At 38.6% G+C, this 57,051-nt stretch carries 43 protein-coding genes and 1 pseudogene; 22 read left to right on the top strand and 22 right to left on the bottom strand.

Features of this window, described 5'->3' with window-relative positions; genetic code table 11:
• Positions 1-92: 92 nt before the first annotated feature.
• The 4 genes from fusA to AVJ19_RS11580 all read right to left on the bottom strand — a co-directional run bounded on the left by fusA (position 93) and on the right by AVJ19_RS11580 (position 5,069).
• Entirely contained in the window at positions 93-2,228 is a 2,136-nt protein-coding gene (gene fusA, locus AVJ19_RS11595) for an elongation factor G (protein ID WP_068974881.1), read from the bottom strand.
• Positions 2,229-2,418: 190 nt separating this feature from the next.
• Positions 2,419-2,889, bottom strand: a complete 471-nt coding sequence (gene rpsG, locus AVJ19_RS11590; protein WP_004655203.1) for a 30S ribosomal protein S7 — start codon at positions 2,887-2,889, stop codon at positions 2,419-2,421.
• Positions 2,890-3,067: 178 nt separating this feature from the next.
• On the bottom strand, positions 3,068-3,442 hold the full coding sequence (gene rpsL / locus AVJ19_RS11585; protein WP_002050319.1) for a 30S ribosomal protein S12: 375 nt from the start codon (positions 3,440-3,442) through the stop codon (positions 3,068-3,070).
• A gap of 187 nt (positions 3,443-3,629) precedes the next feature.
• Positions 3,630-5,069 carry an EcsC family protein gene (locus AVJ19_RS11580; RefSeq protein WP_111859855.1) on the bottom strand — a complete coding sequence of 480 codons (1,440 nt, stop codon included), beginning with the start codon at positions 5,067-5,069 and terminating at the stop codon, positions 3,630-3,632.
• A 248-nt stretch (positions 5,070-5,317) separates the two neighbouring features.
• Between AVJ19_RS11580 and AVJ19_RS11575 the strand changes: the two genes are divergently transcribed.
• The 7 genes from AVJ19_RS11575 (at position 5,318) to AVJ19_RS11545 (ending at position 18,686) form a co-directional block, all read left to right on the top strand.
• Positions 5,318-6,430, top strand: a complete 1,113-nt coding sequence (locus tag AVJ19_RS11575; protein WP_111859854.1) for an ATP-binding protein — start codon at positions 5,318-5,320, stop codon at positions 6,428-6,430.
• Positions 6,431-6,432: 2 nt separating this feature from the next.
• Complete coding sequence (locus AVJ19_RS11570; protein ID WP_111859853.1) at positions 6,433-9,006, top strand: DUF5682 family protein; 2,574 nt, start codon at positions 6,433-6,435, stop codon at positions 9,004-9,006.
• Positions 9,003-10,181, top strand: coding sequence for a VWA domain-containing protein (locus AVJ19_RS11565; protein ID WP_111859852.1), 1,179 nt, complete (start codon positions 9,003-9,005; stop codon positions 10,179-10,181). Before AVJ19_RS11570 ends, AVJ19_RS11565 begins: the two co-directional genes overlap by 4 nt.
• A complete protein-coding gene (locus AVJ19_RS11560) occupies positions 10,178-12,346 on the top strand; it encodes an SWIM zinc finger family protein (protein WP_111859851.1) in 2,169 nt (722 codons plus the stop codon). Before AVJ19_RS11565 ends, AVJ19_RS11560 begins: the two co-directional genes overlap by 4 nt.
• 485 nt (positions 12,347-12,831) lie before the next feature.
• Positions 12,832-16,668 (top strand): DUF4132 domain-containing protein, encoded by a 3,837-nt coding sequence (locus AVJ19_RS11555; RefSeq protein ID WP_111859850.1) that lies wholly within the window; start codon positions 12,832-12,834, stop codon positions 16,666-16,668.
• Between the two features lie 260 nt (positions 16,669-16,928).
• Positions 16,929-18,161, top strand: coding sequence for a beta-ketoacyl synthase N-terminal-like domain-containing protein (locus AVJ19_RS11550; RefSeq protein WP_111859849.1), 1,233 nt, complete (start codon positions 16,929-16,931; stop codon positions 18,159-18,161).
• A gap of 72 nt (positions 18,162-18,233) precedes the next feature.
• Complete coding sequence (locus tag AVJ19_RS11545) at positions 18,234-18,686, top strand: CopD family protein (protein ID WP_111859848.1); 453 nt, start codon at positions 18,234-18,236, stop codon at positions 18,684-18,686.
• 262 nt (positions 18,687-18,948) lie between these two features.
• On the opposite strand, the gene AVJ19_RS11540 is transcribed toward AVJ19_RS11545, so the two are convergent.
• The 4 genes from AVJ19_RS11540 to AVJ19_RS11525 all read right to left on the bottom strand — a co-directional run bounded on the left by AVJ19_RS11540 (position 18,949) and on the right by AVJ19_RS11525 (position 24,564).
• Positions 18,949-19,875, bottom strand: a complete 927-nt coding sequence (locus AVJ19_RS11540) for an AEC family transporter (RefSeq protein ID WP_111859847.1) — start codon at positions 19,873-19,875, stop codon at positions 18,949-18,951.
• A gap of 88 nt (positions 19,876-19,963) precedes the next feature.
• Entirely contained in the window at positions 19,964-21,082 is a 1,119-nt protein-coding gene (locus AVJ19_RS11535; protein ID WP_111859846.1) for an NADH:flavin oxidoreductase/NADH oxidase, read from the bottom strand.
• Between the two features lie 11 nt (positions 21,083-21,093).
• Positions 21,094-23,250 (bottom strand): TonB-dependent receptor, encoded by a 2,157-nt coding sequence (locus AVJ19_RS11530; RefSeq protein ID WP_111859845.1) that lies wholly within the window; start codon positions 23,248-23,250, stop codon positions 21,094-21,096.
• A gap of 39 nt (positions 23,251-23,289) precedes the next feature.
• Complete coding sequence (locus AVJ19_RS11525) at positions 23,290-24,564, bottom strand: carbohydrate porin (RefSeq protein WP_111859844.1); 1,275 nt, start codon at positions 24,562-24,564, stop codon at positions 23,290-23,292.
• Positions 24,565-24,955: 391 nt separating this feature from the next.
• Here AVJ19_RS11525 and mutM point away from each other — a divergent pair, with 391 nt between their 5' ends.
• Positions 24,956-25,804: a bifunctional DNA-formamidopyrimidine glycosylase/DNA-(apurinic or apyrimidinic site) lyase gene (gene mutM / locus AVJ19_RS11520; protein ID WP_111859843.1), complete on the top strand. Its 849-nt coding sequence runs from the start codon at positions 24,956-24,958 to the stop codon at positions 25,802-25,804.
• Positions 25,804-26,088, top strand: a complete 285-nt coding sequence (locus tag AVJ19_RS11515; RefSeq protein WP_111859842.1) for a peptidylprolyl isomerase — start codon at positions 25,804-25,806, stop codon at positions 26,086-26,088. Before mutM ends, AVJ19_RS11515 begins: the two co-directional genes overlap by 1 nt.
• Positions 26,089-26,116: 28 nt before the next feature.
• Here AVJ19_RS11515 and AVJ19_RS11510 read toward each other — a convergent pair whose 3' ends face one another.
• The 3 genes from AVJ19_RS11510 to typA form a co-directional block, all read right to left on the bottom strand.
• On the bottom strand, positions 26,117-26,758 hold the full coding sequence (locus AVJ19_RS11510; RefSeq protein WP_111859841.1) for a hypothetical protein: 642 nt from the start codon (positions 26,756-26,758) through the stop codon (positions 26,117-26,119).
• Between the two features lie 98 nt (positions 26,759-26,856).
• Complete coding sequence (gene mscL / locus AVJ19_RS11505; RefSeq protein WP_111859840.1) at positions 26,857-27,282, bottom strand: large conductance mechanosensitive channel protein MscL; 426 nt, start codon at positions 27,280-27,282, stop codon at positions 26,857-26,859.
• Positions 27,283-27,476: 194 nt separating this feature from the next.
• Positions 27,477-29,312 (bottom strand): translational GTPase TypA, encoded by a 1,836-nt coding sequence (gene typA / locus AVJ19_RS11500; RefSeq protein ID WP_111859839.1) that lies wholly within the window; start codon positions 29,310-29,312, stop codon positions 27,477-27,479.
• 174 nt (positions 29,313-29,486) lie between these two features.
• Between typA and AVJ19_RS11495 the strand changes: the two genes are divergently transcribed.
• The 8 genes and pseudogenes from AVJ19_RS11495 to AVJ19_RS22220 all read left to right on the top strand — a co-directional run bounded on the left by AVJ19_RS11495 (position 29,487) and on the right by AVJ19_RS22220 (position 38,849).
• The gene (locus AVJ19_RS11495) at positions 29,487-30,860 is read left to right on the top strand and encodes a uracil-xanthine permease family protein (RefSeq protein ID WP_111859838.1); all 1,374 of its coding nucleotides are present in this window, start codon (positions 29,487-29,489) and stop codon (positions 30,858-30,860) included.
• Positions 30,861-31,126: 266 nt separating this feature from the next.
• On the top strand, positions 31,127-32,161 hold the full coding sequence (locus AVJ19_RS11490) for a class I SAM-dependent methyltransferase (RefSeq protein WP_111859837.1): 1,035 nt from the start codon (positions 31,127-31,129) through the stop codon (positions 32,159-32,161).
• The gene (locus tag AVJ19_RS11485) at positions 32,161-33,624 is read left to right on the top strand and encodes an amino acid permease (RefSeq protein ID WP_111859836.1); all 1,464 of its coding nucleotides are present in this window, start codon (positions 32,161-32,163) and stop codon (positions 33,622-33,624) included. The genes AVJ19_RS11490 and AVJ19_RS11485 overlap by 1 nt, the downstream gene beginning before the upstream one ends.
• A gap of 239 nt (positions 33,625-33,863) precedes the next feature.
• Positions 33,864-34,817 carry a hypothetical protein gene (locus AVJ19_RS11480; protein ID WP_111859835.1) on the top strand — a complete coding sequence of 318 codons (954 nt, stop codon included), beginning with the start codon at positions 33,864-33,866 and terminating at the stop codon, positions 34,815-34,817.
• A gap of 133 nt (positions 34,818-34,950) precedes the next feature.
• Positions 34,951-35,874, top strand: coding sequence for a hypothetical protein (locus tag AVJ19_RS11475; protein ID WP_111859834.1), 924 nt, complete (start codon positions 34,951-34,953; stop codon positions 35,872-35,874).
• A 24-nt stretch (positions 35,875-35,898) separates the two neighbouring features.
• Positions 35,899-37,110, top strand: coding sequence for an adenylosuccinate synthetase (locus AVJ19_RS11470; RefSeq protein WP_111859833.1), 1,212 nt, complete (start codon positions 35,899-35,901; stop codon positions 37,108-37,110).
• A 354-nt stretch (positions 37,111-37,464) separates the two neighbouring features.
• Positions 37,465-38,669, top strand: a pseudogene (locus tag AVJ19_RS11465) (RtcB family protein).
• Between the two features lie 12 nt (positions 38,670-38,681).
• Positions 38,682-38,849 carry a hypothetical protein gene (locus AVJ19_RS22220; RefSeq protein ID WP_171334199.1) on the top strand — a complete coding sequence of 56 codons (168 nt, stop codon included), beginning with the start codon at positions 38,682-38,684 and terminating at the stop codon, positions 38,847-38,849.
• A gap of 115 nt (positions 38,850-38,964) precedes the next feature.
• Here the strand turns inward: AVJ19_RS22220 and AVJ19_RS11460 are convergent, their stop codons facing one another.
• Together AVJ19_RS11460 and omp38 are read right to left on the bottom strand one after the other, a co-directional pair.
• Positions 38,965-39,498 (bottom strand): peptidase C39, encoded by a 534-nt coding sequence (locus tag AVJ19_RS11460; protein WP_111859832.1) that lies wholly within the window; start codon positions 39,496-39,498, stop codon positions 38,965-38,967.
• A gap of 108 nt (positions 39,499-39,606) precedes the next feature.
• A complete protein-coding gene (omp38, locus tag AVJ19_RS11455) occupies positions 39,607-40,635 on the bottom strand; it encodes an outer membrane protein Omp38 (RefSeq protein ID WP_111859831.1) in 1,029 nt (342 codons plus the stop codon).
• Between the two features lie 377 nt (positions 40,636-41,012).
• Between omp38 and AVJ19_RS11450 the strand changes: the two genes are divergently transcribed.
• Together AVJ19_RS11450 and AVJ19_RS11445 are read left to right on the top strand one after the other, a co-directional pair.
• On the top strand, positions 41,013-41,543 hold the full coding sequence (locus AVJ19_RS11450; protein WP_111859830.1) for a GspH/FimT family pseudopilin: 531 nt from the start codon (positions 41,013-41,015) through the stop codon (positions 41,541-41,543).
• Positions 41,544-41,674: 131 nt separating this feature from the next.
• Positions 41,675-42,850 (top strand): thiolase family protein, encoded by a 1,176-nt coding sequence (locus AVJ19_RS11445; protein WP_111859829.1) that lies wholly within the window; start codon positions 41,675-41,677, stop codon positions 42,848-42,850.
• Positions 42,851-43,138: 288 nt separating this feature from the next.
• Here the strand turns inward: AVJ19_RS11445 and AVJ19_RS11440 are convergent, their stop codons facing one another.
• From AVJ19_RS11440 to AVJ19_RS11415, 6 genes are all read right to left on the bottom strand, one after another.
• The gene (locus tag AVJ19_RS11440; RefSeq protein ID WP_111859828.1) at positions 43,139-44,641 is read right to left on the bottom strand and encodes a hypothetical protein; all 1,503 of its coding nucleotides are present in this window, start codon (positions 44,639-44,641) and stop codon (positions 43,139-43,141) included.
• Positions 44,642-44,712: 71 nt separating this feature from the next.
• Positions 44,713-45,066, bottom strand: coding sequence for a DMT family transporter (locus AVJ19_RS11435; RefSeq protein WP_111859827.1), 354 nt, complete (start codon positions 45,064-45,066; stop codon positions 44,713-44,715).
• A 151-nt stretch (positions 45,067-45,217) separates the two neighbouring features.
• The gene (locus AVJ19_RS11430) at positions 45,218-46,204 is read right to left on the bottom strand and encodes a diaminopimelate dehydrogenase (RefSeq protein WP_111859826.1); all 987 of its coding nucleotides are present in this window, start codon (positions 46,202-46,204) and stop codon (positions 45,218-45,220) included.
• Positions 46,205-46,676: 472 nt separating this feature from the next.
• Positions 46,677-47,162, bottom strand: a complete 486-nt coding sequence (locus AVJ19_RS11425; protein ID WP_111859825.1) for a DUF934 domain-containing protein — start codon at positions 47,160-47,162, stop codon at positions 46,677-46,679.
• Complete coding sequence (locus AVJ19_RS11420; protein ID WP_111859824.1) at positions 47,155-48,798, bottom strand: nitrite/sulfite reductase; 1,644 nt, start codon at positions 48,796-48,798, stop codon at positions 47,155-47,157. Before AVJ19_RS11420 ends, AVJ19_RS11425 begins: the two co-directional genes overlap by 8 nt.
• A 233-nt stretch (positions 48,799-49,031) precedes the next feature.
• On the bottom strand, positions 49,032-49,541 hold the full coding sequence (locus tag AVJ19_RS11415) for a DUF1543 domain-containing protein (protein WP_111859823.1): 510 nt from the start codon (positions 49,539-49,541) through the stop codon (positions 49,032-49,034).
• A 271-nt stretch (positions 49,542-49,812) separates the two neighbouring features.
• Here AVJ19_RS11415 and AVJ19_RS11405 point away from each other — a divergent pair, with 271 nt between their 5' ends.
• Both AVJ19_RS11405 and AVJ19_RS11400 read left to right on the top strand, forming a co-directional pair.
• Positions 49,813-50,430: a DUF6915 family protein gene (locus AVJ19_RS11405; protein WP_111859822.1), complete on the top strand. Its 618-nt coding sequence runs from the start codon at positions 49,813-49,815 to the stop codon at positions 50,428-50,430.
• 28 nt (positions 50,431-50,458) lie between these two features.
• Positions 50,459-51,208 carry a hypothetical protein gene (locus AVJ19_RS11400; protein ID WP_111859821.1) on the top strand — a complete coding sequence of 250 codons (750 nt, stop codon included), beginning with the start codon at positions 50,459-50,461 and terminating at the stop codon, positions 51,206-51,208.
• A gap of 221 nt (positions 51,209-51,429) precedes the next feature.
• Here AVJ19_RS11400 and AVJ19_RS11395 read toward each other — a convergent pair whose 3' ends face one another.
• Positions 51,430-52,593 carry an acyl-CoA dehydrogenase family protein gene (locus AVJ19_RS11395; RefSeq protein ID WP_111859820.1) on the bottom strand — a complete coding sequence of 388 codons (1,164 nt, stop codon included), beginning with the start codon at positions 52,591-52,593 and terminating at the stop codon, positions 51,430-51,432.
• A gap of 202 nt (positions 52,594-52,795) precedes the next feature.
• Here AVJ19_RS11395 and AVJ19_RS11390 point away from each other — a divergent pair, with 202 nt between their 5' ends.
• Complete coding sequence (locus AVJ19_RS11390) at positions 52,796-56,176, top strand: DEAD/DEAH box helicase (RefSeq protein ID WP_111859819.1); 3,381 nt, start codon at positions 52,796-52,798, stop codon at positions 56,174-56,176.
• A 93-nt stretch (positions 56,177-56,269) separates the two neighbouring features.
• Here AVJ19_RS11390 and AVJ19_RS22675 read toward each other — a convergent pair whose 3' ends face one another.
• Positions 56,270-56,515 carry a Wadjet anti-phage system protein JetD domain-containing protein gene (locus AVJ19_RS22675; RefSeq protein ID WP_265736086.1) on the bottom strand — a complete coding sequence of 82 codons (246 nt, stop codon included), beginning with the start codon at positions 56,513-56,515 and terminating at the stop codon, positions 56,270-56,272.
• Positions 56,448-57,051, bottom strand: a 604-nt coding sequence (locus AVJ19_RS11380; RefSeq protein WP_265736085.1) for a DUF3322 domain-containing protein, incomplete at its 5' end; no start/stop codon positions are given. The genes AVJ19_RS11380 and AVJ19_RS22675, both read right to left, overlap by 68 nt.

Below are 57,051 nucleotides of genomic sequence, written 5' to 3'. Positions count from 1 at the left end.
AGTTCTTCCTTTTTAAGCTACTCATACAGGGTCACTGTATGAGCAATTGGTTTTTAACTATGTATTAGTTTGGGCTTATAGTAATCGAAAGATTACTCGTCGTCACCTTTTTTACCGCCATTTTGGAATTTAGAAATGATGCCTTCAGCCACGTTACGTGGAGTTTCAGCATATTTAGCAAATTCCATAGAGTATGTCGCACGACCTTGAGACATAGAACGCATTTGAGTCGCGTAACCAAACATCTCAGCAAGTGGAACTTCAGCACGAATTGCTTTAGTACCGCCAGGTAAATCGTCCATACCTTGAACCATACCACGACGACGGTTTAAGTCACCCATGATATCACCCATGTAGTCTTCAGGAGTTTCTACTTCAACTTTCATGATAGGTTCAAGAAGGATAGGATCTGCTTTCATGAAACCATCACGGAAGGCATAAGAACCTGCCATTTTGAACGATAATTCGTCAGAGTCGACATCATGGTAAGAACCATCAAATAATGTCGCTTTGATACCCACAACAGGGTAACCAGCCAAGACACCATTCTTCATACGTTCTTGAATACCTTTGTCAACCGCACCAAAGAATTCTTTAGGTACTACACCACCAACAACTTCTTCAGCGAACTCGTAATCTTTACCAGCATCTTCAGCAAGTGGTTCAAGACGTACGTATACGTGACCAAACTTACCTTTACCACCAGTTTGACGAACGAATTTACCTTCTTGTTCAACCGATTTTTTGATCGTTTCACGGTAAGAAACCATTGGTTTACCAATGTTCGCTTCTACACCGAATTCACGCTTCATACGGTCAACAATGATGTCAAGGTGAAGCTCACCCATACCCGCAATAATCGTTTGACCAGATTCTTCATCTGTACGAACGCGGAATGATGGATCTTCTTTTGCCAAACGACCTAAAGCAACTGACATTTTTTCTTGGTCAGCTTTAGTTTTAGGTTCAACTGCAAGTGCAATTACTGGCTCTGGGAATTCCATACGCTCTAGTGTAATTACGTGGTTTTCATCACATAATGTATCACCAGTCGTTGTATCTTTAAGACCTACACACGCTGCGATATCACCTGCACGAATTTCTTCGATGTCGTGACGATCGTTAGCATGCATCTGTACGATACGACCAATACGCTCACGTTTCATTTTTACTGGGTTGTAAACAGGGCTACCTGCTTGAAGAACACCAGAGTAAACACGTACGAACGTTAAGTTACCTACGAATTTGTCGTTCATGATTTTGAACGCTAACGCAGAGAACGGTGCTTCATCAGACGCTTCACGAGAACCTTCAGTTTCGTCTTTGTCGTCAAGAATACCTTTGATCGCTTCAACGTCAGTTGGTGCAGGTAAGAATTCAATTACAGCATCCAACATACGTTGAACACCTTTGTTTTTGAATGCAGAACCACACATCATTGGCTGAATTTCATTCGCCAAAGTACGTGTACGTAGACCGCCAACAATCTCTTCTTTAGTTAGTTCGCCTTCTTCTAGGTATTTATCCATGAGTTCTTCTGATGCTTCAGCAGCAGCTTCAACCATGTTAGTACGCCATTCTTGCGCTAATTCAACCAATTCAGCTGGGATCTCACCGTATTCAAACTTCATACCTTGAGATTCTTCATCCCAGATAATCGCTTTCATTTCGATAAGGTCAACAACACCTTGGAAGTTTTCTTCTGCACCAATTGGAACAACGATAGGCACTGGATTTGCACCTAAACGAGTTTTCATTTGCTCAACAGCACGGAAGAAGTTCGCACCAGTACGGTCCATTTTGTTAACGAACGCAATACGTGGCACTTTATATTTGTTTGCTTGACGCCATACTGTTTCAGACTGAGGTTGTACACCACCTACAGCACAGTAAACCATGCACGCACCGTCAAGAACACGCATAGAACGTTCTACTTCGATTGTGAAGTCAACGTGTCCCGGTGTGTCAATAACGTTAATACGGTGTTGGTCGAACTGGTTGCCCATACCTGACCAGAAGCATGTTACTGCTGCTGAAGTAATGGTAATACCACGTTCTTGTTCTTGTTCCATCCAGTCAGTAGTCGCAGAACCTTCGTGAGTTTCACCAAGTTTGTGGCTTTGACCTGTATAGAACAAAATACGTTCTGAAGTCGTTGTTTTACCAGCATCAATGTGTGCAGAGATACCAATGTTACGATAACGAGAAATTGGGGTTTGACGAGCCATGATTTCTTGCATTCCTAAATTTTTATTTGTTTAAAACAGGACGCACCAATGAAACATTGATGCGTACGGATACTCAGTACGAATGTGGGCGACTTAAATACCCGCAAATCCCCCACTTGGGTAAAGTGCGATATTGAAGCGTGCTGCTGTACGCATGAGTATTCTCCTGATAAGGGACTGTTTTAGCCGCTTAGAAGCGGTAGTGAGAGAAGGCTTTGTTAGCTTCAGCCATACGGTGCACATCTTCACGTTTTTTGATCGCTGCGCCTTTGCCTTCAGCTGCATCAAGCAACTCACCAGCAAGACGTAACGCCATAGTTTTTTCAGAACGCTTAGCAGCAGCATCTACTAACCAACGCATAGCCAAGGCAGTACGACGGGATGGGCGTACTTCCATAGGTACTTGGTATGTAGCACCACCAACACGGCGTGCTTTTACTTCGACCATAGGACGAACTTTTTCAAGAGTAGTCTCGAAAAATTCAACTGGGTCTACTTTGTTTTTTTCTTGAACGCGATCTAAAGCACCGTAAACGATACTTTCAGCAATAGATTTTTTACCATCTTGCATTACGTGGTTCATGAATTTAGCGATTGTTTGGCTACTGAACTTAGGATCCGGAAGGATTTCACGAGCAGCGACTACGCGACGTCTTGGCATTTTAAACTACCTATAAATATGACACTTCAGGTTTATCCAGCATGAGTACAAAGTGTCATGTACTATTCGCTGGCCTTACTACACGTCGCTTGAATTTCACAAAATAAATGCAGAAATCAGACAAGCGAGACGATAAAGGATTGCGGTTCTATAATCTTAAGCTTTAATTCTTAACGAATTATTTCTTAGGACGTTTAGTACCGTATTTTGAACGAGACTGGTTACGATCTTTAACACCAGCACAGTCCAAAGAACCACGAACGGTATGGTAACGTACACCTGGTAAGTCTTTAACACGACCACCACGGATAAGAACAACACTGTGCTCTTGTAGGTTATGACCTTCACCACCGATGTAGCTAGAAACTTCGAAACCTGAAGTTAAACGCACACGGCAAACTTTACGCATTGCTGAGTTAGGTTTTTTAGGTGTAGTTGTATAAACACGTGTACAAACACCACGACGTTGTGGACAAGCCTTCAACGCAGGAACTTTAGATTTTTCAACTAAAGTTGTGCGACCCTTACGGATCAACTGATTTGTTGTTGCCATATGGCAATTCTCCCGTTAATAAAAAGCCTCAAAAAAATACCACTTTTTGAGGGCATGCAATTGTAAGTCAAGATGCAAAAATGGTCAACATTCGACACTTATCAAATATTGACCATCTCTGTATTTTTTCAATCTTTTTCAGGTGTTTTTTTCACCACACATCAAATTAACCTCAGATGTTTTACTCTTAATTTTTCTGACTACGTTTAGATTTTGTTGTGGCTTCAATATTTTGCGTCACAGCTTCATTGTCATTGTTCTGCTCAACTCTCGTTTCTACATCAATATTTTCTTGTTTAGCTTGTGCATCTTTTGTTGCATTTTTTTCATCTGCTTGCGTATTTTCAGTCAATTTCTCTGAGTTTTCAGTCTCACTTAAAGCAGATTCATCTGTAGAAGCCGTATTTTCTACTGCAACATGCGCTTTGGCTAAATCAGCAATACTGGTTTCTTCTGTATTTTTAAGTACCTGTGCTTCATCTTTTGTGAGCACTTGTACATCTTGAATAATATCATTTTCTATCACATCTTCGACGACAGGCGCTGCATCTTCTTGGTCAGGTGATTGTAATAATAAACTGGCTTGTGAAAGTAAAATTTCTGACTTTTCAAAAGCTGCTAATGCACTGATATTTTCATCAGGATGTTGAATCAAGTATTGCTGCGCACCTTTAAATACAACCTGTGCTTTGTCAGTGGCATCATCAACCAACTTCCAACTATAAGTCGCACTAATCCCAATACATGCCAATGGTGCTAATTTAGAAATAATATTCAGTTGTGGCAAGTTATCTAACCAAGCCCATTTCAATGTGCCATCTTCATTACTCAACCAATTTTTCAAAACATCTGATGAATTACTCGACCCGACCAATTGCTGAAACTGACTGACATCATGACTTTGTAAAGTCGTTGCAAAAGTCCTTACAGCAATTAATAAAGCTTGTTTTTCTGCCACAGAGCCAATGTCAATTTTCTTAAAAATAAATTCTACAACATCCTGATCTTCAGGCTTTAACTCAAAGCCATGCGCACGTCCTGTTTGATAAATACTACGCAGCGCCAAAGCAATCGATGTTGGTACATCAATGGCTGAACCTATCACCCCTGTCGCCCCTGTTAATGCACCTTGAATCGCAGCAAGGACCTTATTTTGATTGGCTAAAGCTTGACTAATACGCTGTGAACGTGCTGAATCTTGACTGAGTTCTTTTAAATCTCTCACGCCCACTTCTTTAAGTAATTTATCAACCGAACTACCTTCTGAAACAAAATCATTCAACTTATCAAAAAAATAATCTGACATTTTGTCATTCAGTTGTGGTGAGATAAATGAAGCAACATTATTGATTTTTTTATAATGCCGACCGAGTAACTGACTAGATACTTTGGGCAAATGTTCACGCATCATTTGCTGTGGATTATCATATTGTTTTTTTTCAAACATGCTTTGGCTACGAGCTTTTCCTTCCACGATAGAATTTTTTTCAGGACTTTGACTTAACTTAGTCACAGAATTTGGTGCAACGTGGTTTAAGAGACTTAAACCTGTTGTCCCGATTTTTTTAGCGAGACCAAATGTATTGGATAACATGCTACCTGATTGTTTATTATTAGAATCTGCCATTTGCACTCCACTCCATTCATTTTTATCGGCTTAGCTAAATACTAAGGATAGTCAAACATTATCTCAACTCTATTTATACATGTTTGTGCAAAAATACAAAAACATGACAATTTATTGACGCTAAACATCATTAAGATCACTAAAGTCATAATTTGTCGTATTGATGCTAACAACGCTAGCGCTCTATGTCATGCCTCGCTATGATGATTTTAAGTTTTAAAAAGATATTTAGATAAATGGATCGCAAGATGAATAACAATCAACAATTGTCTACACCACAAACACAAGATAAATTAAAACTCAGCGCTGAACAAAAATATGCCGAAGAACTACAGCGTTTACAAGAACATGATCAAAAGCGTAAACCACAAGGATGGCAACTGTCTGCCTATGCAGTACGGGATTTTATTTTAGGTAATCCTCAGCTCGATATTCAAAAGAAATTTTATGGTGATGATGCCTTGGTCGATCGTGCCTTAGTCACTTTAATGGGCAACCAAGGCTTGATGCTTGTCGGTCAACCCGGTACTGCAAAATCCATGTTATCTGAACTGTTTAGTGCAGCAATCAGTGGCAACTCGCAACTCACGGTGCAAGGGACAGCAGGGACAACCGAAGATCACATTAAATATTCATGGAATTATGCGCTGCTTTTATCAGAAGGTCCTACGGATAAATCCTTGATTCCCTCCCCGATTTATTTTGCGATGCAACAAGGTAAATTGGCACGCTTTGAGGAAATTACCCGTTGTCCGCCTGAGATTCAGGATGTATTAGTGTCGTTATTGTCCGAAAAACAAATGATGATTCCTGAAATGGGACAAGATTTTAGTGTCTCAGCGCAGCATGGTTTTAACTTGATTACCACAGCCAACTTGCGTGATCGTGGTGTACATGAAATGTCTGCGGCATTGAAACGTCGCTTTAATTTTGAAACTGTAAAACCAATTCAAAACCGTGACTTTGAAGTGGAATTGGTACAGTTACAACTGAAACAGCAAGTCGGTGATTTATTTTCAGAACTGACTGTGCCACCGCAAGTGATTGAATTGCTTGTCACCATTTTCAATGAATTGCGTACAGGTCAAAGTCTACAAGGTGCAAATTTAAAAACCCCTGATGCGGTCATGTCGACTGCGGAAGCGGTGAATATCGCCCATGCTGCAAGTTTACAAGCGATTTATTTGGGCAATGGTGTATTGCAAGCTGAACATATCGCACAACAATTGATCGGTGTGGTGTTTAAAGACAACCCTGAAGATGCCAAACGTCTGCGTTATTATTTGGATAGTGTGGTCAAAGAACGTGCCCGCCAAGACAAAGATTGGAAAGCCTTTTTTGATGCAAGCCGTGAGTTTTAATCATGGCAGAATTTCACGCAGCAGCACTGCCTGAACGACTGCAACAGGCATTTCAAGCCAAGCAAAGCCTTGCCGCACAACAGGTTTATTTTGCGCCTGTGCGTCATCATAGTCCTGCCTGCGCCTATGCTTTGCAACAGTATATTCAGGCTCTCCAACCCACACATATTTTGATCGAAGCACCACATAGTTTTCAGTTTTTACTTGAAGCCTTGTTGGATGCGGATACGCAGCCACCGATTGCGATTTTTGCACAGGCACAGCGACACAAAGCAGCTCAAGCATCTTCGCAGAGCAAAAAATCAGATGAGGATGAAGATCCGCAAGATGATCAAACGCCTGCGCTCTTTTCGGCTTATTATCCTTTCTGTGAATATTCACCTGAATGGGTGGCACTGAAACAAGGTACAGCACAACATGCCAAGGTCGAATTTATTGATCTGTCTTGGCAAGAACAAAGTGCGTTTAAATTGGAAAATGCACCCTTAGATTGGTCACAAAAAAATCTGATTTCTGAGCGTTATTTAGCGCACAGCCAATATATTCAAAATCTTGCGCAGCAGTTGCATTGTCGTAATCATGATGAGCTTTGGGATCATTTATTTGAATTACAAAGCATTTCCAAGCTTAAAGAGGCTGAAAATTTTTTCGACGATGTCTTTACATGGTGCTCTTTGGCACGTTTAGACTATGAGCAGAATGTGCTGTTACAGGAAGCCTCCTTGCATCGTGAAGACTGCATGTGGCAAAAAATTCAAGCCTGTTTAAACCCCAAACATAAAATTTTGGTGGTCACAGGCGGTTTTCATACCTTGGCTTTGATTGAAAATTTAACACAAAAAGACACAGCAAAACGCTACCCAATTCAAGTCAATAAAAAGGAAAAATGGCAGGAAAATGCATGGTTAATTCGTTATAGTTTTGACCGCTTGGATGCGTTAAATGGTTATGCTTCAGGTATGCCATCGCCTGCATTTTATCAACAATTTTGGCAAGACCTGAATCAAGCAGATGCACAGGAACAGTCACAAACGCATGTTGATGAACATTTGATTCAACAACAATTTTTAAAATATCTGACCGAAATTTGTCATCATTTGGATGAGAAACAAGTTTTGGATGTTACCGCCTATATTGCCCTGAAAAATACCGCAGAATTGGCGTTTCAATTGGCACATTTACGGGGTCATTATCGCCCAAGTCGTTATGACCTGTTGGATGCCTTGCAAAGTGCCTTGGTCAAAGGTGAATTGGATGATGGACAACACCTGTTATTTCAGGAAATTTACAGTTATTTAAGTGGGCAACAACTTGGTAAAGTCGCTGCACATCAGCACAGCCCTGCGCTATTACAAAATATTTTTAAACAAATTGAAAAATATCGTTTCAATGTCAGTGATACCATTCCACGCAACCGAAAACTTGATATTTACCGTAAACCATTACATCAAGACATCAGTCAATTTCTGAATTTACTTGAATTTGTCGATTGTGGTTTTGCACAGCGTCTGTCAGGTCCTGATTTTACGCATGGCGCAGGTCTAGATTTGCTGTTTGAAGAATGGCGTTATACATGGTCGCCCTCGGTTGAAGCGCGTTTGATCGAACTTGCAGAATTGGGCGATCAGTTACAGCAAATTGCCTTAGGAAAAATTCTCGCTTTACAACAACATAATCAGGAAAATGGACTCGGACAATCGGCATTTGAAACTGCAAAATTACTGACTTTAGCCTGTCGTTTGGGCTTAAAAGAACAACTGAATATTTTGCAAAAACAATTGGATGATTATTTACAAACAGATCAAAGCCTACACTCTGTCGTTGCTGCAGCACAGCAATTGTATTATCTGTGGAGTGGGCGCAAATTATTGCAATTGCCTGAACATATTTTACAGCAAAGTTTAGTTCAGGCAGTGAAGCAAGCCTGTTTTTTACTTGACCAACTGTATGACACACATGAAGATAAAATCGAAGAAAATCTGAAAAGTTTTAAGACTTTACATGATTTGATTTTGTCTGTTTCCAAGCTCAAACCACAACAAGACAATGATTCACTCTTGGCATTGTTTTATCAGCATGTGGAACGGCAACAGTTTGATCAATACCATCTCAGTAAATTAAAAGGTGCTTTGGATACCTTAATGTTTCTTGATCATCGCATTGATCAAGCGCAATTACAGCAATATTTAAAAACTGCCTTTGCCATCGGCTGTGATGCCGATGAAGCCGTACAATATATTCAAGGTATGTTTGCCATTGCGCCTGAGATTTTTGTGCAATCCCCGATTGCGATCAATGCCTTATATGATTTGGTCAAACATTGGCGAGAAGATACTTTTTTACAGATTTTGCCTGATCTGCGTTACATTTTCAGTCAACTCAGTCCAAAGCAAAATTCATCCGTTTCGCAAAATATTGCCCGTATGGCAGGACTTGCCGAAGATATGGTTTTAGATCAAGTCCATAGTCATATCAATGAACACGACATGCTGAATGCAGCACACTTAAACCAACAATTACAACAACTTTTACAGCATGATCAACTGCAAGATTGGATCACAGGAGTTGAAAAATGACACAAAACAACACTGCGCCATCCGATTTAGATCAACAAGAAACTGCATTGGACAGCTTAGATGCAGCACGGCGTTGGCGACTGATTTTAGGACGTTATTCGGATCAAAGTTTATCCGCAGCCAATTTATCAGGTGAACAGCTTAAATTGGAACGCAATCTCGACTATTTATATCAAAATGAATATAAACGCCGAGGGGTTCAGCAAGGTTCAAACCGACATGGTGGGCTTGAGGGTTCACAACTGACAGCGATCAATTGGCTCAATCAAAGTCGAAAATTATTTCCCAAATCCACTTTTGAACGGATGCAAAAGCATGCACTTGAACGTTATCAGTTAAAAGACTTACTGAAAGACCCGCAAAGTATTCGTGAATTAGAACCCAACCCTGCCACTGCCAAAGCACTGCTCAGTATGCGTGGGCGTTTGAGTGCCGAAGCCAAAGAAGCGGTGCGGGATGTGATTCGTCAGGTGGTTGAGGAATTATTACAAAAAATTCGCACAAATTTTTTGCAGTCGCTACAGGGTCGCCGCAATCGTTTTCGTCGTACCCATATCAAGCAAGCACAAAATTTTGATTGGAAACGTACCATTCAAAACAATCTGAAAAATTATCAACCTGAGCATAAAAAGCTGATTATTCAAAATCCAATTTTTAATGCACGAGTGCAAAAGCATTTGTCTTGGGAAATTGTACTGTGTGTGGATCAGAGTGGTTCAATGCTTGATTCGGTGATGTATGCTGCGATTTGTGCAAGTATTTTAGCGGCATTGCCTGCGGTAAAAATCAGCTTGGTGTTGTTTGATACGCAAATTGTCGATCTCAGTCATTTGGCGCATGATCCTGTCGAGGTCTTGCTCACGGTACAACTCGGTGGCGGAACCAATATTGGCAAAGCGATGGAATATTGTGCCAAAAAAATTACCCAACCGAATCGCAGTATTTTGATTCTGATCAGTGATTTTGAAGAAGGCGCATCGGTGCAGCATTTACTAAATACCACCGCCCAACTGAATGAACAAGGTTGTAAATTACTTGGGCTTGCGGCTTTGGACAGTCAAGCCAATCCTGTCTATGACAGCAATATGGCGCAAAAATTACAACAACGTGGTATGCAAATCGCAGCAATGACGCCTGATCATTTAGCCACTTGGTTTGCGGAGGTGATGCAATGATTGGGCAAATTTATCTGCATTATGATGAAGACAGTTTGGCATTACACAGCAACGCAGGCTTGATTCGTCGTGCCAAAAAGTCGCTTGAAGATGTGCAACTCGTTCAGGGAAATGCTGCACCTTTACAGTTTAAAGTTGAAGAATTTGAGGTTAGTTTACCTGAGCAAGGCATTACCGAAGCACAATGTAGCTGCCCTGCGCAAAGTTGTTGCAAGCATATTCTCAGCAGTATTTTTTGGTTACAAGAAAATCAAAATCTGACTGCAAATACCATAGAAAGCACTGAAACATCTGCTGAAGCAAGCAATACAAATAGCAATGAAAATAACAATAAAAGCACTACAGAAAATATTGATGCCACTGTAGACAATACCCAACACAGCGCAACTGAAAATATTGCTACACATACGGCTTTAAATACAGCTTTAATGCTAAAAGACAGTGCATTATTTAAAAAAGCAGGCAAAGCACAAACCCGTTTGGCTTTTGGAATTTGGCAGAGTTTTTGTCAAAATCCTGAGCATTGTCAGATTGACATTACACCTGAAAAAATCAGTTTTAAAACCACATTCAGTGACCATGCTATTTTATTTTTCCCACCGACAGGTTTTGATGGGATTTTGTCAGACCTTGCAGACAATAAGAAAAATGCGGTGCATCTTGCCTGTATTGCCTATTTATTTCACTTAAATGCACCTGAACAATGGCAATGGGCGGAAGATTTACAGCAACAACTCAGCCAAGAACATCAATACATTTTAAATCCTGAAGATGTTGAATTTATTCAAGAGTTACAACAACTTTGCCAACATTTTATTCAGCAAGGTTTATCACATTTAGCCAAAGAATCAGTCTTGTCATTGCACATTTTAAATATGCAGGCACGTGCACAAAATTTACCACGCCTCGCAACGCAGTTAAGACAACTGCATGGTGTGATGCGACAGTTTTTAGAAGATGATATTCAGATTGATGAACAGCAAATTTTCTCGCAACTCGCCTATCTGAATGCCTATTTATTTGCGTTGCAAAATAGCCAAAACCAAGCGGAAAATTTCACTCGCCTGAAAGGTGCGGTGCAACGTGATTATCAGGAAAACAGTACTGAGCGTCTGATTCCTTTAGGCTGTGAATGGTGGCAAACCGACAGTGGCGCGCAAGGTTTAACAGTGACCTTTTGGGATGTAGAACAACAGCATAGCCGTGAAGTGACGCAAGCCCGAGCCAATCGCTTAGACAGCACATTTGATAAACATAATGTGGCGCAAACAGGCATTTGGGGCACATCTTTGGATTATTTGCTCAGTCATCAAATTCAACTGAATATTTCCAAAGCAAGCTCCAAAGTCAATCTCAGTGCAAGCGCAGAAACTCGATTTAGTCAACTTGCTGACTTTAAAGCGCTGAGTATGGATGATTTTCAGCAGCTCAATATCGGTATCAGTCGTTGGGCAGATCTGTATCAATATGTACAGCCAACTTCAAGTTTGGAACTCAATCCATATCGTTATGTGTTACTGCGTCATCAACAGATTTTTGCACCTGAACTGAACGAGCAACAACAATGTTTTGAATGTCGTATTCAGGATGATGATGGGCAAAGTTTAAAACTGACTTTACCGATTGAAATCGAATATCAAGTTCGTATTAAGCACCTCACCACGCTCATTCAACAAAATGAAAAAATCGTGGCAACACTCGTGCGTTTGGATACATCACAGCAAAATATTCAACTGATTCCATGCAGTGTGATGATACAGAAAAAGCAAGGTTTGGAAATTTTCAGTTTGGATTATCATCATCCACCCTATAAAAAAAGCAGTTTGGGTGAATTGATCACAGGTCGGATTGAAAAATTATTGCAACAGAAAAAGCAGTGGCAAAGCCAACAGCACTATTCTGCTTTGGACATCGCCACACAGCAAACCCTATCTGTGCTTGAATTTTATGCCAATACAGGACGTGCTGTGCTTGATCCTGATGACAAACAGAAACTGCAACACGCTGCACAGTTGTATGAAGATTTGGGCTTGGACATGTTGCAACGCAGTATTCAAACAGGAATCGCAAGTGAAAATTTGGCAGCCGCTTTACTGAAATGGCGACATTTATTTTTACAAATACAGCGTCTGTCTTATCGCTTACCGATAGAAAATTCGATTTAGATGGTGAATATGCTGTACGACATATCAGGACTGTTATAAAACAAACAGAAGATGTAAGAATACTAATCTTTGAAATTATCTTATGATAACTTTTCTATAAGAATCGTCATACTAGTGTGCTATCACGTCAGGCGACATGGATGTCGCCATGTTGGGCAAGGATGATATGGATATCCCCTTTGCCCAACAAAGGATTTTTGTCACCTTGCGGAACACATCCCTCATCCCTCAAAAGTGGGGTATTGCCTACACAAATTAATCTAAATTTTTAATACAATATGAGGCTGTGCTAACTCAATATAAATGTTAAATTATTTTTAAGTTTGGCATAAAACACCTTCAACAAGTCAAGTTATGTCGTACAACTACAAAATCACTATTCAAATTTTAATTTATTTTCCTAATATAGAAACATACTTTTTAATACATCTCATTCAACCGAACTGAAATAACAAATACATCTTTTTAGAAAAGGAAAATTTACAATGTTCAGTAACTTTATGTCCAAGATTGAATCCTTATTCTCCGATAAAGACGATAAGAAAAATACAAGCACAGCACCACCACAAGGTGCTGAAACTGATGAAGAAATTCGTGCATTTAATGAAAATCAAAAGAATCAATTAAAAAAAGTGATATCGGTATTTTTACCCCTGTCCGAAGTTGAACAAGGCTTGGAAAAAGCAATCACCTTGTTTATTTTTACAGGTGACAACCCTGAGATTTTACTCAAACTGAACCAATTCCCTGACGAAAAAGCGAGCGATTTGATCGGCAATCCGGGGACTTATGAATGGTATTGGACGCAGATTCAGCACAGCAAAGCACAAGAAAAATTAAAAAATCAATCCATCAAATCACGTAATTTATTAAATGATGATTTATTTAATACCCTAAGCAATGAACAAATCATTCGCCTAGGCAAAGTCTATGCAAGTATTACCCAACAAAAAAATTATAAAGAACTTTATGCGCCTGTTCCTGTATGGTTTCACTATATCGTCGTTGATGCTTTGGTCACATTACAACAAGGTCATGGCTTTAATGAAATAGACAGCAAAAAACAGATCAAACAACATTGGACTTTAGCCAAGTTGGAACAGCTTTTGGCGGCAGATGAACCTACCCTTGCACAACATTTACCCTTATTTTTGTTTGAACGTGTCGGTTGCAGCAGCTATTACACCGACCGTATGGATTTAATTTTTAAATTATCGGATGCAGATAGCTATATCGAACAGCATCTTGATATTTTAAAACAAGAAATTCCAAATTTGAGTGTTGATGGTCAAACCGTATTTTTAGATTATTTAAAACATAAACCTGCGATTTTAAAGCAACTTCCTGAACTGATCGTGCAACTGACCATTGGACGTTCTAAAACCATTCGAGATTTGGCAGTCAGCCTGCTCAGTCAACTCAATGCTGAAGACAGTCAGAATTATCTGCAAAGCTACTTGGTCAATGGTTCAAGTAAAGAACGTGGTTTTGCCGCAGAGCTTTTGGCACGTTTAGGTGAACATAATCTTGCTGTTTTAGAGCAAGCACTTGAAAATGAAAAGCAAAAATCTGTTCAGCAAATGCTTTCAATGGCAGTACAACGCTTAAAGGCAGTGCATGATTCTGTTGACAATTCAAACATTGAAATTCCAAGTTTTAGTCCGTTGGTTGCAAAGGATATTCCTGAAAGTTTTACTGAAATTTTGCATCAAAATCGTCAACACTTAGTTGATAAAGCAGAAAAAGCAGCAGAAGCTGAAATTGAAGACAATAAAACCAGCAGTTATAAATCTGAATGGGCACAAAAAAGATTTAAACGACTCAAAAATATTAAACCTGCCAGCATTGACCAATTGTTAAATCAAATCAATGGTAAGACAGCACGCCAATCTTTTGAATCTGATATTGATATCATTCAACATCAGAAAAAATTACACAATTATCCCGAATATTCACTGCATCATGCGCTACGTATTCACATGAGCCGCCGCCATGACAAAGATGCACATTGGTCATCAATATTTGATGATTTACCCCCTGCTCAATACAGCACTTTTGATTTACGTCAGATCAATCAAGCCTTGAAAGAAACAAGCTATGCCCACACTGAACGCCAAATTGCTCAAGGCATGTTGATGTCCAATTGGAATCATTTAAATGATTATATTACTGAGCCTGAAAAAATTTGGCCTTTCTTTGCGGAACATCCTGAATTTATCAGTGAAGCATTGGGTTTAAGCCCGTCTTTGGAAAAAAGTCCCTATTATCAGTTTGAAGCCATCAAAGCGATTAAAATTTTAGAATATTTCCCAAGCATTCCACAGCAATATATTCCACGTTTGCTTGAATATGCCTTGGGCGAAAATAAACGTTTACGTTTCGATGCACAGCAAGCGTTGCAAACTTTGCCTGATATTTATCTGCGTGCAGTTGAAGCCTTGGACTCAGGGAAACAGGAAATCCGTGTGACTGCGATTGAATGGCTTGCCCGTTTGCAACGTCCGGAAGCTGTTAAACCGCTGAATACTTTGCTGAAAAAAGAGAAAAAGGAAATTGTTCGTGCTGCTTTACTCACAGCATTGGAAAAATTGGGACAAGATATCAGTCCTTATTTGTCTGAAAAAGTACTTCTTGCTGAAGCTCAACAAGGCTTAAAAGCCAAAATTTCAAGTAGTTTCACATGGTTTGATGCCAAAACTTTACCTGAAATGTCATGGCAAAATGGTAAAAAAGTCCAAGCGGAAATTATCCATTGGTGGGTGGTTCTTGCTGAAAAACTTAAAGACCCGAAAGCCAATGCTTTACTACAGCGTTATCTTGGGTTACTTGATGAAAAAAGTCAGCAGAAACTTGCCAATCATTTACTGCACAGCTTTATTCAACAAGACACTTTATCGCCAACCTTAGAACAAGCAATGGAAGTGGCAACCCAACAAGCGCCTCAATCCCTGCAATCCTATCGTGATAGTTATAAAAATTATGGACATAAATATCCTGAATATTATGGACATTATGCAACCATTACCCTTGAAGAAGTGATTGAAGAAATTAAACGTCAACAATTGGCGATTTATTTAGGTTCTGCGATTAAAAGTAAAGGCTTGTTGGCACTGACCTTTCCTGCGCAAGGCAGTTTTGCAGTCAAACAATTGCAAGATTATATGAAGCAACATTATCCTCGCCGCTCACAAATTGAAGCGATGATTTCTGCTTTGTCCGTCAGTGATGATCCTTTGATTATTCAACTGTTATTGTCTTTATCACGGCGCTATCGTACCGCTTCTGTGCAAACCTTAGCGACAGATTTGGTCACTGAAATTGCAGAGCGTAATCAATGGACAAGTGATGAATTGGCAGATCGTACCATTCCAACCGCAGGACTGAATGAGCAAGGAATTTTAAACCTGCAATATGGCGCACGTTTATTTACAGCAATTGTCGATGATAAAGATAAATTTGTCCTGAAAAATGATGAAGGCAAAGAAGTCAAAGCCTTACCTGCTGCGCGTCAAAATGATGATGAAAGTTTGATTAAAGAAGCCAAAGCATTATTCAGCAGCAGTAAAAAAGAGTTTAAGCAAGTCGTAGACATGCAAACAGGTCGTTTGTATGAAGCCATGTGCAGTGAACGTCAGTGGAATGTAACTGAATGGCAAGAATATCTGTTTGAACATCCAATCATGAAGCGTTTGGTACAACGTTTAGTATGGCTTGAAGTCAAAGCAGATGGTGAACGCATCAGTTTCCGTCCTGCGGATGATGGTACTTTGCTCAATCTTGAAGATGACGAAGTAGCATTGAACGCTGACAGTAAAATTCAGATTTCGCATGCGGTACTTGTCGGTGCTGAAGAAGCACAGGCTTGGCTGAGCCACTTCAAAGATTATAAAGTGAAATTCCTGTTCGATCAGATGGTGCATTTGGTGCCCGAGTTGGACAATGATCAAGTCACTGAAATCAATGATCATAAAGGTTGGCTGACTGATACCTATACCCTGCGTGGTGTGATTACCAAATTGGGCTATCAACGTGCCAGCATTGAAGATGGTGGTTCGTTTGACCGCTATACCAAAGCATATAAACAATTAAACATTCATGTACAGATTGTTTTCAGTGGCAGTTATGTCCCTGAAGAAAATATTCCTGCGGTGTTATATGAATTGAGCTTTTCCAATAAAGCCAGTTATTCATGGAACAGCAATGACTTGGCACTCAAAGATGTACCACCGATTTTGTTGGCAGAAAGTTATGCGGATTATTTAAAAGTCGCAGCTGCAACCAAAGGCTTTGACCCTGAGTGGGAAAAGAAAACTCCGTGGTAATGTAAATAGTATTAACCTAAAGCTGCTCTTTTTTAAAATAAATTTGAGCAGCTTTGTCTTATTTTGCAAATATTTTACTTTTCACATTTATTTTGAAATACGGTAAAAGCAACTTGTAGCCAAGGATTGACCAAAAAGTCAGATGATTATGTAAATAGAGTCAATCCTCGTAGAATCTATATCTTTCGCCATTGCGATCGAAAACTAAAAACGCTTAAATGAGCCCATTGTATCGCTTATTTTAAAATAAAGGACTTTGCATGAATCGTCGTGTTGTGATTACGGGTATGGGTATTAACTCATGTATCGGAAATACCTTGGAAGATGTGACTCATTCTCTACAAAATGGAATTTCAGGCACACGTCATAATGCAACCTATGAAGAACTGAATTTCAAAAGTCACGTCAGTGCGGCTGCTGAACAAAACTTTGATGGCATCGACCGTAAACTCAAACGTTTCATGGGCGTATGTGCAATGTATGCTTATAACTCTGCATTGGCAGCAGTTGAGCATGCAGGTTTAACTGCTGAGCAATTAGGTGGCAATCCACGTTATGGGATCGCAGGCGGTTCAGGTGGTGGTTCAACAGCATCTGTGATTGAAATGAAAGAACTTTTAGACACTAAAGGTGCTCGTAAAGTCGGTCCTTTCTTTGTGCCACGTAACATGTCAAATACCATCACGGCAAACGTTGGTGTGGCATTTAAATTACAAGGTGTCGCTCACTCGATCACAAGTGCATGTGCTACTTCTGCTGATGCAATCGGTTATGCTTACAACCTGATCCAACTCGGCAAACAAGATTTAATGCTTGCTGGCGGTGGTGAAGAAGATCATTGGTCACAAAGCTTATTGTTTGATGCGATGGGTGCATTGTGTTCTAAATACAACGAAACACCTGAAACAGCATCACGTCCATATTCTGCCGATCGTGATGGTTTCGTGATTGCTGGTGGTGGCGGTTTCGTGGTACTTGAATCACTAGAACATGCTCAAGCACGTGGTGCCAACATCCTTGCAGAAGTTGTAGGCTATGCTGCTAACTCTGACGGTGCGGACATGGTTGCACCATCAGGTGAAGGTGCAACACGTTGTATCTTGATGGCGTTAGATGAAGCTAAACAACATGGCGTAGACAGCATTGATTATGTCAATACCCATGGTACTTCTACCCCTGCGGGCGATATCACTGAACTTAAAGCAATGGAACGTGCTTTCGGTGAAGGAAAAGTCCCTGCATTCAGCTCAACCAAATCTATGACAGGTCATAGCTTGGGCGCTGCGGGTGTACAAGAAGCGATTTATTCTGTTTTGATGATGCAAAATGACTTTATTGCACCAAACATCAATGTCACAGAATTGGACGAAGGTGCAAAAGGTTTTGATCTCGTACTTGAAAAACGTGACACAAAATTGAATACTGTCATGAGTAACAGTTTCGGTTTTGGCGGTGTTAATGCTTGTCTCATTTTCAAGAAATGGGAAGGCTAATTTGAAAATGGTTGATCTATTACCATAATAGGTCAACCACTTCCGCACTGCCCTTTATACAAGGGTAAATTGATGGATGCTCCTTCAGAAGCTTTCCTTTGGGTCAAAGCACTTCATATTATTGCAGTTGTGTGTTGGTTTGCTGCATTATTCTATCTCCCACGTTTATACATTTACCATGCCATGAGCGAAGATACGATCAGTCATCAACGCTTCCAAGTCATGGAACGAAAGCTGTATCGTGGCATTATGTGGCCATCTATGATTGCCACACTCATCACAGCACATTTTCTAGTGGATTGGGGTGATGCAACTCGACATTATCATGAAGCACTGTGGTTCTATATCAAAGTTGGATTAGTTGGAATTTTAGTACTTTACCATTTGCTTTGTGGTTATTATCGTAAAAAATTGATTGAAAATGCCCATTATAAATCACACAAATATTGGCGTTTCTTTAATGAGTTTCCTACATTAATTTTACTCGCTGTGGTGATTTTGGTGGTGGTAAAACCAAGCTTTTAAGATTGAAAATACGAAACATCCAAATGGATAATGCTGATCAGTTAAGGATTTTTTGAATCCTCCCCTTGCGGAACATGTTCCTCACCTTTTCCAAAGGAGGGATGAGTAGCTCAGCTACGCAAGATTACTAAAAATCATTTTTCCTTACGCCATATATGGCTCAGGGTTAGGGAGATTTTAGGAATTTTTCAAATAATTTTGCTTAACTGACCGGCATTATCCAAATGGAGGTTTTTAATGCCCATTCACTTACACATCATTCTCACCACCACAATGCAATCAACCCACTAATGATCGCAAAACCTAAAAATGTACTGATCATCAATGACGTTAAAGTTTTTTGATCCTCCACATGGTAGGCTTGAGAAAAAATAATAAAAGCTGCTGGCATTGGCAAAGCCGCAATGATCGTACCAGCATATAACATTTCCTGACTGACATTGGGCATCAAAGATAATCCAGTAAACACAGCCAATGGCATGATGACCATTTTAGCAAACACCAAAAATACACTTTCCATGTCAATTTTCTGAATAGATAAACCCACCAAACCACCACCAATCACAAAAAGTGCAATCGGTGAAGCTGTTTTACCTAATAAGTCCAAGGCTTGATTCAGTTGTGTAGGTAAATGAATCTGAAAAAATGCACAGCTTAACCCCACCAAAACTGACAAAATAACAGGATTTTTCAATAATTTTAATAATGTCTGGCGTAGTAATAATCCGATATTCTGCTGTTGTTGTAAGCCCACTTCTGCCAAAGCCAATACCATCGTTACAATAATCACATTTTCTACGATGAGTGTTAATGAGATATAAATCGTGGCTTGATTTCCCATCAATAAAGTTAAAATCGCAGTGCCAATGAAACCTGTATTTGACATTGCACCACCCATGGCAAATACCGCCGCATGGCTAAATCGATGTTTAAAAAAATAATAAAAAGCCAGAAATACTGTCAAATACAAAAGAAAAGATACACCAGCATAAACAAAGAAATAACTCGGGTACCAAATCTCATGTAAATCTTTCGATGCCAAAGCCACAAGCAATAATGCTGGAAGAGAAATTTTGATTACAAAGGCACTCAGTGCTGAAATTTGCTCTTTATGAATTAAGTTTATTTTTACACTGAAATATCCCAAGAAAAGTAAAATAAAAATAGGCAAAAGCACCGACAATACCATCTAGGTTCATCCTTTTCCGCATGGTAAAAATAAAAAGAGAAATATATCCTAAAATATATTTCTCAAAAGCTTAAATATCATTAAAGCATTACTTTTTACTCAAACTGAGTAAAAGATTTTTGAGCGTATGTGGCTGACAACGTAAATACTGTGGTGCAATCTCAATTTCTGCACCCAACGCTGCTGCTGCATGCCAAGGCCAACGTGGATCATACAAAATTGCACGTGCCAAGCCGATCGCATCAGCTTCCTGATTTTGCAAAATATCTTCTGCTTGTTGTGGCTCGGTGATCAACCCTACCGCAATTACAGGAATATTCACATGTTTTTTAATTTCACTAGCAAAAGGCACTTGATAATTTGCACCCAGTTTAATCTGCTGTTGTGCATGTAAACCACCTGAAGACACATGAATATATACCGCTCCCAACTGTTGCAAAGCTTTGGCAAGACCTACACTCTCAGCCAAATTCCAACCATCAGTCTCACCCATCCAATCTGTTGCGGAAATACGTACCCCGATAGGATAATCAGCAGGCACAGCAGCTTTCATCGCATTCAATACTTCCAAAGTGAGACGAATCCGATTTTCAAAACAACCACCATATTGATCTGTACGTTGATTGGACAATGGCGACATAAATTGATGTAGCAAATAACCGTGTGCGGCATGCACTTCGATTAAATCAAAACCTGCATCCACTGCACGTTTTGCCGCAGCAGCAAAATCAGCAATCACTTGCTGAATCTCATCTATCGTCAATGCATGTGGCGCAACATCATTTGTATTAAATGGCACTTCACTAGATGAAACAGTCTGCCACCCTAAATCGTGATCAGGTGCAATCTGCCCTTTGCCTAACCAAGGCTTGTCGGTAGATGCTTTACGCCCTGCATGCGCTAACTGCACTGCAAAAGGCATGGGTGAAATACTCTTTACTTTTTGCAACAGCGCCTTAATTTGAGCACCTTGCATATCATTCCACAGCCCAACATCGGCATAACTAATACGTCCTTGAGCCTGCACCGCAGTCGCCTCAATAATACACAAACCTGCACCAGACAAGGCATAATTTGCCCATTGCTGTTCATGCCAATAGGTCACTTCACCTTGCTCAGTGGCAGAATATTGACACATTGGTGCAATGATAATTTTATTATTAAGTTTGAGCTGTCCAAATTGAATCGGTTGAAATAACAATGACATGTAAATTTTCCTTAAAATGCTTTCGTAATATTTAATCCTGCGCTCCAATTCACCCCATCCGCAGGTTCAAAGAAACGCCCATTCCCATCATTTACAATCACAGAACCAATATAGTTTTTATCAAAAATATTATCTACACGGGCAAATGTTTTAATTTTCCAATCATTATTTTTCCAAATATAGCCAACATTAGCACTGGTCACGGTATAACTTGGCGCAGCATCAGTATTGCTATCATTGACATAGATTTTATCCATATAATGCATATCCACACCTGCATTAAAACCTATTTCAGGCAACCATCCTAAACTTGCATAGGCTTGATTTTTAGCAATACCAGGGATGAGATTGTCTTTTGGAATTTTACCCGCAAGCACTTCATTTTTATCATTTAAAATTTCAGGAACATCAGCATCAAAAGTTGCATCTAAATAGCTATAAGATGCTTGAGCAGTCAAATCACGCCATAGTTTTTTATTCCAAGACAGCTCAACACCTTCACGTAAAGTTTGTTCAGCATTACGAAAAGTATTTCGTCCATTATTGGACTGTCCTGACACAATATCATCTTCGGTTTTACTTTGGAAAATTGCTGCGGTGAATTGCCCTAGACGATTCTTGGCTTTCACACCAATTTCATAGTTATCACTGCTCGCAGGTTTTAACGCAAAGTTAATGCCTGATGTGCCAGATATTGGATAAGCCATTTCGGTAAATGTTGGCGTTTCAAAGCCTTTGGAATAACTTACATAACTCATCACATGCGGGGAAATATCCCAAGTCAAAGCGGCAGAAGGTAAGACTTTGTCATAGTCAGTTTTACCACTATCATCACCATTTGTACCTTTAATGTAATGATCTTCTGACTCAAAATGCACATTGCTATAACGCAAGCCTGCATCCAATCGTAATGCTGGAACAAACTGCCAAGAGGCTTGTAAATACGGATCTAAATTCCATAAAGTATTTTTTTCATCACGGCGTAAATCTCCTTTTACACCATAATTCGGCTGATTTTGCTGATCTAAAATAAAATTTTCATAACCTTGACGGTCTTCATTCATTGCATCATATGCCACACCAACACTGAATCGTGTATTTGGCAACAAATCCTTGCCTGTCCAACGCAAATCAGCGCCATAATAATCACGTTCAAAATCAATCACGCCACCTGCATGGCGAGGATTTTTTTGAGCAGTATTTGGAATCGATTGGTACTGTGTCACCTCACGATGACCCAAATAAGCCATTGAATAAATTTCATGTTGATCATTTAACGGCTTGGTCCAATTGATGCCTGTTTGCGTTTGGTTAATTTCTTTACGCACATCAAACTGCTTTAAAAACGGGACTTGTTGTTTGGGATTGGTTTGCCATTGTTCACGGGTCAAACCTTGTGGATCATCGGCATTAATATCAACATGGTTGACTGTCCAATTGATTTTAGAACCATCTTCTAAATCCCAACTGAGCTTGGCATTACTCAACACTTTTTTCGCAGCACTATGTTCACGATAACCATCTGTATCAAAATAAGATGAACTCACGACATAGCTTGGTTCATTGGCTTTGTCTGCACCACCTTGTAAGACAATGTCAGCACGCCCCTTATTATGACTCCCACCTGAATAACCCAGCGCAATCGAATCTCGCCCTTGTCCATTTTTGGTCGTGGTTAAAATTGTCCCACCTGATGAATTACCATACAGTGCTGAAAATGGACCACCTAAGACTTCAATATCTTTTAAACTGCTGAGATCAATATTTGATGTTTGCCCCTGACCATCGGGCATGGTGGCAGGAATACCATCCACATATAAACGAATGCCACGCACCCCGAAAGTTGAACGTGCGCCAAAACCACGCATTGATAACTGTAAATCTTGGGCATAATTTTCACGATTATTCAGTTGTAATCCTGACACACCTTTAAGCATTTCAGTCAAATTAACACCCAAGTTATTTGCCTGTTCTTTTTGCTCCACACGATAAACTGAAGCAGGCGTATGTAACCATGTTGTATCACTACGGGTTGCTTGCAAGGTCAATGTATCAAGCTGCTGAACGGATTCTAATGTCCCCGTTTCAGCATAAATTTGTTGACTAATACATGCTGTTAAACAAAGTAAGCTAAAATTTAGAGGGATAAATCGAGTATTACTTTGCATCAGCATATTCCTTCGTTTTTTAAATTTTATAAAATCAGATTAGAAAATAACTTTTGTTCCCAATCCAACAACAAATGCATCATCCACTTTATTCGTTGCACCTGAATGTACAACATATTGCATAAGCGGACGCAACATGAACCATTGGGTTGGATAGTAGGAATAGTTGAGTTCCATATTATATTCTGCGCTGTGATTTAGCACTTCTGCTTTGTTTTCTCGATAACGATCATTCACATGCACACGATTGACAGCAAAACCTAAAATATCATTTGGATGACCATCAAAAAGACCGATATATTTCAAACCCAATTGTTGAGAATTATCCACTTGTGTTGTGCTTTGATCATGAAAAGTGAAATTACCAAAACTATGTAATCCACGGCGCCCCTCACCTGTAGAGGTGAGCTGTTGCTCAAATGAAAGCCAAGCACCATAACTACGGTCTTTACCCACTGAACCAGCTTTATATGCAATATCATATTGGTTCTTTGCATCATCAGCAGTATTGTACAACAGCCCTACACGATAACTGCCTGCTAAATTGTTAATTGCTGTTTTCGGTGACCAAACCGTTTCTGCCAAAATATTTACACCATCGGCATTTTGAGTATCTAAATTCCAACCGTGACGTTCCAAAGCATTTTCAGGGTTATATTCAAATACACCCACTTGGGTAAATAACTCAGGTTGGATTTGCCACTTCACTCGACCACCCCATTGTGAAACAGGTGTGTTGTACCACAACTTCCCTTGCCATTTTCCCATTTGCGCAGCACAAAAAGCATTTCCTTGAAAATCACAAGCCATGGTGTTGAACTCAGTTCCCAAGCCCATACGTCCCACACGAACATTCACACCTTGCGCTTTAAAGTCCTTTTCAATATACAACTCACTCAAACGGCTTCCTGAATTACCACGCCCCCAGTTGGCTTGAGAATTGGCAAATTGAGGTGCACTCGGATCTTGAATCCCTTCTAGACTCGTGCTTTGTCCCTGACGAGCAGTCACCATAGCACGTACTTTCACACCCTCCCAACCTGTCAATTTTTCCATATCTAAAGTTGTACCAAGTGCAAATTGCGTCCCAAATGTTGGTGATTGGTGCGCATCATAACCACCATCTGCCAAATAAGAACTGTCCATTGCAATATTGGCATCAAACTTAATACCTTGTTCTGCAAGCTCAGTTCGCTTTCCACCCCAATCCCCTGTTAAAGTTTGCCCATTGGGATCAAATGCATGTTCTGCATGTGTAGCTGACATTAAAAAAGCGGTGGAAATTGCCAATAGAGAAAGCGCAATATTTTTCATAGCAGAGCCTAAATTTAAAACCGTATAAATCCTGTTCATCTGTTTAGAGTTATTTTAAATTAATAGAAATATCTCATTCACACTACAGATGTATACTGCAATAGCAATAATTATGATTCATGCCACTACAGTTTTATTACGAGAAAATTACACATTTTTATCAACTTTCACTAGGTGATTATTTTTATAGGTGAATTAACTTTTTTTCATATAAGATCAAATCATCAGATGAACGATTGTTTAGTATTTTTAAATTTAATACTGCTTATGACTAGCTAATTTTTTACTGTTATTTAAATAACAGCATTGTCTATTTTGCGAAAAACTTTCTTGCATAGTCAAATTTGACTACAATATCGTACTTGCCACATGTTCAATGTTTAAATGCCCTATGCCTGAATTACCTGAAGTTGAAACCACCAAAGCCAGTCTTTCACCATTGCTTGAGCAAAAAGTAACATCCGTACAGGTTCGGGAATCTCGTTTACGTTGGGCAATTCCTAATGATCTACAAAAATTGGTCGGGCAAAAATTACTTCAACTAAACCGCCGTTCCAAATATATTTTAGCTGAATTTGAACACGACACCATGCTTTGGCATTTAGGCATGTCCGGTAGTTTTCGTTTATGCGACGCACATGAAGAACTACGCAAACATGATCATTTAATTATTGATTTTGAAGATATCCAACTGCGTTATCATGACCCACGCCGTTTTGGTTGTATTTTATGGTTGGATGAATCTTCACAAATTAAGCTAATCGACACTTTAGGTCCAGAACCTTTAAGTACTGAATTTACAGCAGAATATTTAACTGAAAAATTAAAAAACAAACAAACAGCGATCAAAGTTGCCATTATGGACAACCATATTGTGGTTGGCGTTGGCAATATTTATGCAACCGAAAGCTTATTTAACCTAGGTATTCATCCTGCACAAGCCGCTAAAACACTCACTTCTGCACAAATTGAAAAATTAGTCATTGAAATCAAACGTATTTTAAAACAAGCCATTGAACTCGGTGGTTCAACTTTACGTGACTATAGCAATGCAATGGGTGAAAATGGCTATTTTCAACAAACCCTACTCGCCTATGGTCGTGCAGGTGAAATGTGCGTAAACTGTGAAACCACCTTGGAAAATTTAAAACTTGGACAACGTGCTAGTGTATTTTGCCCACAATGCCAACCGCTCAAACTACCCAAAGCCACCAAGCCATCATCAAAAGGTAAATCTTAATGAAAACTGCAATTGCCCGTCATATTTTGGTGAAAGATAAAGATTTGGCACAACAACTGAAACAAAAAATCTTAGATGGTGCTGACTTTGCTAAAATCGCCAAACAGCACTCAACCTGCCCTTCAGCTAAGAAAGGCGGTGAATTAGGTGAAATCAAAAAAGGGGATTTAGTTGCACCGATTGACAAAGCAGTTTTTAGTTTGGCTGAGCGTGAACTTCATGGTCCAATTAAAAGTCAATTTGGCTGTCATTTATTAGAAATTAAATTTCGGATGGATTTTTAACATCAAACTGAACAATAAATTAAGGACTTTATTCTGTGCTTTTATAGTTTTGAATAAAGTTCGCAGATTCATTGATATATCCCCTAAACATTTCTGCACGTGTTGTGAAATAAAATACCTCATTGCCATTTCTCACAATATTTTCAGGCGTTTTACCATTACAAAAACCATGATTTGAAAAAACCGCTGACTTCAATGTCGTAAAATGTTGAGTTGCTTGTGCTTCATCATCAAATCCAAAAACCAACATGGTAAAATCTGGGAAATAATTTTTCTTCTCACCAATTCCCACTTTACTTTTAGCAATATAAATTCTTAAACCTTCACCTTTCACTTGAATTACTTTATTCAAATTACAATCATTTTCAGACCAATTTCTACCACTTTCACTTTCAAATAACTCAAAATGCTGTTTGAGCAACTGAGCTTGTAAAGCATTCATCAACACTTCATTTTCATTGATATTATTGGCTTCTATGGTTTCATAGCGTGTTTGTTGATTAGGAATATCTTCGAAAGTGAGTTGCTGATTGACTTCCGTTGCTTTGTCATTTTCTGTATCGGGTAGCGCAATTTTTTCGAGTTCAGGGTCAACTTTGTTTTTTTCAACATCACTACATGCAAATAGACTGAAAATTATCAAACTTATCATCAGTTGTTTTTGCATCATGCTATTCCCTTAAATTTAAATCACTCATTTTTATACTACACATAAAAAACGGTACCTCAAAGTACCGTTTAATTTTTCAATAATGTATTTTCTAACACTTATTGACGCTTCTTCAATTCATCACGAATTTCACGTAATAATTCAATATCTTCTGGTGTCGCAGCAGCCGCTTCTTCCACTGGTTTACGGATACGATTTAAGAATTTAACCAATAAGAAAACCACCCAAGCTAAAATCAGGAAGTTTAAGAAAATTGTAATAAAGTTACCATAAGTTAAAACATTTACACCCGCTTTAGTTAACTCATCGAGTGAAGTTAAGTTGTTTGGATTGTCCCCCAAGACAAAAAATTTCTGTGTAAAATCAACACCACCGCCTGTGATCACTGAGATCAATGGCATAATAATGTCTTTAACTAATGAATCAATAATTTTACCAAAAGCACCACCGATAATTACACCGATTGCCATGTCCATCATATTGCCTTTGACAGCAAATTCTTTAAATTCTTGAATAATACTCATGCTCTATCTCCAACAAAGGAATTTTTATGACTGTATTTTAATGTGATGTGCTTTACATTAATTAATTTAAAATACAATTCCGCCTAATTTACTCGGTTTTTAGAAAATTCCAATATTTTTTTACAATTTATAAAAAAACCGTAATCCTATAATAGGATTACGGTTTTTCCGAACTTTAGTAAAAGTGTTACAAATTATTTTGCACGATTACGTTTACGTTCGTTTTCAGTCAACCATTTTTTACGAATACGTACTGATTTAGGTGTAACTTCAACTAATTCATCATCTTCAATAAACTCTAATGCTTGTTCAAGCGTGAATTTAATTGCAGGTGTCAAAGTTAAAGCTTCATCTGTACCAGATGCACGCATGTTGGTTAGCTGTTTCGCTTTAGTTGGGTTCACAGTCATGTCATCTGAACGAGAGTTCATACCAACAATCATACCTTCATACACTTCAAGCTGTGGTTCTGCAAATAAACGACCACGATCTTGTAAAGTGAATAAAGCGAATGCTAAGCAAGTACCGTTTACCATTGAAACAAGTACACCGTTTTGACGTTTCGCTACTTGACCTGCTTTCGCTGGACCATAGTGAGAGAAACTTGAAGTCATGATCCCAGTACCAGAAGTAATGGTCAAGAATTCAGAACGGAAGCCAATCAAGCCACGTGATGGAACAGTTGCTTCAATACGGATACGACCTTTACCGTCAACTTCCATATTGGTCAGTTCACCTTTACGGTTGCCCATTTGTTCCATAACAGAACCTTGATGTTGTTCATCAACATCAAAAGTTACGTTTTCATATGGTTCTTGAAGTTCACCATCAATTTCTTTCATGATCACTTGCGGACGAGAAACACCCATCTCGAAACCTTCACGGCGCATGTTTTCGATCAATACAGAAAGGTGAAGCTCACCACGACCAGATACTTTAAATTTATCTGGACTATCAGTATCTTCAACACGTAATGCAACGTTATGAATCAATTCACGATCCAAACGCTCACGGATATTACGTGAAGTAACGAATTTACCTTCTTTACCCGCGAACGGAGAGTTGTTTACTTGGAAAGTCATCGATACTGTAGGTTCATCTACAGATAATGCAGGTAAAGCTTCAACATTTTTCGGATCACAAATCGTATCAGAAATGTTTAACTCATCCATACCTGTAATACAGATGATGTCACCTGCAGACGCAGAATCAACATCTACACGCTCTAAACCATGGTAACCCATGATTTTTAAGATACGACCGTTACGGGTTTTACCTTCTTTATCAATTAAAGTTACAGGTGTATTAGTTTTTACTGAACCACGTTGGATACGACCAACACCAATTACACCTACGAAACTGTTATAGTCAAGAGATGAAATTTGCATTTGGAATGGACCATCAACATCAACTGCTGGTGGTTCAACGATGTCTACAATTGTTTGGAACAATGGTGTCATGTCATCAGCCAACTCTTCAGGAGATGGACCAGCAACACCACGAAGACCTGAAGCATACACAACAGGGAAATCTAATTGTTCATCAGTACCGCCAAGGTTGTCGAACAAGTCAAATACTTGGTCAATCACCCAATCAGGACGTGCACTTGGTTTATCTACTTTGTTGATGATCACGATTGGTTTCAAACCACGTGCGAACGCTTTTTGCGTTACGAAACGAGTTTGTGGCATTGGACCTTCTTGTGAGTCAACAAGAAGCAATACACAGTCAACCATCGACATTACACGTTCAACTTCACCACCGAAGTCAGCGTGTCCCGGGGTGTCCACGATATTAATACGATATTCAGTATCAGTACGTTTATCTAACCATTTGATTGCAGTATTTTTTGCAAGAATGGTAATCCCACGTTCACTTTCGATAGCACCTGAATCCATGACACGCTCAATCTCGCCCGCGCGATCACCAAGAGCACCAGATTGCTGTAAAAGTTTGTCTACAAGAGTCGTCTTACCATGATCGACGTGCGCAATGATGGCAATGTTACGGAGAGTTTTAATATCTGACATGTAAATTCGATACGCCTAAAGTTTGAGGGCAAATTATACAGAAAAAATATAGATTTTAGTAGTGACAGTTTGAGGACAGTTACAAGTTTTTTTCACAATAGCAGGCTTTTTATTTTGTAAACGAGTGTAAAGAGATTAGAATAGCGACATCTTGCTGCTGTTCTCCCAATCCCCATGTCCGATTTAAATCCCCCCAAAGACCAACAACAAGGTCAAATTGATCTTGTTTATGGCTTAAATGATCGTCCAAAACCGTTGATCGCTTTTTTTGCTGCCCTACAACATTTACTCGCCATTATTGTTCCAATTGTAACACCAGGCTTGTTAATTTGTTTGGCACTGGGTGTATCACCTCATGATACCAACATGATTTTATCCATGTCTTTGGTGATTTCAGGTATTGCAACCTTTCTACAATGTAAAAAAGTTGGACCTTTTGGTGCTGGTTTATTGATTGTTCAAGGGACTAGTTTCAACTTTATTGGTCCAATCATCGGGATTGGTTCAGCCATGGTCGCTGCGGGTACACCTGTAGAAGCAGTGATGGCGTCTATTTTTGGTGTGGTGATTGCTGGTTCATTTATTGAAATGGGCGTGTCACGCATTTTACCTTGGGTGAAAAAACTGATTACGCCACTGGTTACAGGTATTGTCGTTCTCCTCATTGGTCTGACTTTAATCAAAGAAGGTCTGATCAGTATGGGCGGTGGTTATCAAGCCATGGAAAATAAAACCTTTGCCAGTGCAGATAACTTAATTATGTCATGCACTGTATTAGCCATCATTATTTTACTGAATCGCTTTAAAATTGTATGGTTAAAAAGCTCTGCCATCTTAATTGCTTTAGTGATCGGTTATGTGCTTGCGGGTTATATGGGCTATTTAAATTTTTCAGGTTTAAAAGATGCACCATTGATTCAAGTGCCTACACCCATGCATTTTGGGATTAGCTTCTCTTGGAGCTTATTTATTCCCATGGCATTTATTTATCTTGTTACTTCTTTAGAAGCTATTGGTGATGTCACTGCGACTTCTAAAATTTCCAACCAACCTGTTGATGGTCCTGTGTGGATGCAACGTATTAAAGGTGGTGTGTTGGTGAATGGTGCCAACTCCTTCCTTGCAGGGATTTTCAATACATTTCCAAGTTCAGTCTTTGCCCAAAATAATGGTGTAATTCAACTCACAGGCGTTGCGAGTCGTTATGTTGGCATTTGGATTGCGATCATGCTGATCATTCTTGGCTTATTCCCAGCAGTTGCAGGTGTGATCCAAGCCGTTCCACAAGCAGTACTCGGTGGTGCTGTAATGGTGATGTTTGGTGCAGTTGCTGCGTCAGGAATTAACATTTTGTCAGGTGTTATGCTTGATCGTCGTGCATTATTGATTATTGCGATTTCTTTGGCACTCGGTTTAGGTGTTGCACAAGTTCCTCAAATTTTGGAACATCTCCCTGAATTACCAAAAAATATTTTCAGTTCTGGTGTCGCAACTGGCGGGATCGCTGCTTTGGTTCTAAATTTAGTTTTGCCAGAAACTAAAAAATAAGGCATCAACTGTTTATAATGCCCAGCTTAGTCTGTAATGTTGTTCTGATAAATAAAACTATCAGTTAGATATCTAAAAATCTCCCCTAGCCCTGAGCCATATATGGCGCAAGGAAAAAGAGAGGGAACTTCTGTCACTAAAAATTTTAGTAATGGCAAACTCCCTCCTTTTTAAAGGAGGATTGGGGAGGATTAAAATCATGAACTTACTCTTCTTACAACTTAGACTAAGCATTATTGTTCAAATTTTTATAATGGATGGTGAATATGCAGCCAAGCAGTGAAGTTGTCATTCGACAGCATGACTACCTTTCCGGGCGTGTACTATTGGTCAATGCACCAACGGATGACCTACTTTCAAATTTAGCGCATGACATCAACGCCAGTGTTTGGACATGGAATTTTAATGAATTTCAATATTTCCAAAAGCTGCAAGCCAATGTGCATTTTGGTACGGATTTGCCAGCAGATGATTTTGATCAAGCTATTGTATTTGTGCCTAAATCAAAAGAATTACTGAATTATATTTTGCACAATTTAGTCAGCCGCCTGGCAATTGGTGCTTCTATTTTCCTTGTTGGAGAAAAGAAAGGCGGTGTCGAACGCGCAGCCAAACAACTACAAGCTTTTGGTCAAGCCATCAAACTGGATAGTGCACGTCATTGCCAAATGTGGCAACTGACCACTGACAAAACAGTCAGTACAAAACCATTGGCTGAATGGGTTCAAACCTATCCTGTAACAACCCCTGCGGGTGATCTGACGATTTGTGCATTACCAGGGGTATTTAGCCAAAATCGTTTGGATGTGGGTACTGCGGTATTCCTGCCTTATTTATCACAAGTGACTTCAGGCAAAATCGCTGATTTTGGTTGTGGTGCAGGCGTGATCAGTGCATATTTATCCAAGCTTAATCCGAAAAATCGTATTTTTGCTTTGGATGTAGACGCTTTTGCTTTAGCATCCACACAAATGACTTTTGAAAAAAATAATTTACCTTTAGAACAACTTGAAATTAAAGCGGTTACAGGAATCGATGATGCGCCATTATTTTTACACGCCATCGTCAGTAATCCTCCCTTTCATCAAGGCATTCAGACCGATTACAATGCCAGTGAAACACTGTGTAAAACAGCAAGACGACATTTAAAATCAGGTGGCGAATTATGGATTGTGGCAAACCGCTTTCTGAATTACCCATTACTTATTGAACAAAGTTTTGGTCAATGTACGACCAAAGCAGATCAACAAGGTTTTAAAGTGTTATTCGCCAACACTCAAAAAAACCTTAAGGAAGCATGATGAGCGGAAAAGATCATCCACAACTCAAGCGTAAGCTCGGCGCTCGACATTTAAATATGATCGCCATTGGCGGTTCGATTGGTACAGGTTTGTTTCTGGCATCAGGACAAACTATTGCAACAGCAGGACCTGGTGGTGCATTACTTGCCTATGCCTTGATTGGAATCATGATTTATTTCTTGATGACCAGTTTGGGCGAGCTTGCAACGCACAACCCGACTTCAGGTGCATTTTTTACCTATGGTAATAAATATGTTGAGGAAGGTTTTGGCTTTGCGCTCGGTTGGAACTATTGGTACAACTGGGCAATTACTGTTGCCTTCGAATTGGTTGCTGTCCAGTTCATCATGAAATTTTGGTTTCCTGATATTCCCGGGGTATGGTGGAGTGCAATCTTCCTTGCCATCATTTTCTTTATCAATGCCTTAACTGTTAAAGGCTTTGGGGAAAGTGAGTTTTTATTCTCACTGGTGAAAGTCGTTGCGATCATTTTCTTTATTGTGATTGGTCTATTCATGATTGGTAAAATCATGCTTGATCCAACCCAGTCTGTGACGAAGAACTGGACCATTGGTGAAGCACCGTTTGTTGGTGGTTTTCAAGCTTTGGTCGGTGTAGCAATGATTGCAGGATTCTCATTTCAGGGAACTGAAATGGTCGGTGTTGCTGCGGGTGAATCAAAAGATCCAAAGAAAACTATTCCGATCGCGATTAAACAAATTTTCTGGCGAATTTTACTCTTTTATATTTTATGTATTTTCATCATTGGTACTTTGGTTGCTTATACTGATCCAAGCCTAAAACTTGCTGCTGAAGGTGACGGGAATATTACCCTTTCACCATTTACCTTACTGTATGAAAAAGCAGGTTTAGCCTTTGCTGCGGGCTTGATGAATGCGGTCATTTTAACTGCAATCATGTCAGCAGGTAACTCAGGCATGTATTCATCAACTCGTATGCTATTTGATATGGCTCGTCAAGGTCGTGCTCCGAAAATCTTCTCTAAATTAGATCTTCGTGGCGTACCGATGAATGCCTTATATGCAACTACTGCAATTGCTGCTCTGTGTTTCCTCACTACGCTTTTTGGTGAAAATGAAGTCTTTACTTGGCTCCTGAACATGTCAGGTATGTGTGGTTTTATTGTGTGGCTTGGTATCGCCATTTCACATTATCGCTTCCGTAAAGGCTATTTGGCACAAGGCTATAAGCTTGAGGATTTGGCATATCGTGCGAAGTTCTTCCCATTTGCACCTTGGTTTGCTTTTATTCTGTGTACCATTGTTGTACTTGGACAAAACTATGAAGCATTCCTGCAGGGCGATTGGATGAGCGTATTATCTACTTATATCAGTCTGCCGCTTTTCCTTGCAATTTGGTTGATTTATAAGTTTAAAAATGGCTCAAAACTCATTGCCTATAAAGACATGGATGTACGCCCAATGGATGAGGATAAAGCCTAATTTTACTCTTCGTCTGTAAATTCATCCTAATCAAGCCCTATTTCGATAGGGCTTTTTTATTGTGCTCAGCTTCCCCTCTGTTTCTTCCTTGAATCTCTGTTTTATTTTTACTCAAAAATCACGCTGATAACACTATATTGTCATAATGACACTAATTTACAAAATCGCAACATTCAACGTTTAAAATTTTAGATTATTATAAATGGGCACTATGACAATAAATTAAAACTGAGGACCTTATGGACTATTCAGCACAACAGATTTTAGCATTTCGGATCTATCAGGATTTATTTTCTGTGCAACCTGCACTTGCCCAAAAAGAACGTCAGCGTTTACTGAAAAAGTGGCATCCTGATTTAAATTCAGACCCGCAAGCTGAACAGGTTTTTATTCACATCAATCAAATTTTCAATCAAGCGTCAATGCGCCACAAATATCAAACTGTGCGTATTAACCACACTGATTATGATTATTTTTTCAGCCATGAAAATAATATTTACACGGTATATTATTTAGATCAGGCTCAGATTATTCTGCACTTTAAACACAAAGCCACTGCATTAAAAAACAATATTATTCAAAATCTTAAATCAATTAAAAAGATGCTGACCCATCATCCACTCAAAGCCCGTTATCAAGACATTTTAGACATTCGTGTTTTGGCAACGGACAATGATGATTATTTAAAAATTGCCTTTCATCCACGCTATTTACCTTTAGTTTTAGTCAAAAATTATATTTATGAAACGCAAGATTGGAAAATGAGCGCTTGGATTATTTCACGCTTATTTGATACTGCTTTGCTGTTGCAAAACAATGATTTGAATTTTACAGGCTGTGATGCCAACTTGGTTTTTGTCGACACAGTTTCACATTATATCATTGATCTTTCTGCTTTATTTTTTTCAACATCAGGACAAATGATTGCGCTTTCACCAACGCAAGTGAAAGCCATATTTCCTGATGCCATTGCCCATAAAACCTGTGATGAAGATTCAAGCAACAATCTGATTAAATTTTTAGCCTTGTATTTAAGTGGTGATGAACAACAACTCAGCAATTTAAATCTGCTTGATCACACACAGATCAACACCACGCTTATTCAACAGATTCTTGCCATCGACTGTCAGCAAAGTCTTTATGACAACTACAAAGAATGGCAAACCCGCACATTAAAAAAAAGTGTTTTCTAAACGTGCTTTTCACAAAAAAGAGCTTTCCCTCAACCAACTTTTACACCGTATTTAAACCCGATATGTCAGTCAATTCTATTGAAAATATTTTGGCTTTCATCTCAAAAAACTGAAAATAAACAGGAGAATAACCATGGGCGGTTCAAGCTTTAGTATCGATGATTGGAGTCGTAAATCGAGTGGCTATAAAGGCAAAAGCCTGCACGACATTTACACCACACACCAACTCCTTGATGATGTCGATCCGAAAAAAATTAAAAATGGCGTACGTGAATCTTGCGATTCCGACAGCAATCCCAATTCAACACCCATCATCATTGGATTGGATTTTACAGGCAGTATGAGCGGTATTTTGACCTACATCATCCAAACAGGTTTAGGTGAACTTTTTAAGGAAATTTATACCCGCAAACCTGTGTCTGACCCACAAGTTTTATTCTGTGGCATTGGTGATGCGATGGTCGGTGACCCTGCTCCCTTTCAGGTGGGGCAATTTGAATCTCAATGCGATCTATTAACTGATGGTTTAGAAAAATTTTGGATTGATGGCTGTATGGGTGGCGGCAATGACATGGAATCTTATGATTTACCATATTATTTTGCTGCGACCATGACCAAAACTGATGCCATGCTGAAACGCAATCAAAAAGGCTTTTTATTTACCATTGGTGATGAGCCACCGCCTGAAACGCTGACACCTGCCATCATTGAAAATGTCTTCGGCATTCAAACCGAGCATAATTTACCTTTTAAACAACTGATTAAAATGGTGTCACAATCCTATATTCCATTTCATATCATTATGTCCGAAGGAAGCCACCCAACGCATTATGGTTTGGACAGCGTGACCCGTCCGTGGCGACAATTGCTTGGTGAAAATGCCATAGTCTGTCGTGATCATCACAAACTTTCTGAGGTGATTGTCAGTATTTTGGAAGTAAAAGCAGGCAAAGATAAAGCTGCGATTTTAAGCAGTTGGGATGGCAATACCGCTTTGGTGGTCAAAGAAGCCATTCAGCATTTACCTGCGACTACGCATGAAGGTTTGGTTTTTTAATTGATCACATAGGCGAGTTAAACAATGAAAAATATTGCGGTGATTGGGGCAAATTTTGGCGATGAATCGAAAGGTAAAACTGTAGATTATTGGGTCAAAAAATTACAGGAGCAGCAGCAAGACTGTATGGTGATTCGTTATAGCGGCTCAAATAATGCCACACATACCGTCTATAAAAATTTAACGCTTTATCATGCTTTCAGCAGTATCGGTAGCGGTGGATTTCGCAATGCACCGACCTATTTATCGCAATATTTTATTGTTGACCCTGTGGCGCTCGCACGTGAGCATCACAGTTTAAAACAGAAATTTCCTGCTTATGATGCACCGATTTATATTGATCCACGCTGTCGTTTGGTCACACCGTATGATGTGGTGATCAACCGTTTAAAGGAGCATTTTGCAGGTGAACAACGACATGGCTCAACAGGAAATGGACTGAATGAATGTATTCAACGACAAGTCAGTGTGCCTTTTTCGGTACAAGATCTTTCTCAGAGCATCGACATTTTAAGGAAAATACATGCGTACTTTCTCAAGTTTTTAAATCAGTATGATCAAATGCATTTAGATACTTTAAATGCAGAACTTAAAAAGACAGTTTTGTTTTGTCTTGATGCGGACAATATTGCCATTATTGCTGAAAAATACGAGGAACTGTATGCCTCACATTACAGTTTGTCTTGTCCAAATTTACAACAATATTCATGTATTTTTGAAGGTTCACAAGGTTTGGCTTTAGATCAGGATGCCAAACATTTCCCATATGTCACACATGCCAAAACAGGCATAGCGAATATCCTGAAAATTTGTCAGGAGTTTCACATTACTTTAGATCAAGTCTATTATTTATCACGTTGTTATCTCACACGGCATGGCTATGATCCATTTTTTAATCAGCAATATCATCATGATGTGCAAGATGATTTTAAAATTTATGATGTCACCAATATCAAAAATCCGTGGCAAGGTGCGATGCAATATGACTATTTAAATATCGATGAAATGGAGCAACGGATTGCTGAAGATTTTCAGCAATGTGCGACAATTTTTCCACATTGTCAGTCATCACGGGTCTTTTCATGTCTTGACCAAATTCAAGCCAAATTTAAAGTTTATAGCGGTGGAAAATTAGTGTCTTTTTCAAATTTTCAGCAATTTTTACAACAAAGCTATCCACAGACATGGCAAGATTTTATTTTACATGACCATCCCTGCAATGATCCTGAAAAATAAAATGGACTCTAAATTTAAATCTATATAAAACATATTATTAGATCTTATTCTCCATAAAAAAAAGTCAAAATCAGCCAAAAATAATCCAAAAAACATATTGACAGATTATTTTTTAATTCTAGAATAGCGCCAAATTCGATTCATCTTTTCCAAAAGATTTTATAGGAGGACATCAACATGCTGACATTGGAAAATACTACAAACTAACACAGCAATGATGTCGCTCACGGACACTTGCTGAATTAAAGTGTCCGAATGCCAAGATTCTTAACCCAGCATTCGTTGGGTTTTTTTATGCCTGAAAATAGGTCAAAGAATATTCGGACAAATATAAAATTGCTTAGAGAAAAGATCATGGGCATACAAAAAATTCTGAACGCACGTGCAGATTACGGCGTTCCTGTAAAAATTTATACCAACGACATTGATGAAGAAAGCATGACCCAATTGCGTAAAATGGCGCAATTACAATTTATTCATTCACATATTGCAGTAATGCCTGATGTGCATCTCGGCAAAGGCGCAACCGTCGGCAGTGTTATTCCAACCAAAAATGCGATTATTCCTGCGCAGTCGGTGTGGATATTGGTTGTGGCATGAATGCGATGCGTTTGAGTTTAAAGGCTGAACAATTGCCTGATAATTTAAGTGCCTTACGTAATGCCATTGAACGTAAAGTGCCTGTCGGTTTTGAAATGCATAAGCAAATCAAAGCCAAAGCTTCAACGCTTGCACCACTCGATAAACGCTTAAAACTGATCACCGATAAACACCCTGCGCTGAAACGTATGTTGCGTCATTTCGATTCGACTTGGCAAAAACAGATCGGGACGCTTGGTGGTGGTAATCATTTTATCGAGCTGTGTTTGGATGAAAATAATGATGTTTGGATCATGTTACATTCAGGCAGTCGTGGTTTGGGCAATGTGATTGGCACATATTTTATTGAACGTGCCAAGAAAGAAGCGCAAAGTCGTTTTGGGCATGTGCCTGACAAAGATTTGTCTTATTTTGCTGAAGGTTCAAACAGTTTTGATGATTATTTTGAAGCTGTAGAATGGGCGCAAGAATATGCCTATGAAAACCGCCGTGAAATGATGCGTCTGATTTTAGAAGCCATTCGTCCACTGTTGCCGAGCTTTCAAATGACCAAAGAAGCGATTAATTGTCATCATAATTATGTACAAAAAGAGCTGCATTTTGGTGAAGAAGTCTTTGTGACCCGTAAAGGTGCAATTCGTGCAGGTACAGATGAATACGGCATTATTCCTGGTTCAATGGGTGCGAAATCATTCATTGTCAAAGGTAAAGGCAATCCTGATTCGTTCTGCTCATGCTCGCATGGTGCAGGTCGTAAAATGAGTCGCAGCAAAGCCAAAAATCTGTTTAGTCAGCAAGATTTGATTGCTCAAACCGAAGGCATTGAATGTCGTAAGGATAAAGGCGTGGTGGATGAAATTCCGAGTGCTTATAAAGACATTGATGAAGTCATGGCAAATCAAACCGACTTAATTGAGGTGGTACATACCCTTAAACAAGTCATGTGTATTAAAGGTTAAAAGGCGTCCATCATGAAACTGAAAAAAATGCCGAAAATTAAAGCACGTAATCCTGTTGCCTTGTCGCCACTGTTACATAAAAGTGGCATGCATGAAACTGAAAAACCTAAAGCTATGCATCGTCGAGAACGCAAACAATCTAAACAATTGTTACGTAAAATTGATTGGATAAGTGCTTAATTTATTTTAAATGAAGCCTGTAAATAAAACTGTTAAAAATAAAAATCTCTTCAGTTTTAGATTCTAACAGATCAAGGTTCAGTGGATTTGTCTGCTGAACCTCAGGATTTATATTCTAATTTAAGTGTAAAGATTCAACAGCATGATAACAATGAATCACGATTGCTTGCTGACAGATTCCCTCTACTTGTCGTTGTTGCTCAAATACTTCTCGTGACATCGGTTCCAAACTGTCAAAAAAGCAAATTTCTTTATCTTCAATGCTATATACCAATGAATGATTTCCCACACCATCCAAATCATCATAAAAAACGATCACTAAAGCTTGATTATCTTCCATTTCATTTTGAATATTTTGATAACTCAATGCAGGTAAAATAGGAATACCGAGTTGTTCCGCCTCAGCATAGGCGATCTTTTCTTTAGCCTGTTGATTTGGATCGTCATCTGTATAAAAAGACACCTCAAAACCCAACTTATATAATGCTACAGCTAAACCTATACTAAATGTACCATCCTCAGTATCATGCCGAGAAAGTTCAATTAATTGAGTCGGTTGAACATCCAACATATATTGTCGAATCACACACCATAAAGCAAAAACACCACAATTTGAAGGCAAATTTAAAATTTCATCGGGCATGCCCATGATCTTTGATCCTCATCTATTTCAAAGCAGAATATACCATGCTTAAAATATTAGGCATAAAAAAACGACTCCGAAGAGTCGTTCTTTATCACTCAGTGACTCAATATATTATTGAGCTGGTTGAGCTAGAACAGTACGGCTACCAGAAATCGCAGCGAATACGCGACGGTTCATAGCACGACCTTCTTTAGTTTTGTTGTCAGCAATCGGTTGATCCCAAGCGAAACCTTGAGTAGACAAACGAGATGCATCAATGTTGAATTCGCTTACAAGAGCAGATTTAACAGAGTTAGCACGAGCCAAAGATAAACGTTCGTTTAACTTACGTGGACCAGTGTTATCTGTGTGACCTTCAATACGAGCAGTCGCATTCGGGAATTCATTTAACTTCTCAGCAACCTTAGCGATTTCTGGTTTGTATTGTGCTTTGATATTTGATTTGTTTGTATCAAAGAATACACGAAGTTCCATGTTAAGTGGTTCAGTGATTTCTTGTGGAACTGGCTGAACTGGAGTTGGAGCAACTTCAGGTACTGGAGTAACTTCTACTACAGGCGCAGCAGGTTTCAAGTGACCACCAAGAACTACGTTAAGACCAGCTAAAGCTGTATAGTTCCAAAAATCTTCATCGATGTTATAAGTTGCACGAGCTTCTGTACGAAGAGACAAAGCATCATTTAAACGCCAAAATACACCGCCACCAGCATTAGCTAAAGTGCCTTCTTCACCGTCACGATATTTCAATGCAGGCGCATCAAAATCGTATTTATAGTGACCAGCACCTACTAATACGTAAGGTTTGATTTTGCTGTCATAGTCTTTAGTGATCAAATCAGAAGTAACCAATAAGTTACCGTTGATTTGTTGTTGTTTATACTCACCAGCGGTAGGGTCAACATCGCCTTTCACTTGGTTATATTCAACTTCAGCACTTAACCATGGAGTTAATTCAACACCAAGAGCAGCACCAACAAATAAGTCATCTTGTAATTCATGGCTATCTGTTAAGTTACGGTTATTGTGCTCAGAATCTTGAAAAGTGTAACCAACTAATAACGGAGTTACAGTTACACCAGCGTTAGCTGCAGCCAATGGCGCAGCAACAAGCATAGCAAGTGCGATACGACTCAATTTCATGGATATCCTCCAGAGATAACAATTGTTGTTCAAACTCAGCCTAAAACTTTTGGCTTCCTGAGATAAGCTTTCTATATACCCCAGTATTATTTTTAAGCTACTCACGTTGAATCATACAAACACTTGAGACTTTTTCCAAGTGCTTGATAACTTTAATCAAGCGTATTATTGACAAAATTACTTACAATTTCCGTTGTAATTCGGTAAATTTTTACTCGATTATATTTGTGAATACCTTACTCTTTTAACTGTTCGTTATTTTAGCAGTAAAACAATACGATAGTAATACCTATTTTAAAAACTTATTGCGAACTGTATAAATAATTAGAAAAACATTAAAACTCATAAACTTAATTTATTGAAAAGTAGAACAAATCATGTATTTCTATTATAAACAGCATGGTTTAACCCTTGTTGAGCTCATTGTTTGTATGTGTATTATCGGAATTATTGCATGTGTTGCAGCTCCATATTTTCTTCATATACTGCAAGAAAATGAACAAAAAAATATTTTTCCTTTATTGGATCAACAAATTAAACTTGCTAAGAATAGCGCTGTATTACACCACACTGATGTCGTGATTTGTTCTTCTGCAAATCTAAATACATGCCAAAATGATCAATGGGCTCTGGGTATTTTGATCTTTCTAGATCTTAATAAAAATAAAAGAAATGATGCAAATGAAATAATTTTGGCTACAACTCCAATAAATCTACACTATGGAACACTGAAATGGGCGGGTGGCGCTACTCATCCAAAAGTAATTGCATTTCAGGGAGAAACGGGTTTACCAAAAGGATCTTCAGGAAGTTTCTACTATTGCAATCTAAGTCATTCAATTCAACACCTCCGCCTTATTCTCAGTCCAATGTCACATTTTAGAAAACAAACAATTTCCACATGTTAAACCTTGTACTATAAATATAGTCTCTAGCGTCTACATTTATATAGATTAGCTACTTTATTCTGCATGCTTTTTACTTATACTGCTTAAGTTCTGAAAAATAATCAACGACAAGTAAATTGGAGAATACAACAATGACTGACATCGTAATTGTCAATGGTGCACGTACTGCAATGGGCGGTTTTCAAGGTAGTCTTGCAAGTGTCACAGCACCTGCGCTTGGTGCAACTGTAATTAAAGAAGCTGTCGCACGTGCAGGTTTAACAGCAAACGATATCGAAGAAGTCATTATGGGCTGTGTACTTCCTGCTGGTTTAAAGCAGGGTCCTGCCCGTCAAGCCATGCGTCAAGCGGGTCTACCCGATTCTACCGGTGCAGTCACCATCAATAAATTGTGTGGCTCGGGTATGAAAGCAGTAATGCAAGCGGCTGATGCAATTAAAGCTGGTTCTGCTCATGTCATCGTTGCTGGTGGTATGGAATCCATGACCAATGCGCCTTATTTACTGCCAAAAGCACGTGGTGGCTACCGTATGGGACATGGCGAAGTGAAAGATCATATGTTCTTTGATGGCTTGGAAGATGCTGAAACTGGTCGTCTGATGGGTTCTTTTGCACAAGATATGGCAAACACTCGCCACTATACCCGTGAACAAATGGATGAATTTGCAATTCGCTCATTGAAACGTGCGCAAACTGCGATTACTGAAGGCTATTTTGTAGATGAAATTGTCCCTGTTACAGTTTCAGGTCGTAAAGGCGATGTAATTGTTGATAAAGATGAACAACCGTTCAATGCCAACATCGAAAAAATTCCAACACTACGTCCAGCTTTTGCTAAAGACGGTACAATTACGGCTGCTAATGCAAGCTCGATCTCTGATGGTGCATCAGCACTTGTACTGACTTCTGCGGACAATGCTGCTGCCAAAGGCTTAAAGCCATTGGCTAAAATTGTTGCTTATGCTTCAAATTCACAACATCCTTCAGAATTCACCATTGCCCCTGTTGGTGCAATCCAAAAAGTCTTGAATCAAACAGGTTGGGATGCTCAAGACGTTGATCTTTGGGAAATTAATGAAGCATTTGCCATGGTGACGATGTGCCCAATCGATGATTTCAAACTGGATGCTGAAAAAGTCAATATCAATGGTGGTGCGTGTGCCTTGGGTCATCCTGTTGGTTCTACAGGTTCACGTATTATCCTGACCTTGATCCATGCTTTAAAACGCACAGGTGGCAAGAAAGGTATTGCAGCACTGTGTATTGGTGGCGGTGAAGCGACTGCGGTTGCTATTGAAATTCTTTAATTTTAGAATATTTCCCTTATATTTCAAATAAATATAATTTTAAAACCCTTCAATTTTGAGGGGTTTTTCATAGATCATTACAAATATTTCAGTAAAAATTAAGCTAGCCACTATTAAATTAAAGATTCAAAACAAAAATGGGCTGCATCATGTAACTGAATCATGATTTGCATTTTCAATATGGCACACTCACTCATCAATTTGGGATTCAATACATGGTGAATTGCCAACTTACAGCTACATAAATCAATGCAAATGAGGAATGTAATCTTTTCAGATCCCTCAGTTTTAATGATCTAGATTGGCAATATTCAATTTTGTTTGCAGTATCTGTCTGATTTTTTGATGTTCCAATACTTGCGGAAATGCTTGTATAAAAACAGGGAGTTTTTGTCGAAAAGAGTACATCTGTTCCGATGACCAAGCAGGTGAATGTGTAATATATTGCATGTTTAGCATTAAATGATCTGTTACTTGTCTAAAAAGGGCTTTTTCCTCTAACGTTTGATCATGAGAAAATTGGATCACATACCAATATAATTTATCCCAAACATGCAAATCCTCCACCCAATCAAGCTTTTGCTGTAAGGTCACTTCATCATCAAGCAACAAGGTCATCTGTTGAAGTTCATCTACATTCAGATGATGTTTACTCAATTTCTTCGTTTTAAGCACATCTGCTAAAACTAGTTTTTGTCCAATGTTCTGAAAATAGTTAAGATACTGTTCAAACTGAATATACTGCTGTTTTACTGCATACTTCATTAAAGCTTTTACAATGGTATGATTTTCAACTTGATCCAATATTTGATAGAACTGTGCTAAATCCCCTTTCATCATAATCCACTGATATGCACGAATTCGCGCTTGTGCATGAGTTAATGTATGTAATGGATTTTTCAAAAAATAATTATTAAAATCAAATTCTTGTTGTCTTAAAGTAAAATAAGCATAATCCATAACTGAGACATATGAACTGTGCCACATGTCAATTAAATCATCCGTTTTCAATGCTTGTCTTTGATACAACACATCAAATAAACGATATTTCACATCACGATATTTCGTTTCTTTAAGTTCAGCAATAAGTTCAATATCATTTTGATTTAAAATAAGATTCTCTAACCAATACGCCCGAACATGTTGATCTTTTGCATTTTTACACAGTTCAAATAATACAGCGGATTCAATCCATTGCTGTTGGATCGTAAATTTTAATAATTCTCTAGGCAAAAGACCTTGTTGCTCAGTTAAACCCTCTTGTAGTACTTTTTGATTTTGACCAATTTTTTCTAAAAGTAACTGAAATACCCTTTGTTCTGTACGCTCCCGCTTTTGCAATGTTGTAATTTCAAGAAAATGAACCATACACAATTGAGAAAACTCAGGACGTTCACTCCACTTGGTGATCTGTTCAGCGGCTAATTGACGATTAATCGGAATATAATCACTTAAACGATTAAGCAAATGTGGAAATAGCTCAGTATCAAAACAATTAGCCAAGCTTTCTAAAGTCTTCTGTCGAATATAACCACTATAATCTTTTAATTTTAAAAGTAATATTTCAAATTCAGATAATTTTTTATGGCTAAATCCATACACATAATTATCTTCTTCTTTACGAGAATCAAAATTTGAATGGACTATTTCCTGAGTTTCGTCATTCTTTGGAATGGTTGATTCTGATAATTTTTGACTAACATCAGGAACTTGGTCTATTTCTTTGTTTTGAATGTTCAACTCATCTTTATTTTCTTTATTAGAAAATAGTTTTTTAAAAAAATCCCACATGAATATCATTTTAGTCTTAAATTATTTCATCTACTCATAACATAATTTGAGATTGAATATTCAAAAATATACTACACATCTATATTTGAAAACTGCGCAATAATGGTCAAGCCAATGGTAATAAAGGCAATACCCACCCATCCTGCCAGATCAATGTTTTGCCCCAAAAATGCTTTCGCCAACAACGCTGTTGCAATGACCCCAATGCCCGACCACAACACATAGAGAATCCCTGCTTGCATAAACTTAAGTGCATAAGCAGCACAGGCAAATGAAATAATATATAAAACCAAAGCAATGCCTTGATCGACTTTATTGACCAAGCCATTACCTTTGGCAGAATAAAAAGTAGAGAGTACATCTGTCGCAATTGCGATCAACAGCCAAATGACGCCAGGATTTATTTTTGCAAGTAATAAAGACATGGTTATTTTCATTGAGGTTATCGTGGGCGAATTTTAGCCCAAGTGCTTTAAAACCACTAGCATTACACGATATATCCATTTTTCAGACATTCATTTTAGCGATAAAAAAGCCGAATTTTCATTCGGCTTTCAGTTCAATTTTCAATGTTACTTAGAGCAATTCTTTACGCAATTGCTCAGGCGATTTCATTGACAATAAACCAGGTGCAACATCAAATGCTGTTTTCGCACCATACTGTTGCATCTGATTTAAGCGATAACATGCACGTGCATAAGCCACTAAAACACTCGCTGTAAACTCAGGATTACTGTCGAGTTTCAATGAAAATTCAACCACTTGATTCTGTTCATCACTGGTATTACCACTACGGATCACAAAACCACCATGTGGCATTTTTTGGTGATCTTTTTTCAGTGTTTCTTCATCAATGAAATTTACAGTAGTGTTGTAGTCAGCAAAATAGTCAGGCATGGTCACGATCGCCTGCTCAACCGCTTTTGCATCTGCACCCTCTGCAAGAACGACATAACATTCACGTTGATGCTTTTCTTTGGTTGTCAACGTTGGACGTGAACCACTACGAACTTTTTCAATCGCATCCGTTGATGGAATTGTATATTGCACACCTGCTTTCACACCCTCTACACGGCGAATTGCATCAGAATGACCTTGGCTCAAACCTTTACCCCAAAACGTATAAGTTTCACCATCAGGTAATAATGCTTCACCAAATAAACGGTTGATTGAGAACATGCCTGGATCCCAACCAATCGAAATCATGGCAGTTTTCTTGTTTGCCAAAGCAGGTGCATCCACCGCAGCAAAATATTCAGGAATACGTGCATGGGTATCGAAACTGTCTACAGTATTGAATTGGCTTGCCAAGATTGGACCTTGTTGTGGCAAATCATCTTTCGAACCACCACATAAAATTAATACATCAATTTTATCTTGGAAATCACTTAACGAATCCATTGCATAAACTTGAGTTTCAGCAAAGCATGGAGAAACTGTTGCAGGATCACGACGACTGAAAATACCAACCAATTGTAAATCAGGATTTTTTTGAATCGCAGTTTCAACACCACGTCCAAGGTTGCCATAACCTGCAATACCGACACGAATAGAATTTTGCATAAAAACAAGGTCACTTCTAAATAAAGCATCCAGAAATTAATAAGCTTTAAAATATGATATTTATCATGAAATTTCTTACGTAAAATCAAATTCTGAATCATATTAAATTCATAATAAAAGTTCCCTCTCCTCCTAGGAGAGGGCTAGGGAGAGGTTTATATAAAAAATCACCCTTTCATTCTCTTATAGAGTTTTGATCTTTTCTCATGCTTTATAGAGAAAAAGAACTTTCATTATTAATTTAACTACGCATTATTCAGCACTTTCAGACTTAATAAGAACTCCACTATGCTTATAAATCACCTAGATTATAAAAAGCATCACGACACTTAAGTCTCGTAGATACAAACCGCTGAATACCTTAACACATTAAATTAACTGAATAAAAAACATATAGATATAATTTTTAATTTTCTTCTATTACACAAATAAAAAAGCCTGCTTAATGCAGGCTCTTGAGTGTCAAATAGGCTTAAGCACCTGTTTGATAACTTGCTTGTGCAACCGCAGTCGACGCTTGATAAGGATTGGTAAAATCCCCCAAACCTGCCGCTGCTTCAGTAATATCTTTACCTTCTTTAATCACGAAAGTATCGAAACCTGAACGCTTCATGTAATTTAAAACGTCTTTAAACACATCACCTGTGGCACGAAGCTCGCCTTGATAGCCTTGGCGACGTAACAACGCAGCAAATGAATAACCACGACCATCATTAAAGCCCGCAAAATCAATAAAGATTGCATCGAGCTGATCAAGTGGAAACTGATTTACTTCAGGAGAAGTATCTACAGTGATGAATAAGGCTTTTTTACCTGACACATTGGCAATTTGATCCAATTGCTCAGCAGTCAATAACACATCACCTTGTGGTAATACGCCATCTTCAGCAATGATCTGATACGTATTATCTGCAATTGTGCCATCTTTAGAGAGGACTTGAAGTGCTGTATTAAGCATATGCACGCTCCTTAAATGGCTGAATGCCGACACGACGATAAGTTTCGATAAACTCTTCACCTTCATTACGAAGATCAAGATACGTATTCAAAATTTCATCCACAATATCAGGAATCACTTCTGCTGAGAATGATGGTCCTAAGATGTCACCAAGTGAAGCATCGTGGTCTGCATTTCCACCTAAAGAGATTTGGTAGAATTCAGCGCCTTTTTTATCTACACCCAAAATACCAATATTACCCACATGGTGGTGACCACAGGCATTCATACAACCTGAAATATTGAGATCAATTTTACCAAGGTTATAAATGGTATCTAAGTCATCAAAACGACGTGAAATCGCTTCTGAAATTGGAATTGATTTCGCATTTGCCAATGAACAGAAATCACCACCTGGACAGCAAATAATATCGGTAATGAAACCAATATGCGCACGAGCAAGGTTATTCTTTTCAAGGATTTGCCACAATTCAAACAAGTCTTTTTGTGGTACATCGACCAAAGAAATGTTCTGTTCGTGTGTCGTACGAAGTTCACCAAACGTGTATTTATCTGCAAGATCAGCAATCAAATTCATTTCTTCAGTGGTCATATCACCCGGTGCAACACCCGCACGTTTCAGAGAAATCGTCACGATACGATAGCCTGCAACTTTGTGTGCATTGGTATTAATATTGAACCATTGCTTGAATTTTGGATGCTCTGCAAATTGTGCAGTGAAATCTTCATCTGCATAATCTTGATACGTAAATGGTGTGAATTCCTCATCCATTTTCTTCAACGTATCTGCATCAACTTTTAATGTTTTGATTGTTTCAGCAAATTCAGCTTCAACTTTTTCAGCAAATACCGCAGGGGTTAATGCTTTTACCAAAATTTTAATACGTGCTTTGTATTTATTGTCACGGCGACCATGTAAGTTATACACACGAAGAACTGCTTCAAGATAAGCAATTAAATCTTCACGTGGTAACCATTCACGAATCATAGAACCAATAATTGGGGTACGACCTAAGCCACCACCAACTTTGATTTTATAACCGAGTTCACCCGCTTCATTGCGTGTTAAATATACACCTATATCATGGAATGAAGTCGCTGCACGATCCACTTCCTCAAGTGCAGACACTGCTATCTTGAATTTACGTGGTAAGAATGCAAATTCTGGATGGAAAGTTGACCATTGACGGATCAATTCACAAGTAGGACGTGGGTCAGCAATTTCACCTGCAACCACACCTGCATATTGGTCAGTGGTGGTATTACGGATACAGTTACCTGAAGTTTGGATCGCATGCATCTGAACTGTTGCCAACTCTTGCAACATATCAGGCACATTTTCCAATGCAGGCCAGTTAAATTGAATATTCTGACGTGTAGAAACGTGCGCATAGCCACGGTCAAATTCCTGAGCCAATTCAGCAACTTTGCGTAATTGCTTGGAATTCATTAAACCATAAGGCACAGCGATACGTAACATTGGCGCATAACGCTGTACGTATAAACCGTTTTGTAGACGTAATGGACGATACTCATCTTCAGTGAGTTTACCCGCTAAATAACGTTCCGTTTGGTCACGGAATTGTGCAACACGTTCATTGATCAATTGTTGATCGAAATCAGTATATAAATACATGGCGTACAGCTAGTAGATTCATTATAACGATGCACAATATAACGAGATTTGATCTATCAGCGAAATGCTTTTTTTACATATTTCATAGCGATTTTATTGATAAGCATCCTGCAAAGACTTGATCCACAATGCTTTCAGCTTAAATCAGAGTCATATTCATGATATTGATGTTTTTCTTCGTTACTTATCTGATTAGATGCTAAAGAAGTATTAACCAAGATCTCTATATTTTTTTAAAGGGTTAAATAAGTATTTTCCCATTGTCCTTGTTCAAAGTCGCCCTCGATTAATTGCACATAACGTCCATGCACATGATCAATGGCGATACAATCATCGACATCCAAGACACGATCGGTATGTGGTTTTTGCCAATATTGAGCAAATTGGTGTTTGCCTTTCATTTTAGCTTCAGCCGAATCATGAGCAACGACCAGAACATAGCGATGCAATTCACCAAATTCATGAGCATTGTAACCACCTAAATTAATCAGCCACAACTTAGCATCTGAGCTATTCGGCTGAGCATCGGTAAAATGGATTTGATAGTTTTTATTTTCAAACTCCAAACCATGCAGCTGATGCCATGCGTCAATATGTAAACCTTGCTGTTCACCAAACCATGCATTTTTCAGTTGTGGTGTAATTTCTTCAAGCGATTCACCCACTGCTAAAACGACATCATGCACTTCGGTATTGGCACGTGCATGGCGACCACCAAGCATGACGATGAATAAACTCGACATTTTCACTCTCTAAGTTAAAGCTTGCACAATTTGCAATAAAATCAATCCACCTAAGGATAATACTGCATTATTGAGAAAATGAATGAGTAACACATATCTCATATTTAAATAGAGCTATAGACCTTCATACCAAGCGATAAAAAGCTTGTATCATCAACTATAACAAAAATAAAATCCCTACGTCATAACTTAACGTACCCTATTAAAAAATGATTTTTATTGTCATTATATTTTGCTAATCTACTGACTTTAAAACAATTAAACTACAACAATGAATCCAGTCCAACATGCTCAAATTTCACAAAAGCGTCGTGGTGGTGAACTTGAAGACTACATCGACATTCATGCTTTAATCGACAGTACAAAAATGCTTTGTACAGATAATCGTCATCGGATTTTGCATACATTTTGGGGTGTACAAGAGGTGATCATTCCGATCTTTGGACACCATTTTCAAAACAGCGCAGGTGCAAGCATCGAAGTCAAAGACCTTTGTGAAAAGGATCATTTATTGGTCGATTTCCACCATCGTTTTATTCCTACTTTGGGCGATTTTGTCGCAGCCATGCAAGATATTCCAACGGAAGGTTTAGCGAAACGTTTAGAACAATTTCATACCGAAGTGATTGATGATCCCAAATTATCTACGACTTTGCTTTCGCCTTTGTCAGTGACAGGTCAACTTAAATCATTACTCATCACACATAACAGTTGGTTTATAAATACCATTTTACCGATGATGGGCAAAAGTGAAGCGAAGTTTATCGAGTTTGACATTACACCCTCAATGTTTTTTAACCCCATGCGTTTTGAGTTATGGATGGACAATGGCACGGTTGTACCGCCAAGTGCCATGAAACTGCAAGACTTAAAAGCAAAAATTGCTTAACTCCATTTGATCAAAGGAAACAAATACAATGACAATTAAATATATCATCCGCCATAATGACTTTGCCTATAACGATGAGTGGTTTCAGACAGTTTTTCCTGAAGCAGGTCGGATCCACACCATTTATGAGGATAAAGCTGAAGCTGAGTACGCTTTTAAAAAATTGATTGTAGAAGCATTATATGCAGATGATGACCTTAACAATTATGATATTGGCAATGGTTATGCAAGCGAAGAAACTTATGAAAAATTAGAACAATTTGTGCTTGAAAAAACGGGCGAAGAATTTGAAATCGATGATGAAATTCCTGAAATGGAATTAGATGATGCATTTGAATTTGCGCAACTTTCAGGCGTATTACATTATCAACTGATTGAAATTGACGAACAAAAACCCATTTATATTTTATGGTCAAATGAAGAACAAGACTACTTACGCAGTGAAAATTATAATATTTTTGACAGTACAGATGAAAACTTCAACACCGCAGATGACTTTGAACTCTACATCTTTGAAAATGATTTCAATGAACATGTTTTTGATCAGTCTCTAGAAAAGATCAGTGAAAGTCCTGAAATATTAAAAAGTTTAATCCTTGGTATTCCTGCACTTGTTTATGCTGAAGATCGCAATTGTATTCTCAATATTGATTGGGAAGATATCACTTTTAGTCAATTAAAAGCGATTAATGCTTTACTTAAACAACCTATTTTTGAAGTCCAACAAATCACTTTAGAACAACTCAATAAAATTACCAATGGAGAAGAAGATGAGTAATATCAAATACATCATTCGACATAATAACTTTTCTTATAACAACGAATGATTTGATCTAAATTTGGCAATGCAAAATGCAATCAAAGCGGTGTATAGCGACAAAGCAGAACAGCAGTACAAAAGATTTTTGAGATCCAATAAGCCACATTAGGCTAAAACAGCTTTGTAAACAAAATTCAAATGCGGTGTTCTCCCTAACACCGCATTTTATTTAAATAAAATCAATACCCCAACTGACGACTCGCAAGATCTTTCATAATTTCTTCAGCACCACCACCAATCATATTCACTTTAACATCACGGTAAATACGTTCAGACTTTGTTCCTCGCATAAAACCCATACCACCTAACGTTTGTACCGCTGCATCAGCACAAAATTGCATAGTTTGCGTTGCGACATTTTTCAACATACAAATCTGTGCAATCAACTCATTGCCCTGCAACTCAGGTTTGCCCAAACGATAAGCCGTATCCTCAAGCAGCGCCAAAGTTGTGGTTAAACGAGTCGCCATATCCACCAACTTATGACGAACCACTTGATGATCCACCAAACGCTTCCCGAAAGTTTTACGCTCTTTTGCCCATTCCAAAGCCTCTTCATAACACGTCAATGCAAAACCATAACTACTTGCTGCAAGGAAAAAACGCTCCATGTTGAAATTATTCATAATCACAAGAAAGCCCATATTTTCCGCACCCAAAAGATTTTTTGCAGGCACACGGACATTGTCAAAATGTAAATGTGCCGTATCTGATGCCCACCATCCCATCTTATCGAGTTTAGATTTGGTGATACCCTGACTATGTGCATCCACAAGAATCATCGAAATGCCATTTGGTCCTTTGGCATCAGGATCAGTACGCACAGCAACCGTATAATAATCAGCACGTATTCCTGAGGTGATAAAGGTCTTTTCCCCATTGAGAATATAATCATCACCATCACGGACTGCCGAAGTTTTTAATGCAGCAACATCTGAACCACCACTTGGTTCGGTAATCGCCAATGCCGAAATTTTTTCACCTGCCAAAATTTGTGTGAGCACACTTTCCTTAATTTCAGGCGAGGCAAAATGATTGATCGGTGGCGCACCAATCGAATGTGAAAGTAAGGAAGCACACAAGCCACCTGAACCTGTTTTGGCAAGTTCTATTGAAGACAACAGAACATGAAAAGCATCTGTGCCTGCAATGCCGCCATAATTTTCATCAAAACCTAGACCCAATAACCCAATATCAGCGGCTTTTTTATAAAGTTCTTTGGGAAATGTTTCTGCTTCTTCCCATTCATTGACATAAGGCAATAATTCTTTTTGCACAAATTTGCGTACAGAATCAGCAAATTCAAAATGTTGTGGGCTGTAGTAAATTGGATTGGGCTTCATTTTTATGTATTTCCATATTCATTTTCAAACTTATACTGACAGATTTTTAAACTTTTCAATGTGCTGAAAGCATCATTTAGACCACAAAGTCATGATCTTTTTCGCCAAAGTATAACTTTCATTTTGTTCACAAATATTGATTTTTTATGACAGGAAAATCCATTACAATCTTGGACTATTTGCTTTTTGATATGATGTGACAATGACGACTCTGACACAATTTTTATCTCGCTTTAGTACTGCAACGATTCAACGCAGTTTAAGTTATGTGAAAAAAATTGAATTGGCGAGTTTGGATACTCATCTTGCAAATAATCTCTTAGACATTGAAGCACAAATCGAAGGCACTGATTGGTACGAAACCTTTATTCGGGTGGATCTCGCCAAAAGTAAAATCGTGGAAAATGAATGCAGTTGCCCTGTTGGTTTTGATTGTAAACATGCTGCGGCATTGGCACGTTATTATTATGATCATCAACATGAAAAACCATTTAAAAAACTGCACAGCAACACAGATTATTTTCAACAAAATACAACGGAACTTCGCACAGTCAAAACGTCTGATCATGCCACCCATTACACCGCCAAAGCATGGCTCGATCAGTTCCGTCAGCAATTAACCGTAGAAAAAGCGAAAAAAAACGCACCATTACCACTATTGGTTTATATTTTTGAGCCGAAGAAAAATTCCAAAAAACTACAGTTAGTGGTCAATAAAGTACGCCGCACCAAAGATGGCAATATCAGTAAAGCAGAGCATTACACAAGTTATGATAATGTGCCCAATGGTCGCTTAAAAGTTTCTGCTGAAGACAAGAATATTTTTAATCATCTGTATTTTTTTGCCAAATTAAATTTCAATAACACATACTACTATCCACCGTCTTGGGACATTGCAGGCATTTACCAAGAACAACTGAAAATGGTGATTCAAAAAGGTGTTTGTTATAGTTTAAATACCGTGAATCCTGCGCTGACATGGTCTGAAGAACGTTTTCAACTTGAGTTTGATTGGCATTCACGCCCTGAACAACAAACTGAAAAATTAAAAGCCAAATTTTTAAATGCACAACAGCAAGAATTGAGTGCTGAACATACCAAGCACATTCACATTATTTATTCTCATCCACTGAGTTATTTGGATGCGTCTACACAGCAAGTCGGTGCGCTTGAGTCTTCCTACTCAATTGAAATGTTGGAAGAATTAATGAATATGCCACAAATGCCGCTTGAACTTTTAGCAGAATTTGAGCAAGTTATTCAGCCTTATGCCATTTTTGAAGATCTGCCACAAGCGCAGTTGGCACAAAAAATTGAAACTGTCACAGGGCAACCCAAACCCATCTTACGTTTTGGCGGATTCCCACAATATGATCGTCTTGCCCACATGCACGATTATGCGATGGCAGAAATCAAGTTTGAATATCCGAGTGGGCGTATTCAAGCAGGTCATCCTGATGAAAATATCATTGTCTATCACAATGAAAAATCTGTTCGCCAACAACGTGATTTACAAGCTGAAAAACAATGGATTCAGCAGTTAAAACAAAGCATTCCAAGCTTTCAAAACATCAGTAAATTCAGTAAAAATAAACGCCCTGCCTTTGATCAAGTCACTGAAAATTCAGTCTTTTGTGCAGATCCATCGGATTGGATCAAACAACTGATTCCTGAAAATCAATTGCAACACGCAGGTTGGCAAGTTGAACATACGCCTGACAGTTTGTTTAATCTGTTACCAACACAAAATCTACAACTGAGTTTAAATGAATCTGAACATTCCCAAGATTGGTTTGAAGTTGGTGCAACCATTCAAGATCAAAATGGCAATACCTATGATTTGATTAAATTATTATCCCATCTTGTGACGAGAATGCCGATCATTTTAGAGCCTGAGTTCTTTGAACAATTGGATGATGATGGCTATTTCATGTTGGATTTGGGCATTGGGCAACCGCAGCTCACGCTCAAAGTACAAGAAATCAAACCAATTGTGATTTATCTGAAAGAGATTTTACAATCTCCTGAATCTGCAGGTTTTGACCGCTATGATGCAGCACAACTGATTGATTTAGGTCATACTTTGGGTATGCCGTGGCAAGGTTCTGAACGTTTATCTCAATTCGCACATCAACTCAATCAAAGCTATCAACAACAGATTGTGACACCTGAAGGCTTTAACGGAGAGCTACGACATTATCAGCAACAAGGTTTGGCATGGTTGCAGTTTTTGCGTGAAACTGAACATGGCGGTATTTTGGCTGATGATATGGGTTTGGGTAAAACTGCGCAGACTTTGGCACATATTCTCATGGAAAAACAAGCAGGTCATTTAGACAAATGCCCTGCTTTAATCATTGCGCCGACCTCACTCATGCACAATTGGCGCAAAGAAGCGGAAAAATTTACCCCTCAATTAAAAGTCTTGGTTTTACATGGTCAGCAACGTGCAGAACATTTTCAAGAAATTGAAAATGCAGATATTGTTCTCAGTACTTACCCGCTTTTAAGCCGTGATGAAGAACAGCTTTTAGCACATCAGTATCATTTATTGATTTTGGATGAAGCACAAAATATTAAAAATCCACGTGCCAAAGCGGCACAGGTCTCACGCCAAATTCAAGCTAAACATCGTCTGTGCCTGACAGGCACACCGATGGAAAATCATCTTGGTGAATTGTGGTCATTGTTCCATTTCATCATGCCGGGCTTCTTATACAGTCAGGATATTTTTAATAAAAAATATCGCAATCCTATTGAGAAAAATGCCAATCTTCATGTGAAAAATAAGCTGATTTCACGGATTAAACCTTTCATGTTACGTCGTTTAAAAACAGAAGTTGCCAAAGAACTTCCTGAAAAAACCACGATTGAAATCAATATTGATATGAATGCACAGCAGTCAAAATTGTATGAAGCTGTACGTGCCACGATGCAAAAAAATATTCGTGATCTGATCAAAGCAAAAGGCTTTAACCGCAGTCAGATTCAGATTTTGGATGCCTTGTTAAAATTACGTCAAGTCTGCTGTCACCCAAGTTTGCTGAAACTAGAACATATTAAAAATGACAATGTTGCCTCAGCTAAACTTGAACAATTACTCGAAATGGTCAGTAATATGGTCGAAGAAGGTCGCAAAATTTTAATCTTCTCTCAATTCACTACCATGTTGCAAATCATTGAAAATGAACTGAATCAACTCAAAATTAACAATGTCAAACTGACAGGACAAACTCGGAAACGTGATGAAGTCATTACCGCATTCCAAAATGGTGATATTCCTGTATTCTTGATCAGTTTAAAAGCAGGTGGTGTTGGCTTAAACCTCACTGCTGCTGATACTGTGATTCACTATGATCCTTGGTGGAATCCTGCTGCTGAGGATCAAGCGTCGGATCGTGCATGGCGCATCGGGCAAGATAAACCTGTCTTTGTTTATAAATTGATTACCAATCAAAGTATTGAAGAAAAAATTCTTGCCTTACAACATCGCAAAGCAGATTTAGCCAAGTCTATTCTCAGTATTGATCATGAAAATGAAGTGAAATTGACCGAAGATGACGTAATGAGTTTGTTGGATTAAGATTCAGCTCAATCTAATGTATCTTGCAAAAATTACTGTATGACGTGTGTAAGTTCCGACTTCATTTGAAAATACAGTAATTTTTTGCTTGTCTTAGCTCTCAAGCCATTGTTGAATTCTAGATTGGACAAATGTATTCGATAAACGTTCTTGCTCCAAACGATTATCCTGATATTTAGCATGGGTTAAATCATGGAATAACTGCAATTCATCTGCACTTAAAAAAGCCAATTCTTTTTTATAAGAGATAGCCTCGTGTACCATGGCATTTTCATGCTGCATAACCGTCTCCTGATCCATCATAAGGGTCGATAAATGTATTACTTGTGCTTTCGCCATATTTAAAAAAGACAATCCCCAAGAATCCAAATCTCCCCAATACGCCACTTTTTTTTGTATTTAACCATGTGCAATCCGTCAACCATGACAAGTTTTTTCCTGCACCTGCAATCGCCATACAATTTTGAATTTTAGGCAATGCATAACAACTTTGCTCATTTTCAATAATTAAAATATTTTCAGCATTGACAATAAGTTGTGAAATATTATTCGCTGCAATCTTCTGAATTTCCATGCCCTCAAAATCAGCATCAAGCTGACGAATCAACAACCATCCCTTAGGTAAATCTCGACAATTCAGCCATTTCAACAAACCACCTTGCTCACTCAGCGCACCTTGATGAATCACATCCAATAAATCAGTTAAAATCCGCTGCTGTTGTTCAATAAATTTAGTGTCAATTCCCTCAATCACCAATTCCCGAATAAATAAATTTTCAGCAATATTGGGCTGTAATTGCAGCAGTAATACTTTTATTTTTGCAATATCATGCTCAGTCCATTGTGCAAGTATATTTAAATTACGGGTGGTGTAT

The organism is Acinetobacter sp. CFCC 10889, assembly GCF_003268395.1.
In the GTDB taxonomy this organism is placed as follows: domain Bacteria; phylum Pseudomonadota; class Gammaproteobacteria; order Pseudomonadales; family Moraxellaceae; genus Acinetobacter.
The sequence above is the reverse complement of the archived record's forward strand: the minus strand, read 5'-3'. Positions and strand labels throughout refer to the sequence as shown.

Coding starts and splice junctions, on each gene's coding strand:
- fusA (WP_068974881.1), bottom strand. CDS start 2,228: ATGGCTCGTCAAACCCCAATTTCTCGTTATCGTAACATTGGTATCTCT.
- rpsG (WP_004655203.1), bottom strand. CDS start 2,889: ATGCCAAGACGTCGCGTAGTCGCTGCTCGTGAAATCCTTCCGGATCCT.
- rpsL (WP_002050319.1), bottom strand. CDS start 3,442: ATGGCAACAACAAATCAGTTGATCCGTAAGGGTCGCACAACTTTAGTT.
- AVJ19_RS11580 (WP_111859855.1), bottom strand. CDS start 5,069: ATGGCAGATTCTAATAATAAACAATCAGGTAGCATGTTATCCAATACA.
- AVJ19_RS11575 (WP_111859854.1), top strand. CDS start 5,318: ATGAATAACAATCAACAATTGTCTACACCACAAACACAAGATAAATTA.
- AVJ19_RS11570 (WP_111859853.1), top strand. CDS start 6,433: ATGGCAGAATTTCACGCAGCAGCACTGCCTGAACGACTGCAACAGGCA.
- AVJ19_RS11565 (WP_111859852.1), top strand. CDS start 9,003: ATGACACAAAACAACACTGCGCCATCCGATTTAGATCAACAAGAAACT.
- AVJ19_RS11560 (WP_111859851.1), top strand. CDS start 10,178: ATGATTGGGCAAATTTATCTGCATTATGATGAAGACAGTTTGGCATTA.
- AVJ19_RS11555 (WP_111859850.1), top strand. CDS start 12,832: ATGTTCAGTAACTTTATGTCCAAGATTGAATCCTTATTCTCCGATAAA.
- AVJ19_RS11550 (WP_111859849.1), top strand. CDS start 16,929: ATGAATCGTCGTGTTGTGATTACGGGTATGGGTATTAACTCATGTATC.
- AVJ19_RS11545 (WP_111859848.1), top strand. CDS start 18,234: ATGGATGCTCCTTCAGAAGCTTTCCTTTGGGTCAAAGCACTTCATATT.
- AVJ19_RS11540 (WP_111859847.1), bottom strand. CDS start 19,875: ATGGTATTGTCGGTGCTTTTGCCTATTTTTATTTTACTTTTCTTGGGA.
- AVJ19_RS11535 (WP_111859846.1), bottom strand. CDS start 21,082: ATGTCATTGTTATTTCAACCGATTCAATTTGGACAGCTCAAACTTAAT.
- AVJ19_RS11530 (WP_111859845.1), bottom strand. CDS start 23,250: ATGCAAAGTAATACTCGATTTATCCCTCTAAATTTTAGCTTACTTTGT.
- AVJ19_RS11525 (WP_111859844.1), bottom strand. CDS start 24,564: ATGAAAAATATTGCGCTTTCTCTATTGGCAATTTCCACCGCTTTTTTA.
- mutM (WP_111859843.1), top strand. CDS start 24,956: ATGCCTGAATTACCTGAAGTTGAAACCACCAAAGCCAGTCTTTCACCA.
- AVJ19_RS11515 (WP_111859842.1), top strand. CDS start 25,804: ATGAAAACTGCAATTGCCCGTCATATTTTGGTGAAAGATAAAGATTTG.
- AVJ19_RS11510 (WP_111859841.1), bottom strand. CDS start 26,758: ATGATGCAAAAACAACTGATGATAAGTTTGATAATTTTCAGTCTATTT.
- mscL (WP_111859840.1), bottom strand. CDS start 27,282: ATGAGTATTATTCAAGAATTTAAAGAATTTGCTGTCAAAGGCAATATG.
- typA (WP_111859839.1), bottom strand. CDS start 29,312: ATGTCAGATATTAAAACTCTCCGTAACATTGCCATCATTGCGCACGTC.
- AVJ19_RS11495 (WP_111859838.1), top strand. CDS start 29,487: ATGTCCGATTTAAATCCCCCCAAAGACCAACAACAAGGTCAAATTGAT.
- AVJ19_RS11490 (WP_111859837.1), top strand. CDS start 31,127: ATGCAGCCAAGCAGTGAAGTTGTCATTCGACAGCATGACTACCTTTCC.
- AVJ19_RS11485 (WP_111859836.1), top strand. CDS start 32,161: ATGAGCGGAAAAGATCATCCACAACTCAAGCGTAAGCTCGGCGCTCGA.
- AVJ19_RS11480 (WP_111859835.1), top strand. CDS start 33,864: ATGGACTATTCAGCACAACAGATTTTAGCATTTCGGATCTATCAGGAT.
- AVJ19_RS11475 (WP_111859834.1), top strand. CDS start 34,951: ATGGGCGGTTCAAGCTTTAGTATCGATGATTGGAGTCGTAAATCGAGT.
- AVJ19_RS11470 (WP_111859833.1), top strand. CDS start 35,899: ATGAAAAATATTGCGGTGATTGGGGCAAATTTTGGCGATGAATCGAAA.
- AVJ19_RS22220 (WP_171334199.1), top strand. CDS start 38,682: ATGAAACTGAAAAAAATGCCGAAAATTAAAGCACGTAATCCTGTTGCC.
- AVJ19_RS11460 (WP_111859832.1), bottom strand. CDS start 39,498: ATGGGCATGCCCGATGAAATTTTAAATTTGCCTTCAAATTGTGGTGTT.
- omp38 (WP_111859831.1), bottom strand. CDS start 40,635: ATGAAATTGAGTCGTATCGCACTTGCTATGCTTGTTGCTGCGCCATTG.
- AVJ19_RS11450 (WP_111859830.1), top strand. CDS start 41,013: ATGTATTTCTATTATAAACAGCATGGTTTAACCCTTGTTGAGCTCATT.
- AVJ19_RS11445 (WP_111859829.1), top strand. CDS start 41,675: ATGACTGACATCGTAATTGTCAATGGTGCACGTACTGCAATGGGCGGT.
- AVJ19_RS11440 (WP_111859828.1), bottom strand. CDS start 44,641: ATGTGGGATTTTTTTAAAAAACTATTTTCTAATAAAGAAAATAAAGAT.
- AVJ19_RS11435 (WP_111859827.1), bottom strand. CDS start 45,066: ATGTCTTTATTACTTGCAAAAATAAATCCTGGCGTCATTTGGCTGTTG.
- AVJ19_RS11430 (WP_111859826.1), bottom strand. CDS start 46,204: ATGCAAAATTCTATTCGTGTCGGTATTGCAGGTTATGGCAACCTTGGA.
- AVJ19_RS11425 (WP_111859825.1), bottom strand. CDS start 47,162: ATGCTTAATACAGCACTTCAAGTCCTCTCTAAAGATGGCACAATTGCA.
- AVJ19_RS11420 (WP_111859824.1), bottom strand. CDS start 48,798: ATGTATTTATATACTGATTTCGATCAACAATTGATCAATGAACGTGTT.
- AVJ19_RS11415 (WP_111859823.1), bottom strand. CDS start 49,541: ATGTCGAGTTTATTCATCGTCATGCTTGGTGGTCGCCATGCACGTGCC.
- AVJ19_RS11405 (WP_111859822.1), top strand. CDS start 49,813: ATGAATCCAGTCCAACATGCTCAAATTTCACAAAAGCGTCGTGGTGGT.
- AVJ19_RS11400 (WP_111859821.1), top strand. CDS start 50,459: ATGACAATTAAATATATCATCCGCCATAATGACTTTGCCTATAACGAT.
- AVJ19_RS11395 (WP_111859820.1), bottom strand. CDS start 52,593: ATGAAGCCCAATCCAATTTACTACAGCCCACAACATTTTGAATTTGCT.
- AVJ19_RS11390 (WP_111859819.1), top strand. CDS start 52,796: ATGACGACTCTGACACAATTTTTATCTCGCTTTAGTACTGCAACGATT.
- AVJ19_RS22675 (WP_265736086.1), bottom strand. CDS start 56,515: ATGGCGAAAGCACAAGTAATACATTTATCGACCCTTATGATGGATCAG.